This window comes from Catenulispora sp. EB89, from assembly GCF_041261445.1.
In the GTDB taxonomy this organism is placed as follows: Bacteria; Actinomycetota; Actinomycetes; order Streptomycetales; family Catenulisporaceae; genus Catenulispora.
The window spans coordinates 114,337-170,905 of record NZ_JBGCCU010000023.1 but is presented as its reverse complement, the minus strand read 5'-3'; the positions used below and the strand labels follow the sequence as shown (position 1 = coordinate 170,905).

Genomic DNA, 56,569 nt, shown 5'->3' with positions numbered 1-56,569 from the left:
TGTCGGTTGTCGCGGCTTAGGTTGTCGCAGGGCTCAGTCCTCGGCCACCTGCGGCTCGCTCGCCTCGCCGTGCCCCTCCCCTGCCGCACCGCGCGTTGCCAGCCCTCTGATCTCGTGCGTCAGGCCGAACGCCGGTCCGCCGATCAGCTCCCAGGTGCGGGCGATGCCGACCAGGAAGAACACGATGACCAGGGTGGCCACGGTGTCCACCGCATTGGTGTCACCGGGCTTGGCGATGATGGCCAGGCCGTAGCAGAGCTGGAAGACGAACGCCGCGGCGAGGGTCGCCACGAAGACGACGTCGCGTCGGTACCGCCAGGTCAGGGCGTGGGCCCGGACCATCGAGATCGCCGAGCCGGCGACGAACATCAGGCCGATCACGGCCACGATCAGCGTCGTCCACCCGACCTTGGTCCCGGGCAGGATCGCGAACAGCGACACGGTCAGGGCGTTGGTGAAGGCGGTGAGCGTACCCGAGGCGCGCAACCGGTAGGTCCGGGCGTCGGCGTGGTTGGCGAGTCTGTCGCCGGAGACCGAGATCGCCACGAAGAGCAGGCCCACCAGCGCTCCGGCCACGCTCGCGGAGGTGGCGAAGAACTCGTGCAGGTCGGGGGGTGTCACCGGATGAGTTTATGGCGGCGGTTCACCAGTCCCGATCGGAAACGCGGATCCGGCCGGTCCGTTTGACCGAGCTGAGGATGGGGGTCACCTCCAGGGCGCGCACGTCGTCGAGGGCTCCGACGGTCTCGGTCAGCAGCGCGTACAGACCGTTGAGATCCTGAGCCGCGACGGCCACCAGCAGGTTGGTGGACCCGGTCGTCGCGGCGGAGAACCGGACCTGCGGGTGCCGGCTGAGGGCGCCGCCGATCGTCTCCGTGCGGCCCGGGCCGGTCGCGATCCACAGCAGCGCCTCGCTGGCGATGCCGAGCAGGCTGAGGTCGACTTCGCAGGCCAGGCGCACCATGTGGGCCGATACGAGGGTGTCCAGGCGGCGGCGCACCGTCGATGCCGAGGTGTCCAGAGCGGCCGCCAGTTCGCTGTAGCCGATGCGTCCGTCGACGGCCAGCCGGTCGATGAGGGCTTCGTCGAGCGGTTGGATCTCGGGCGCGTCGGTCGGGGTGTGAGCGTGCCGGGCCATGGCGTCGAACTGCTCGGCCGACAGCAGGCCGGCACTCCAGGTGAAGCCGGCGGGGAACACCTTCAACAGGTCGTAGGCCTCCCACGAGTGCACGTCGGCGGTGGCCGGCAGGTCCCGCAACAGCAGCGAGTTGCGCGCCTCGGGGCCGTCGAGGAACAGCACGCTGCTGATCTCGTTGCCGCCGCCGAGGATGTCGACCCATATCGTGTCCGGCCGGCGCGCCAGGCCCGCCGCGATCGCCTTGATGCGGCTCGGGCGGCAGCGGATCCGCAGGGCCGTCGGGATGATCCGGGGGAAGCGCGCGGGATTGCGGACCGCCGTGGGACGCAGCGTGCCGTCGTGCAGCAGCGGCGCGGCTCGGCGCACGATCGTGCGCTCGGAGAGGTCCAGGACCTCGGCGACGGTCCGCCACGACGCTCGCGGCGAGGCCATCAGGACGGCGGCGATCCGGCGATCCGTCTCATCCAGGGTGCGCATCGACTGTCTCACAATCACCAGCATTGAGATTCTGATGTCCTAAATCTCTCAGATCAGTTGCACTTCTCGCCGGTTTTCGGCGCCAGCGATACACAAGACGCACACCACCAGCGACCAGGAACATCGAGCAAGAAGGTGAGACGGATGACCATGACGAACCGCCCGCTCGTCGACACCGAGTCCGGCAGCGTCCAAGGCGTCGCCGAAGACGGAGTCGCCGCGTTCCGCGGCATCCCCTACGCGGCCTCGCCGGTCGGGGACCTGCGGTTCGCGGCTCCGCAGCGGCACCCGAAGTGGTCGGGTCCGCGCGACGCCTCGCGCCCCGGACCGTCCGTCCCGCAGGCCGCCTCCCGGCTCGAAGCGGTCATGGGACCGCGCGCCCGGGACTGGGACGAGGACGGCTCGCTCACCGTCAACGTCTGGACGCCACGGCTCCCCGGCAGCGGCAGCAGCGGCGGCGGCTCGGCCGCGCGTGCCCTGCCGGTGCTGGTGTGGTTCCACGGCGGCGGTTTCACCAGCGGATCCGGCGGCTGGGACTGGTACGACGGCCGGCACCTGGCCGCGTCCGGCGAGGCCGTCGTGGTCACCGCCAACTACCGCATCGGCCCGCTGGGCTACCTCCACCTGCCGGAGCTCGGCGTGGACAACCTCGGCGTGCAGGACCAGGGCGCGGTGCTCGCCTGGGTCGAGCGCAACATCGCCGGCTTCGGCGGAGACCCCGAGACGATCACGGTCGGCGGCCAGTCGGCCGGCGCCTTCTCGGCGCTGTACCTCGCGGTGTCGCCGGCCACGGGTCCGCTGGTCAAGCGCGTCGTCGCCCAGAGCGGCCCGTTCGGACTCGTGCCGCAGGACCCTGCCAGGGCGGCGGAGCACGCGCAGCGGTTCATCGAGATCCTGGGCCTGCGCGGCAGTCTCGATCTGCTCGCCGGGCTGCGCGCGATCTCGGCCGACCGCCTGCTGGCCGCCTACGGACAGCTCGCCGGGGAGCTGTCCCGGCCGGGCAACGTCGCGCCGCCGATGTTCCCGGTTCTCGGCGGCTCCGGGATTCCGGTGCGCTGGGAGCAGGCGCTGGCCGATGGCCGGCTGGACGGGAAGCAGCTCCTGACCGGGACCACCAGGAACGAGATGAGCTCGTTCTTCGCCTTCAACCCGCGGATCCAGGCGATGGACGCCGACCAGGCACGCGCGATGGTGGCCGGGCAGGCCGAGCACGGCGCCGACCGATACGACCGCGCCGCGGCCGGACGCCCGAACGCGAAGCCCGCCGACGTGCTCACCGAGGTCGAGACCGGGATCATGTTCCGCGACGGCACCCTGGCGGTTGCCGACCACCAGGCCGCGGCCGGCCACGCCACCTACGTCTACGAGTTCGACTACGTCCCGGCCGGCGACCCCGCGCACATCGGCGCCGCGCACTGTGCCGAACTCCCCTTCTTCTTCAACACCGTCGACGCCTATCCCGACGCCCCGATGCTCGGCACGCCGACCGCCGAGGTGCGCCGGCTCGCCGCGGAGTTCTCCGGCGCGGCGGCCGGCTTCGTCGCCACCGGGCGTCCCGCCGACGAGACGTGGCAGGCGTATGAATCCGCGGATCCGGCGACGATCCGGCACTTCGCCTGAGACGTGGGCGTCGTGCCGCGCGACCGGATCCGTGGCGGAAATACGACGCTCCGGCGAAGCAACGGAATGCCACGGACAAGGTCTTGAGGTCAGACCTCTGAACACCCCCGGGTACACCTTCGACCTGCGACGGACGCGTTGAACTTGCATCGCCCGCGACGCCGCCCGCGCCGTACAGTGGTCCCGCCGGTGGTCTCCACCGGTTGACGGAAAATGGGGGCGCGCGGTTCTCGCGCGCGCAGTGCGGAAGGGAACTTCATCATGCTTTCGAAGTACGGGGTAACGGGGCGCGGCGGCCGGCAGGCGGCCGTCGTGATGGGCGCGATCGGGCTGAGCCTGGCGGCGGCGCTGCCGGCGAACGCGTCCGCGCACACCGCCGATGCGGGATCCCACCTGCTGGGGCTCAGTGTGCAGAGCTACTCGACCTACGACCGCGTCATCCTCAATGTGAGCAGCATCCCGGGTTACACCGTGACGCCCACCGACGAGCTGACCCGGGACGGCTCGGGCAAGGACGTCACCCTGCCCAACTCCAACACCTACCTCAACGTCGAGCTGAACCCGTCGGACATCAGCGGCTTCAGCGGCCCGACCCAGATCACCACCGGTGACCCCGAGGTCGCGGCCGTGGCCGAGCTGACCTCCTTCGAGGGCTACACCCAGGTGGGCATCGGCCTGGACCACGCGTCCAGCTACACGGTCACCGTGCTCGACTCGACCCACCTGGCGATCGACGTCGCCCACTAGCGGCTCGTCCGCCGCGTCGCACTGTGGCTTCGCCCCGGGATGGGCTTCCCGGGGCGAAGCCGTTCCCGGCGGCCCGTCAGTGGGTTCGGCCGGAATATCAACACACTCACAACTCATGGGGAACCCGCGTATGTCATCCAGTTCCAACAGTTCCACCAGCTCCAAGAGCCGCCGCAAGGCCAAGACCGGCCGCGCGACGGCTCGCCGGGCCGCCGTCCTCGCGCTGACCGTGCCGGTCGCCACCGCCGTGCTGATCGGCCAGGGCACGGCGTTCGCCGCCGCGAAGCCCGCCGGCACCGCCACCGCACACCGCGCGCTGGACTCCGCCGATGATCAGATAGCGAAGAACCTCGACGCCCGGATCCAGGACCCGCGCCTGGCCGGCAGCACGCTGAGCGGGGTCGTCGTGGACGCCGGGTCCGGGCAGGACGTCTGGGGCCACAACGCCGCGACGACGCTGATGCCCGCGTCCAACATGAAGCTCGCCACCACCACCGCGGCGCTGACCGTGCTCGGGCCCGACCACCGGTTCACCACCAAAGTCGTCTACCAGGACGGCACGCTCACCCTCGTCGGCGGCGGCGACCGGGTCCTGAGCACCGCCGACCTCACCGCGCTGGCCACCACCGCGGTCGCCGCCCTGAAGCACGCCGGCGTCAGCTCGGTGCAGGTCCAGGTCGACGACAGCCTGTTCCCCGAGCCGACCCTGGCCACCGGCTGGAACTCCGGCTACTACGACGGCTCCACGATCGCGCCGGTGCGGGCTCTGGTGGTCGACGAGCACAGCGTGACGGACACCTCGGTCGACGCCGGCCAGGTCTTCGCCAAACAGCTGGCCGCGCAGGGCCTGACCGTCACCGGCGACGTGACGCACGGCCAGGCCAGCGGCGCGGACGTACCCGTGGCCGTGCACTACTCCCCGCCGCTGTCCGCGATCGTCCACCAGATGCTCAAGAAGAGCGACAACGACATCGCCGAGACCCTGCTCCGGATGACCGCCATCGGCGCCGGCCGCCCGGCGACCTTCGACGACGGCGCGGCCGTGGTCCGGCAGATCCTGACCGACGTCTACGACGTCCCGCTGCCGGGCTTCCAGAACTACGACGGCAGCGGGCTCTCGCGCTCCGACCGCCTGTCCGCCGAGACCATCTCGAAGATCCTCCAGGTGGACAGCGACCCGGCGTACAGTTGGCTGCTCAAGCCCATCGTGGACGGCCTGCCCGTGGCCGGCGAGGCGGGCAGCACGCTGGGCCCGGAGTGGGACCGCTTCACCACCCCCGAGTCGAAGTGCGCGGTCGGCAAGGTCATGGCCAAGACCGGCACGCTGACCGGCGCCATAGCGCTGAGCGGCTTCACCAAGGGCGAGGACGGCCGCTGGAAGGTCTTCTCGTTCGTGGAGAACAACGCCACCACCGCCAACAGCGACATCAAGCACACGTTCGACGGCCTCGCGGCGACGGTCAACGGCTGCTGGTCGTAGGCGGCACGCGCGTGCCGCGGTCTGCCGGACCGCGGCACGCGCAGCCGGTGCGACGTTGACAGCTATCGTAGACGGCGTCGAAGGGAGCAGAACCCGTGGTCACCGAGAACCCGGTCAAGCTTGCGGTGCTGATCGACGCCGACAACGCCCAGCCCGGCAACGCCGAGACGCTGCTCGCCGAGATCGCCAAGTACGGGACGGCGCACGTCAAGCGCGCCTACGGCGACTGGACCGGCACCAGCCTCAAGGGTTGGAAGGAGCACCTGCTCGCGCTGAGCATCCAGCCGATCCAGCAGTTCGCCTACACCTCCGGCAAGAACGCCACCGACGCCGCGATGGTCATCGACGCGATGGACCTGCTGTATTCGGGCCGCTTCGACGGGTTCTGCATCGTGTCCTCGGACAGCGACTTCACCCGTCTGGCCGCCAGGATCCGGGAGTCCGGTCTGATCGTCTACGGGTTCGGGGAGCGCAAGACGCCGAAGCCGTTCGTCGCGGCGTGCGACAAGTTCATCTACACCGAGAACCTCGCGTTCACCGACGAGGTCGTCCCGGAGACCGCGGCGAAGCCGGCCACCCGGACCGAGACGTCGAAGCTGCGCGGCGACGCGAAGCTCGTGACCCTGCTGCGCAACGCGGTGGAGGCGGCCAGCGACGAGGACGGCTGGGCCGGCCTGTCGAGCGTGGGCCAGATCCTGACGAACCAGCAGCCGGACTTCGACTCCCGCACCTACGGCTTCCCCAAGCTCAGCAACCTGGTGATCGCCACCGGCCTGTTCGACGTCGACCGCCGCAGCGCCGGCGACGGCGCCTCGGCCCAGATCCGCGTTCGGGACAAGCGCTACGAGTCGCGGGCGTAGGCGGTAACAGCGGCGAGAAGGACGAGAAGGAGCAGACCCATGACCGGCACCGCGTCCCCGTCCGACAGCGCCCCCGAGCCCCGGCCCGACGCCCGCGACGACCGCTACGACCGCGGCCTGGCCCTGCTCACGCAGGTCGGCGGGGAGAACACGGCCCGGGTGCTGGCCGGTATGGCCGACATCGCGCCCGATCTGGCGCGGCTGACCGTCGAGTTCTACGCCGACATCTACTCCCGGCCCGGGCTGACGCTGCCGCAGCGCCAGATCCTCAACATCGCCGCGCTCACCGCCCTGGGCACGGCCGCCCCGCAGCTGCGGCTGCACATCGACGGCGCACTCAACGTCGGGGTCACGCCGACCGAGATCGTCGAGGTGATCATCCACATGACCGTGTACGCCGGGTTCCCCGCGGCGCTCAACGGGCTCGGCGTCGCCAGGGCCGCCTTCGCGGACCGGACCGACCTGGACTGGTCCCCGGTTCCGGCCCCCGCCGCCGCTCCCGCCGACGAGCCCGAGACCGCCGAGCAGCGCTACGCGCGGGGCCTGGCCGCGCTGCAGGCCATCGACGGCCAGGCCGGCGAGCGGGTGCTGGCGGCGCTGGCCCCGGTCGCGCCGGACTTCGCGCGGCTGCTGGTCGAGTTCTCCTTCGCCGACATCTACTCCCGGCCGGGCCTGGACCTGAAGACCCGCGAGCTGGCCACGGTCGCCGCCTGCACGGCGCTGGGCACCGCCGCCGCGCAGCTGCGCGTGCACCTCCACGGCCTGCTCAACGTCGGCGGCACCCGCGAGGAGGCGGTCGAGGCGATCATGCAGATGGCCGGATACGCCGGGTTCCCCGCGGCGCTGAACGGCATCGCGGCGGCGCGCGAGGTGTTCGCCGAGCGGGACGCGGCCGGCGAGTAGCCGTCTTCGGAACCACCCCGGATCGAGCCCGGAGTGGCCACTGTCACAGTGGCCGCCCCGGGCTTCGTGTTTGCGAAACGGATCCGTTTCGATACGATGGAGTTCCGAGACGACACCGTTCCGATACAGATTCGTTCAGCAACTCCTACCGCAGAGAGTGGGGTGAGCACCGATGACCCAGACCATCACCAGTACCGGCACCGCCGAGACGACGCAGGCCGGCCACGCCCCCGGGCGCAAGCGCGACTCGTCCCGGGACGACGCGCTGTGCCAGGCCGCGCTGGAGCTGCTGGCCGACGTCGGCTACGACCGCCTGACCATCGACGCCGTGGCCGCGCGCGCCGGAGCCGGCAAGGCGACGTGCTACCGCCGCTGGGCCGGCAAGGCCGAGCTGGTCGTCGACGCGATCGGCCGGATGAAGGCGGCGCTGGAGCTGCCCGACACCGGCACGCTGCGCGGCGACCTGGTCGCGCTGACCTGCCACTTCCACGACCCCGAGGACACCTTCCGCACCGAGGTCCAGGCCGGGCTGGTCTCGGGCCTGGTGCGCGACGCGAAGCTGCGCGAGGTGTTCGCCGAGCAGTTCATCGCCCCGCGCAAGAAGGTGTTCCGCACCGTCTTCGAGCGGGCGATCGAGCGCGGCGAGATCGCGCCGGTCCCGAACTACGAGCTGATCTCGGACATCGTCCCGTCCATGGCCTTCCACCGGATGATCATGACCGGCCGGACGCCCGACGCGACGTTCATCCAGAAGATCCTGGACCAGATCGTGCTCCCCCTGGTCACCGCCCCGAACCAGGGCGGTACCCAGAGCCCTGCCCCAAGCCCCACCGAAAGTCCCACGAAGACAAGGACCCTCTCGTCATGACCGAGTCGACAGCACAAGTCCTCGACCCGAGGCGGTGGCGGGCCCTGGCCTTCATCGCCCTGGCCCAGCTGATGGTCGTCCTGGACGGCACCATCGTGAACATCGCCCTCCCGTCCGCCCAGCGCGACCTGGGCATATCCGACGCCAACCGGCAGTGGGTGGTGACCGCCTACGCCCTGGCCTTCGGCGGTCTGCTGCTGTTCGGCGGACGCATCGCCGACCGCTGGGGACGCCGCCGCGCCTTCCTCATCGGCCTGATCGGCTTCGCCGGCGCCTCCGCGCTGGGCGGTGCGGCCGTCAACACCGCCATGCTGCTCGGCGCCCGCGCACTGCAGGGCGCGTTCGGCGCGATCCTCGCCCCGGCGGCGCTGTCGCTGCTGACCGTCACCTTCACGCAGCCGAAGGAGCGCGCCAAGGCCTTCGGCATCTACGGCGCCATCTCCGGCGGCGGCGCGGCCGTCGGCCTGCTGCTCGGCGGCCTGCTCACCGAGTACGCGAACTGGCGCTGGACGCTGTACGTCAACGTCCTGTTCGCCGTGGTCGCGGTGGCCGGCGCGGTCTTCGAGATCAAGGAGCCCGAGGGCACCCGCAACCACAACCGCCTGGACATCCTGGGCATCGTGCTGGCCGGCGCCGGACTGGCCTCACTGGTCTACGGCTTCAACAAGGCCGAGACCGACGGCTGGAGCTCGACCACCACGCTCGGCTTCATCATCGGCGCGGTGGTGCTGCTCGCGGCGTTCGTCTTCTCCCAGACCCGCGTGGCCGCCCCGCTGCTCCCGCTGCGCGTCATCACCGACCGCAACCGCGGCGGCGCGTACCTGACCATCGGCATCGCAGTGGTCGCGATGTTCGGCGCGTTCCTGTTCCTCACCTACTACCTGCAGGTCGTGCTGGGCTACAGCCCGCTCAAGAGCGGCCTGGCGTTCCTGCCGATGGTCGTGGGCATGATGGCCGGTGCGACGCAGGTCGCCGTCCGGCTGCTGCCCAAGGTCCCGACCAAGTTCCTGATGGTGCCCGGCGCCGTGATCGCCGCGCTGGCGATGCTGATCCTGACCCAGATCTCGGTCGGCGGCTCCTACCCCACGCACGTCCTGCCCGCGCTGCTGATGCTCGGCTTCGGCATGGGCCTGGTGTTCATGCCGGCCATGAACCTGGCGACCCACGGCGTCCGGCCGCAGGACGCCGGCGTCGCCTCGGCGATGGTCAGCACGTCCCAGCAGGTCGGCGGCGCGATCGGCACCTCGCTGCTGAGCACCATCGCCAACAGCGCCACCGCGAACTACGCCAAGAGCCACGCCGCGGGCGTCCACTCCGCGGCGGGCGGCGCGCAGCTGAAGCTCTCGGCCATGGTCCACGGCTTCTCCGTCGCCTACTGGATCGCGGCCGGCCTGCTGACCGTCGCGGCGATCTCGGCGGGCGTGCTGATCAACGCCCGGCCGCAGCAGCACGGCGGCCGCCCCGAAGGCGGCTCCGGCACCGGCACCGGTGCGGGGAACGCCGACACCGTCGAGGACGCGGTCCCGGTCTTCGCACACTGACACCAGAACAGCACGAACTGCCCGGCCGCGGCACCACCCCCCGCCGCGGCCGGGCAGTGGGGGAGATCGACATGCACACGACGTTGCAGACTCCTACTCAATCCCCGGCCGCCGGGGCGACCGCGGCCACCGCGAGCTCCACGGCCACTACGGCCACCGGTGCCACCGCCGCCATCCTCGACGTGGCCCGCGAACTCGGCATCGCGCCGCACCGCGTGAAGCGGTTGCGCTCGCGCATGCTCACGGTGCTCGTGGCCTGTTGTTCCGGCCTCGGCGCCTGGATCGTCTACCTGGCGGTCTCCATGCCGACCGGCTACCGCTCGAAAGCGTGGTCCGCCGCGTGGGTCGGCTTCGACATCCTGCTGCTGCTCGCCCTGACCGGGACGATCGTGGCGGCGATGCTGCGGCGGCAGATCGTCGTCATGCTGGCGGTGTTCACCGCGACACTGTTGTTGTGCGACGCGTGGTTCGACATAGTGCTCGACTGGGGCACGTCCGACGTGTGGGGAAGCCTGGCCTCGGCGGCGTTCATCGAGGTGCCGCTCGCGCTGTTCCTGTTGACCCGGGCCCGCAAGCTGGTCCGGGTCGCGGTTTCGCGGCGCTGGCACGAGCTCGGGCTGCCCGGCGAGCCGCCGGCGCTGTACCGGATCCCGTTGTTCTACTCGGGTGAGACCGCGACGGCGACGGCCGCGTCGGCAGCCGCGTCCGGGCCGGAAACGACTGTCGGCGAATAGGTTCGGAACAAGTTCTCAGTCGGCGCTCTCATCGGAATCAGCCCCCTGACCAAGCTCGGTCAGGGGGCTGATCTCGTCTCGGGCACCTCAGAGGCTGCTGGCGGTGATGTCGCCCTGCGAGGTGGTGGCCTTGACGGTCAGGCCGGCGCCGGCGCCTTCGCTGTTCCGCAGCGCGTTGCCGATCCGGCCGCAGGAGGTGGCGGCGTCCAGGATGCCGGACACGCCGGGGGCGGCGACGACCGTCAGGTCGCCCTGGCCGGTGCGCAGCTCGACGCGGCCGGCGTGGGCCTCGGCGATGGTGATGTCGCCCTGGCCGTTGCGGATCTGCGCCGGGCCGGTCAGGCGGGCCACGCGGACGTCGCCGGCGTGCACCTTGAGGTGCGCGCTCGCGGCCTCCTCGACGCTGACGGTGCGGTAGCCGCCTTCGAAGGCGACGTCGCCGAGGCGGCCGGTGGTGTGCAACTCTGCGGCACCGGCCTTGCCCTCGATGCGCGAGCCGGCGGGGACCTCGATCGTGACCCGCAGCGCGCCGCTGCCGAGCAGCCGATTGGCGTCGGCGGTCGCGATGCGCAGGACGCCGTCGTGGAAACCGACCTCGGTCTGGCCGGCGGCCTTGACGTCGCGGCGCTTCGAGGCGTCCGCGGGTGCGATCTCGACGACGGTGTCGGTGCGGTCGGCGGCGATGACGCGGACGCTGTCGGCGGGGATGTCCAGGTTGACGAAGACCGGGCCGGGGGTGGCGAACTTCTGCATGATGCGCTCCTTGGTGGTTTCACCTCGGCGGGCCTGTCCGGCCCGCCCTCACGCATCCACTGTCGGCGGGGGCGCTGACGCCGGTCTGACGGCGTCCTGACACGACCGCTGACACGGCCGGCTGTCAGGACCCGCCGTCACGGCGCAGCCACACCACCGACTGCCACGGCCACCGCCGGACTCAGCTCACGAACCCCCGCGCAGCTTCGACAGGGCCTCGGCCAAAAGGATCTCCGCGTCGGCGTCGGTACGCCGCTCGCGAACGTATTCCAGGTGACTCTTGAAGGGAGCCGCCAGCGCCGCGCTCGGCGGGTTCTCGGGGTCCGGGCCGGCGGGCTGGCCGCAGGCCTGGCACTCCCAGGTCTCCGGGACCGTCGCCGTGACCGCGAAGACCGGCCGCGTCACGTGGCCGCTGGCGCACCAGAAAGTCACGGTGACCTGCTCGACCGTGTTGCCGCGTTCGGACTCACCCATCGGTCCCGCGCCGATCCTGCTGCCACGGATGCCGCTGCTTCGAGCCATCGTCTGGAGCCTCCTGTGGGGTGACGGCCGGCCCCTGACCGAGTGGTCGAGCCGTACCGACATCACGACAGTACGCCGTCGCAGCCGCCACTCTGATCACGAAAAGGGAGCAATACGGGCCGAGGGGCCGGTGACCCGGGGCCGGAGCCGGTCGATCGCGGCCGCTCAGCGGGTGGTTTGTCGGGTTCACGAGAGTGGCGCTCACTCGTCAGAGTGTGTGCCGATACTCACGATCTCGCTGGAGTTCGCAGTGAGTTCGCTGAGACACGCGCGCAGCCTCCCGTGCCATCGCGGCATGACGCAGTGTCATGTGATGCTCAAGGTCTCCTCAACGCGGGTGGCCCCGGCGGCGCCGACGTCTTGACGAGTCCCCGGAACGCGAGTTCAATCACGTCGTGAAATAAGGGTTGCCCACGTCCTGAAACAAGTCCGTCACCTGGCTCGCCCTCCCCCACAGGCGAGTCGCCTGCAAGCCCTAGTTCGCACCGGGTGCGGCCGGTGATGCCCAGCGCTCCTCCGCGTGGGTGCCGTGAAACGGCCCGTCTCTCCCTCAAGCCACGTGGCGATCTCAGCCTGCTCCACCCCACGAAGGACAAACCAGTACAAGGCGGGAGAAGATGAGACACTTGCGCATCACGCGACTGTTCGCGCGCGGTCCTGCGAAACGGCGTCGAGCCGGCGGTGCCGGTCGGGCCGGCAGTGCCGGACGCGCGGCCCTCGGCCTGGCGATGATCTCGGCCCTGGCGGTGACCGGCGCGCCGTCCGTCGCGCACGCGGCGGGCAGCAGCCCGTTCGGCGGGACGGCTGCCGCGATACCCGGCACGGTCCAGGCCGAGAACTACGACACCGGCGGCCAGGGTGTGGCCTACAACGTCACCAGCACCAACGGGTCGGCCAACAGCTACCGCACCGACGGCGTGGACCTGGAAGCCACCACGGACACCGGCGGCGGCGATGACGTCGGCTGGACCGCGACCGGCCAGTGGTTCGACTACACCGTGAAGGCGGCTTCGGCCGGGACCTACACGGTCAGCCTCAGACTCGCCTCGCCGAACGGCGTGACCGACGGCCTGCACATCGCCAACGCCGCCGGGACGAACCTGTCGGGCGCGGTGAACGTGCCGGCCACCGGCGGCTGGCAGACCTGGGTCACCGTGACGACCAGCGTCACGCTCGCGGCCGGGCAGCAGACGCTGACCGTGTACCAGGACAACGGCGGCTGGAATCTCAACAGCTTCTCCTTCGCCAGCACGGCCAGCGGTGAGGGCCCCTACGGCGGGACGGCCGCCGCGCTACCCGGCACCCTCCAGGCCGAGAACTACGACACCGGCGGCCAAGGCGTGGCCTACAACGTCACCAGCACCAACGGGTCCGCCAACAGCTACCGCACCGACGGCGTGGACCTGGAAGCGACCACGGACACCGGCGGCGGATACGACGTCGGGTGGACCGCGAGCGGCCAGTGGTTCAAGTACACGGTCAACGTCGCATCCGCGGGCACGTACTCGGTCGGGGTACGACTGGCCGCGCAGAACGCCGTGACCGACGGCCTGCACATCGCCAACAGCGCGGGGACCAACCTCTCCGGCAACATCAACGTCCCGGCGACCGGCGGCTGGCAGAACTGGACCACCGTGTCGGCGAGCGTCACGCTGCCGGCCGGCCAGCAGACGCTGACGATCTTCCAGGACAACGGCGGCTGGAACATCAACGACCTCACGGTCGCCACCGCCGGGATCGACAGCTCGGCCTGGTACGAAGTGGTCAACCAGAACTCCGGTCTGTGCGCGAGCGCGGCGAACAGCGGGACCGCAGACGGCACCGCCGTGCAGCAGGCGACGTGCACCGGCGCGTCGAGCCAGCTGTGGCAGTTCGTCTCGGTGGCGACCGGCGAGTACGAGGTGCTGAACCAGAACGCGCAGTCCGGCGGCGAGAGCTGGAACATCACCGGAGGGGTGACGGCCACCGCGGCCGGCGCCCTGCTCCAGACCTGGCAGTACGGCGGCACCAGCAACACCAACGAGCTGTTCGCGGCCAATCTGCAGTCCAACGGCGACTACACCTTCGTCGCCGACAACTCCAAGCTCTGCGTCGACACCCCCGGCGCCTCAACGGCGAGCGGCACGCAGCTGGACCAGAACACCTGCAACGGCACCGGCGCGCAGGCGTTCAGCCTCGTGGTCCCCACCGGCGGCTGCGGGACCAGCTGCGGCGGCACGCCGGACTTCGGTCCGAACGTGTTCGTCTTCGACCCGTCGATGTCGTCCTCGACGATCCAGAACCAGATCAACTCGGTCTTCAACTCGCAGCAGAGCAGCGAGATGGGCACCGGCCGCTACGCCCTGCTGTTCAAGCCGGGCACGTACAACGTGGACGTCCCGGTCGGCTTCTACACCCAGGTGCTCGGCCTCGGGCAGTCCCCGACGCAGACCACCATCGACGGCGGCGGCGTGCACGCGGACGCCAACTGGAACGGCGGCAACGCGACCATCAACTTCTGGCGCGACGCCGAGAACCTGACGGACAGCCCGTCCTCCGGCGACACGGTGTGGGCCACCTCGCAGGCCACCCCGCTGCGCCGGATGAACATCAACGGTAACCTGGAGCTGTCGCTCAACGGCTACTCCTCCGGCGGCTTCGTCGGCGACTCGGTGGTCACCGGCCAGGTGAACTCCGGCAGCCAGCAGCAGTACATGTCCCGGAACGACCAGTTCGGCAGCTGGAGCGGCGCGAACTGGAACATGGTGTTCACCGGGTCGACCGGGGTTCCCGGTACCAGCTTCCCGAGCCCGCCGGACACCTCGGTCGGGACCACGCCGACCATCTCGGAGAAGCCGTACCTGTACGTCGACGGCTCCGGGAACTACAACGTGTTCGTGCCGGGCAACCAGGCCAACCGGTCGGGCACGAGCTGGAGCAACGGCAACACCCCCGGCAGCTCGCTGCCGATCAGCTCCTTCTACATCGCGAAGCCCGGCGACAGCGTGGCGACGATCAACTCCGCACTCGCCTCGGGGAAGAACCTGCTGTTCACCCCGGGCATCTACCAGATCAACGGCACCATCAACGTGACCCGGCCGGACACCGTCGTGCTCGGGCTGGGCCTGGCCACGCTGGTGTCCAACGGCGGCAACACGATCCTGTCCACCTCGGACGTCGACGGCGTCCACATCGGCGGGCTCATCTTCGACGCCGGCACCACGAACTCGCAGGTGCTGGTGCAGATCGGACCGTCCGGTTCGAGCGCGAGCCACGCCGGCGACCCGACCGTGCTGTCCGACGTGTTCGCCCGCATCGGCGGCGCGACGGTCGGCCGGGCCACGCAGACGGTGGTGGTCAACAGCTCCAACGTGATCGGCGACGACCTGTGGCTGTGGCGCGCCGACCACGGCAACGGCGGGACCGTCGGCTGGAACACCAACACCGCCGCGAACGGTTTGGTGGTCAACGGCGCCAACGTCTCGATGTACGGCCTGGCCGTCGAGCACTACCAGGCGGTCCAAACGCAGTGGAACGGCAGCGGCGGGCGGGACTACTTCTACCAGAGCGAGATGCCGTACGACGTGCCCGATCAGGGCTCGTGGTCGGACAACGGGGCCCGCGGGTTCCCCTCGTTCGACGTGTCCGGCTCGGCCACCGGATTCCAGGGCTACGGCCTCGGCGTCTACTGCTTCTTCAGCACGAACAACGGCATCGTGTCGGACAACGCCTTCACCTCGGAGGCCTCCGGCGCCAGCTGGCACGACCTGGTGACGGTCTCGATCACCAACGCCGGATCGATCGCGAACGTGATCAACGGCGTCGGCGGCCCGACACCGAGCAACACCTCGGCGGTGGACGTGACGAGTTATCCGTGACGCCGGCTGAGTGATCGCCGGATGACGGCTGACACCGTTTGATCGCGGCGGGTTCGCGGGCCTGAGGGCTCGCGGGCCCGCCGTCGCCGTTCCGCCGGGCCCTACTCCGCGAGTTCGGCGGCCTGCTGGCGGAGCGCGTGGGCGAGGGCGTCCGTCGCCGGCGTGGTGGGGCCGGGCAGACGCACGAGGCTGACACGGCGCCGTTCGTCGGGGACCCCCTCGATACCGACGAGGCGAACGCCCGGCGGGATCGCGGACAGCAGCGTCGACGGCACGGTCGTGACGCCGACGCCGGCCGCGACCAGGTGCAGCTTGGTCAGCCAGTCGCGCGCCGCGTGCTGCGCGCGGGGCCGCCCGGGCAGTCCCGGCCAGATGCCGAGCAAGGGCTCGTCGATGCCGGCCAGGCTGGCGATCCAGGTCTGGCCGGCGAGCTCGTCGGTGGTGACCGTGGCACGGTCGGCGAACCTGCCGTCCGCGGGCACCGCCAGGACCAGGCGGTCCTCCAGCAACGGCTCCACATGCAGCGGCGGATCGTCGGTGTCCGGCGAGCGGAACGGCGGCCGGGAGGACAGCAGCGCGAGGTCGAGGGCGCCGGTGCGCAGCGCCCGCACCAACGACGGCGTGGTGCCCTCGCGGGTGGAGACCTCGATCTGCGGGCGTTCGCGGCGCAGGACCGCCAGCGCGCGGGCCACGATGGCGGCTCCGGCGGCCGGGATGAAGCCGAGGCGGACCCGGCCGGTGTCGTCCTGCTCGCCGCGCAGCTCCCGGTCCGCCGCGTCCAGGGCGTCCAGCGCGATCACGGCGTGCCGCAGCAGCGCGCGCCCCTCGGCGGTCAACCGCACGCCGCCGGGATAACGGTCGAACAGCCGGGCCTCGGTGGCCTGTTCCAACGCGGCCACCTGCCGGGAGACGGCCGACTGCGTGTATCCCAGCGCCTCCCCGGCCGCCGTGAAGGTGCCCCGCTCGGCGATCTCGCGCAGCACCCGCAGGCCGAGCAACGTCACGTCCATGACCAAACAGCATATCCAGCATGAAGGACATTCGGTGGCGGAATGCCGCTGCGGTCCCTAGCGTCGAAGCATGCCTCTGATCAACATCTATCTCCGCCAGGGAACGACTCCCGAGTTCCGCCACCTCGTCTCCGAGGCCATCCACAGGTCCATGGTGGAAGTCCTGAAGATCCCCCAGGACGATCAGTTCCACGTCTTCCACGAGGTCGCGCCGGAGGACCTCGTCATCCAGCCGGTCGCGTTCGGCCTGCGGCGCCACGGCGAACGCGCCATGTTCATCCAGCTCTTGTTCAACCAGCGCACGCCGGAGCAGAAGACCGAGCTGTTCCAGGCGATCGTGGCGAACCTGCGGCTGTACGCCGACGTGCCGGAGGAGGACATCATGCTGGTGGTCCTGGAAACGGCGCGCGAGAACTGGTGGGCCGCCGGCCGCGTCGTGAATCCCGACACCGGCTACGACGAGCGGATGACCGTGTCGAGCTGACGCGCTACCGGCGCGGCTCCCATCGGAACATGCGGCCGGCCAGCGCGACGGCGACGGCCACCCAGGCCAGCGTCGGGGCGAACAGGATCAGCGAATCCCGCACCGCGACGCCGCCGTTCCAGGCGTTGAGGACCAGTTCGGTCGCCGAGCCGCCGGGGAGCAGGCGCTTGAGCGTCGCGAGCTTGTGGGTGCCGGTGGCGCCCACCCAGCCGGCCACCGACAGCACGCCGATCATCACCGGCATCGTGGTGACCTGCGCGTGCTCCGGCGAGTTCGTGTGTCCCGCGGTGGCCAGGCCCAGGCCGAGCATCATGGCCACCGCGGCGAGGACCGCCGGGACCAGCAGGACGACGTCGCTCGGCCGGCTGGTCACCGCGGCCAGCACCGCCAGGATCACCGCGACCTGGACCAGCGTGATGACGACGATCGGGAGCAGCAGGCCGGCCAGGATGCCGCGGTCACCGGCCGCGGTGGACCGCAGCCGCTTCAGGAAGAGGTTCTGCCGGCGCGCGGCCAGCGTGGTGACGGTGGTGGTGTAGAGCCCGATCGTCACCACGAAGAACATCACCATCGCCGCGATGTAGCCCAGGCTCGCCACGCGCTGGAAGGTCTTGTGCAGGCCGATGAACATCGCGCCGAACGCGATCGGCAGGACGAGGCTGGTCACCAGGACCAGACGGTTCCGGAAGATCTGGATCAGCTCGCCGCGAGCGATCGGAAGCATGGGAGGGTCCTGTTCTGAAGAGGGCTGCGATGGTCTGAGTCTGAGAGAGCGGGAAAAGCTGGAGAGCGCCGCGGTCTACGCGGTGTGGCCGATGGCGCGGAACACGTCGTCGAGCCGCGTCGGCCCGGCCTGCAGGTCCCGCAGCTCCACCGCGTTCGCCGCCGCCCAGTCGAGCAGGGTGTGGAGGTCCTTCTGCAAGCCGAAGGTCTCGATGAGGTGTGTGCCGTTGGGCTCGCGCTTCGCCAGGAGCGGCAGTGGCGACGCCGGGGCCCGGTCCGGAAGACCGAAGCTGATGGTCGCCGGAAGCGTCCGCGTCAGCTCCGACACCGTGCCCTCCCGGTGCAGCCGGCCCTGGTGCATCAGCCCGATGCGGTCGGCGCGCTGCTGTGCCTCTTCGAGGTAGTGCGTGGTGAGCACGACGGTGGATCCGTCCTCGCGCAGCTTGTCCACGGCCTCCCACAGCGCGTCCCGGGACTGGATGTCCAGACCGGTGGTGGGCTCGTCGAGGAAGATCAGCTCCGGCGTTCCGAACACCGCGGTGGCGAAGTCCAGCCGCCGTTTCTCGCCGCCGGAGAGCTGGGACACCTTGGTCGTGGCCTTGGGCATGAGATCGACGATGCCGAGCACGCGGCCGACCTGATCGGTCCGCTCGGTGAGCCGGCCGACGAGCCGGACGGTCTCCCGCACCGTCAGGTCCGGCGAGAACCCGCTCTCCTGCAGCATGATTCCCATCCGGGGCCGCACGGCGCGGCGGTCGCGGGGGCTGCGCCCGAACACCCGCACCGTCCCGGACGTCGGGGCGCGGTGGCCCTCGATCGTCTCCAGGGCCGAGGTCTTGCCGGCCCCGTTCGTACCGAGCAGCGCGTAGAGCTCACCGGGCGCCACCTGGAAGGACAGGTCCTTCACCGCGTGGAAGTCGCCGTAGGCGAGGTTCAGCCGGTCAACGTCGATGACGGGTGTCGAGGTCATGCTCCGATCCCACCAGCGGCGCCGGTCCGCGGGCAGTGAGGCCACGTCACCACCTGGCCGTGACATTCCTTCGGGGGCGGACATGACGTGGCGTCACTGGCGGCGTCCGGGGATGTGAAGAATGCTGGAGGGCGAAACCGCTGTTCAACTCGGAAAGTCGCACATGCACACACAGGTCGGCGGGACGCACCAGCGGTTGCGCCGGATCAACCTCGCCAGCATGATCCCGCCGCTGGCCGTCGTCGGGGTGCTGCTGGTCGTGATCGACGGGCGGACCTGGTGGAAGGCCGTGGTCCTGAGCGTGGGCCTGATCGCCACGCTGGTCGGCGTGGAGCGCTGGACGGCCGGCGACTTCCGGCGCGTCATGATCCCCTGCCTGGCCGTCACGGCCGGGGTGTGGCTGTTCGGGGCGCTCGCCGACTGTCCGACGGCGTTCTACGGCATCACCGTGCTCGGCCCGACCACCGTCCCCCTGGTCTCGGGGCGCCCGCGGCGCCGGCTCGCGGCGGGGCTGCTGCTGGCCGCGTACGTCGCGGCCGCAGGCGCGACCAGGCTGCTGGTAGCCCCGCACGTCGGGCCGGGCGTGGTACTCCAGTACCTCGTCATCCCGACGGTCGTGGTCGTCGTGGTGACCGGCCTGATGTTCGCCAGTCAGCGGATCTACGACCTGATCGCAGAGCTCGAACAGTCCCGGGAACGCGAGGCGGAACTGGCGGTGGTCCGGGAGCGCATGCGGTTCGCCAGCGATCTGCACGACATCCAGGGCCATACGCTGCACGTGGTGAAGCTCAAGATCGCGCTGGCCGAGAAGCTGCTGGACAGCGATCCCGAGCGCGTACGCCAGGAACTGCTGGAGATGCACACGCTCGTGGGCGACACCATCGCCCAGACCAAGGAACTCGCCTACGCGCAGTGGCGGCTCAACCTCTCCAGCGAGGTGGAGAACGCGAAGAACCTCTTCGAGGCGGCGGGGATCCAGGTGCGCGTCGAGCGCGAAGGCGAGGTGGACACGCGGGCCAGCGAGCTGCTGGGACAGGTCCTGCGCGAGACGACGACCAACATCCTGCGGCACGCGCAGGCCAGCAGCGTGCAGATCACGCTGGCGCGGTCGAGCATCGCCATCGCCAACGACGGCGCACCGGACACGCCGCTGCCGGAGCTCGGCGGGCTCTCCATCCTCGGCCAACGACTGGCCGACAACGGCGGCGAGCTGACGGTGGAGCAGAAGGACGGGCGCTTCCTGACGGCGGCAGCGTTCCCCCGGTTCGTTTCCGGGAGCGCGTCGTGAGCGCGTCATGAAAGCACAGGAGGACGCAGCGATGACCACCGTGGTGCTCGCCGACGACGAGGTACTTCTTCGCAAGGCGCTGGCGTCTCTGCTGCCGCTGGAAGGCGAGATCACCGTGCTCGCCGAAGCGCAGGACGGCGAATCGGCTGTGCGGGCCACGTTGGAGCACCGGCCGGACGTGCTCGTCATCGACCTGGAGATGCCCAATGTGGACGGGCTGGAGGCGGTCGCCGAGATCCGACGTGCGCTGCCGGGCCAGGTGATCCTCATGCTGACGCGCCATGCGCGGCCCGGGGTGCTCCGCAAGGCTCTGAAGCTCGGCGTCCAGGGCTTCGTCAGCAAGGCGGCGGAACCGGCGCACATCACGTCGGTCATCAAGGCGCTGCACGAAGGCCGGCGCTGGATCGACCCGGACGTCTCGGCGCTGGCCGTCGTCGACGACTGCCCGCTCACCGATCGCGAGATCGACGTCCTGCGGGCGACACGCGAAGGCTTCTCGGTCGCCGACATCGCCGCACAGCTGCATCTGGCCGAGGGGACGGTGCGGAACTACCTGTCCAACGCCATGCAGAAGACCCAGACGCGGACGCGGCATGAGGCGGCGCGGTATGCCCGCGAGCACGACTGGCTGTAGGGCCGGGGAGACTAAGGCCCATGAACATCGGCAGCTACTACGAACCGGCCGGCGAGCACTGCTACAAGCCGACGTCGCACGCGGGCGGCGCCTGGGATCCCGCGGAGCAGCACTTCAGCCCGCTCGGCGGGCTCATCGTCCACGCCATCGACGAGTACGCGGCCGGGCGGCCGGGCGAGAAGCTGGTGCTGTCCCGGATCAGCTTCGACATCCTCGGGCGGCTCGCCCTGGACGAGTGCGAGATCCGGGTGGAGACGCTGCGGCCGGGGCGCACGATCGAGCTGGTCGAGGCCGTCATGGTGATCGGCGGTCGGGCGGTGGTGCGGGCGCGGGCTTGGCTGCTGAGTTCCGGTGACACCACGGCGGTGGCCGGGGGCGGTGGCGGCGGTGTCCTCACCCCGCCGGAGAAGCTGGCCTCCTGGCTGATGACGGATGTGTGGCCCGGCGGCTACATCGCTTCTCTGGACGTCCGTCCGGTGACGCCGCCTCGTCCGGGGCGCACGACCGCGTGGATCGGCACCGGTCTCGACCTCGTCGCGGGGCGGGAGGTCAGCCCGCTCGCGGCGTTCGTCGCGCTGGTCGACACGGCCAACGGCATCGCGGTGTGGCGGAAGCCGACGGAGTGGATGTTCCCCAACGTCGATCTGACGATCCACCTGCACCGGCAGCCCGAGGGGCGGTGGACCGGGCTGGACACCACGGTGACGTTCGGGCCGACCGGTCAGGGCGTCACGTCGACCGTGCTGCACGACGTCTCGGGGCCGGTCGGGCACGCCGAACAGATCCTCACTGTTCGGCCTCTGGGCTAGATGGTTGCTGATCAGCGGTGCCGTGGCCGCGTTGGAGGAGCAGCCGCACGATCACGCCGCCGAAGCAGCGGCCGATCAGGATCGGCGGGCGCGGGATGGTGAGCAGGAGGTGTTGCGCTCCTGGTCGATCGTGCCGCCCCAGGTCCCGTAGTGGCGTCCGATCATCCGGTGCGGCGGGCGGTGTAGACGACGGTCAGGCGGGGATCGTCGACGTGGCCGCCGAGTTCGTCGATGATCGCGCCGAGGCGGTCCAGGAACCGCGCCCGGTCCGGCGGCGTGAGTTCGCCGATGTTCGGGAACGTCGACCACTGGTCGCGTGCGGTCTGCGGGGTCAGCGTCTGCTGCCATTCGATGATCTCGACGGACAGGTCGTCGAAGAACCCGCCCGCCGTCAGCTGCGCACGCCACCGGTCGGTGTCCAGCGCCTGCGGGCGGCTTTCGCGATAGCCCGTTTCGGCGGGCAGCAGGTCGTGGTAGACCGCGTCGAGCCGGTCGCGGAAGAGCGTCGGGCGGCGGGCGTCGCCGAACTCGTTCCACCACGCCGCCAGCCAACCACCGGGCCGCACGAGCCCGGCGATCCGCTCGGTCGAGGTGACCGGGTCGACCCAGTGCAGCGCGGTCGCGGCGACGGCCAGGTCGAACTCGCCGGACAGGTCCGCGGTCTCGAAATCGGAGACGCGGACGTCCAGCCGATCGCAGGCATGGTCGGCGACCAGAAGCGCCGCGAGGTTTTCGCCCGGCTCGACCGCGACCACCCGCGCGCCGGCCGCCAACAGGGCCCCGGTCGCCAGGCCCGAGCCGGCGCCGATCTCCAGGACCCGGGAGCCCGGCCGCAGCCCGCAGCGCTCGGCGAGCAGGTCAAAGACCGCGGCGGGGTACGGCGGCCGGCCGCGCTGGTAGGCGGCGGCGTCGGCGTTGAAGAACATCCGGCGGGTGGCGCGCAATGCGGCGGCTTGATCCTCGTTCACTCCGGCACTCTGCCAGACCGGACTTGCCGGGTCGTGGGATTAATTCGGCGGGCCGGCTTCGCCGACCGGTGCGACGAATCAGCCCGCTTCCTCAAGGACCTGACTCCCCGGCGCGCCGGCACCGTCCCGCTCAGCGGTCCCGGTCGCGGCGGATGTTGAGCCGGCGGCCCTTGATGGTCGCGCCGCGCAGGGCCCTGATCACGTCCTCCGCGGCGTCCGTCGGGACTTCGACCAGGGAGAAGCGGTCGGCGATCTCGATCGCGCCGATGTCGCGGCCGCTCAGGCGGGACTCGCCGGCGATGGCGCCGACCAGGTCCTGGGGCCGGATGCCGGAGCCCCGGCCGGCGCCGACGAACAGGCGCGTCGTGCCCGCACCGGGGCCGGCGCCGGGGCGGCCGGTCTCGCGGCGCTTGCGGGGGCCGCCGCGGTCCTGGCCGAACTCGCGCTGCGGGCGGTCGGGGATCCGCGCGTCCGGGATGTCCTCCTCGTCGTACTGCGTGCCGCCGGCCTCGTGGACCAGCTTCACCGCGGCCAGGGCCACGTCGAACAGGTCGTACTCCTCCGCCAGGTTCTCGACCACGACCCGGAACCGGTCGAGGTCGGCGCCCTCGATCAGGCTCTCCGCCAGAGCCGCGCGGGTCAGTTCCAGGCGGCGGGTCCGCAGGTCGGCGACGGTGGGGACCTTCTCCAGGGGGATCTTGCGGCGGGTCGCGCGCTCGATGGCCTTGAGCATGCGGTGCTCGCGCGGCTCGGCCAGGGTGATGGCGACGCCTTCGCGGCCGGCGCGGCCGACCCGGCCGATGCGGTGCACGTAGGACTCGGGGGCCGAGGGGACGTCGTAGTTCACCACGTGCGTCAGGTGCTCGACGTCCAGGCCGCGGGCCGCGACGTCGGTGGCGACCAGCAGTTCGGCGGTGCCCGAGCGCAGCCGGCCCATCACCCGGTCGCGCTGCTCCTGGCTCAGGCCGCCGTGCAGGGCCTCCGCGCGGTAGCCGCGGCCGTTGAGGGTCTCGGAGAGCTGGTCGACCTGCTCGCGGGTGCGGCAGAAGACGATCGCGGCCTCCGGCGCCTCCACGTCCAGCACCCGGCCGAGCGCGGCGGCCTTCTGGGCCCGCGTCACCATGTACGCGCCCTCCCGCACCCGCGGCGCCTCGCCGGGCGGCGGCTCCTCGCGCTCGATCCGCACCCGGACCGGGTCGCTGAGGTGGCGCCGGGCCAGGGCGTCGATGCGGCTCGGCATCGTCGCGGAGAACAGCACGGTCTGCCGCTCGGCCGGGGCGTTCTCCAGGATCGAGTCGATGTCCTCGGAGAAGCCCATGTCCAGCATCTCGTCGGCCTCGTCCAGGACCACGGTCCGCAGCGCGTCCAGCCGGAGCGTGCCGCGCGCGATGTGGTCCAGGGCCCGGCCCGGGGTCGCGACCACCACGTCGACGCCGCGGCCGAGCGCGCGCAGCTGGTGCCCGATCGGCTGACCGCCGTAGACCGGAAGGACGCGCACGCCCAGTTCGGCGCCGTAGCGGTGCACGGCCTCCGACACCTGCATGGCCAGCTCCCGGGTCGGCACCAGGACCAGGGCGGCGGGGTCCGTGCCCCGGCCGTCGCGCGGGATGCGCTGGATGATCGGCAGCGCGAACGCGGCGGTCTTGCCGGTGCCGGTGGCGGCCTGGCCCAGCAGGTCACGGCCGGCGAGCAGGTTCGGGATGGCCTCAGCCTGGATCGGCGTCGGCTCCTCGTAGCCGAGCTCTGACAACGCCCGGAGGATCTCCGGTTCCAGGTCGAGATCGGCGAAACCGATCTGGTCGGCGGTGGCTTGTGCCATGGCGGGGCCCTTCGTCCGGGAGCGTGCGGACACGACGCCCCCACCGTCCAAGTATCGCCCGCATCGACGACGGCTGCCGCCCGGCCCGAGCCTGGTGGTGCCAAGCCCAGCATGAACTGGCACTCCTGTCGCCGCTCAGCGCGTTGACAGAATGATCGTCGTGAACAGCGAGCGGAACCAGATGAAGGCAGTGGTCATCCCCGAGTTCGGCGCGGCGGAGGTGTTGCGCGAGGCACGGATCGCGGTACCCGAGCCCGGCGCCGGGCAGGTGTCGATCGACGTGGCGTACGCGGGTGCGAACTTCGCCGAGGTGCTGTACCGGCAGGGCGTGGTGGACGTGCCGCTGCCCTTCGTGCCCGGGATCGAGGTGGCGGGCCGGATCCGGGCGCTCGGCGGCGGCGTCAGCGGCCTGACGGTCGGCCAGCCGGTGGCCGCGCTGACGATCGTCGACAGCGGCGGGTACGCGGAGGTGGCCGTCACGGCCGCCGATCTCGTGGCCCCGCTGGCCGAGGACGCCGACCCGAACTCACCCCCGGCCGTGGACCTGGCGACGGCCGCGGCGCTCCCGTCCAACAGCACCACGGCGTTCCTGGTCCTGGACCAGGTGGCGCGGCTCGCCCCGGGCGAGAGCGTGCTCGTGCACGCCGCCGCCGGCGGGGTCGGCAGCCAGCTCGGCCAGGTCGCCCGGCTGCTCGGCGCGGGCCGCGTGGTCGGCACGGTCGGCAGCGCGGCCAAGGTGGAGGTGGCCCGCGGCTTCGGCTACCACGAGGTGATCCTGCGCGACGACGTCGCCGGGGCCGGGCAGTTCGACGTCGTGGTGGACATGGTCGGCGGCCCCGCGCGCCGGGCCAGCCTGGACCGGCTCGCGCCGCTGGGCCGGCTGGTGGTCATGGGCAACGCCTCGGGCGCCGAGGATGTCGGGATCTCCGCGAACGAGCTGTGGTTCAGCAACAAGACCGTCTCCGGCTTCAACCTCGCCGCGTACTCGGCGGTCCACCCGGACCGGGCCGGGCAGGCGCTGCGGCGCGCGGTGCGTGCGGCGAACGAGGGCACGCTGCGGGTGCAGGTGGAGACGGTGCCGCTGGACCAGGTCGTCGAGACGCACCGGCGGATCGAGACGGGGTCGACGACCGGGAAGCTGGTGCTTCAGGTGGTCGGTTCCTGACGGCGTGGGCTCAGCCGAGCGGCGGCGGCTCCCACAGGGCGTGCTTGACCATCGCCTTCAGCGCGACCGACGAGGGGGTGGCCCGGATCCCGGCGTTGCGGAGCGCGACGGCCAGGCGGCCGTGCAGCTGTTGGCCGACGCGGCCGGCCTGACGGGACGCGCGGACCACCTCCTGCGTGCGGGGACGGCGTTCCCGGTCGTAGTGGGCCAGGGCGGCTTCGATCGTCGGATCCGCGGTCAGATACGCGGCCAGGCACGCGGCGTCCTCGACGGCCTGCGAGACGCCCTGGCCGAGGTGCGGGGCCATGGCGTGCGCCGCGTCGCCGACGAGGACCACGCGGTCGGCGACGTACGAGGGCAGCGGGGTGCGGAGCTCGTAGACGTCGTGTTCCAGGACGGTGCCCGGCGGCGTGGCCGCGAGCAGGGCCGGGATCGGGGCGTGCCAGGTGCCGAACCGGCGGGCGACCTCGGCGAGCGGGTCGCCGTGGCGGTCGCCCTCGGCGCTGGTGATCGACGCGTGCCATTCGATCCGGCCGTCGAGCAGCCGCGTGGAGCCGAACTCGGTGCCGCGGCCCCAGGTCTGGTCGATGTCCGCCTCGGTGTCCACCGGGACGGACGTCACGCCGCGCCACACCGTGGAGCCGCCGTGGACGGCGCCGGGATGGTTCGGGAACAGCTGAGCGCGGACCCGGCTGTGCACGCCGTCGGCGGCGACCACGAGATCGACGGTCTCTGATTCGTGCTCTGATTCGTGCGCACCGGCGCGGCTGAAGCAGACTTCTGCGGCGTCGGCCTTGCGCACGACGCGGTGCACCGTGGCGCCGGTGACGAGGCAGTCCTCGGGCAGCGCGGAGCGCAAGGCCCGGTGCAGGTCGGCGCGCAGGAAGCTGTAGACCGGCGAGCCGAGGAGGCGGGCGCCGGCCTCGGCGTCCATGTGCGACAGCCACTTCCCGCCGGGGACCCGGATGCCGCCGGAGCCCTGCGGCTCGCCGGCGGCGCGCACCGCGTCGCCGACGCCGAGTACGTCCAGCGAGCGCATCCCGTTGCCCTGCACCGAGATGCCGGCGCCGGCGTCGTGCAGGACAGCCGCGCGTTCCAGGACCCTGACCTGCCAGCCGACACGCCGCAGGCCGATCGCCGTGGTCAGGCCGGCTATGCCGCCGCCCACCACCATCGCCGTCTTCATCGGACCACTCCTCCCCTTCTACATCTGTAGAACTCCCTACAGATGTAGAAGCTACGCTACAGGTGTAGAAACTACAAGCGATCCGCCCGGGAGGGCCCCACACATGCCGACGGACCAGCGGGACCAGCGCGACCAGCGCGATCGCCGCGCGCTCCTCGCCGACGCGGCCATCGACCTGCTCGCCGAGGAGGGCATGCGGGCGCTGACGCACCGGGCCGTGGACGCCCGCGCCGGGGTGCCGCTGGGCAGCACGTCGGCGTACTTCCGGACGCGGCAGGCGCTGCTGACGGCGATCGTGAAGCGGCTCAGCGACCTGGACCGGGAGGATCTGCGACGGCGCGGGCTGGACCTGCCCTCGGCGGGGGCGAAGCCGCGGCAGCCGATCACGGACGACCTCGACGCGGTGGCCGCGGCGACGGCGGCCTTCATCGACCTGTCGCTCTCGCACACCCGCAACCGCGCCCTGGCCCGCTACCACTGCCGTCTGGAGTCGATCACGCAGCCGGACCTGCGGGCCCTGCTCACGCCGCACGAAGAGGCCGCGTTCCGGCAGACCCGCGAGCTGCTGGCCCGGCACGGGGCGCCCGATCTCGACGCGCGGGCCCGGGCGTTCGTCGCGGCGGTCGACGGGCTGATCTTCGAACGGCTGGTCAGCGGCTCCCCCAGCGCGGCCGGCACGACTGAGAACCGGGCCGAGCTCACGGCGACGGTAAGGGCCCTGCTGGCCGGAGCCACGGCACACTGAGGACGATGCGCCCCGCACAGTGCGCCCCGCACCTGGACTCATCAGCCCACCCTGATGATATATTAAACATGTCTAATCGTCTCTTCGAGAGGCCCACCGGTGCCCGACAAGCTGCTCTACGAGCACGTCCACTCCGAGCTCAAGAGCCGCATCACCGATGGGCGGTATCCCGTGGGCAAGCGCCTGCCGAGCCCGGCTGAGCTGTGCGAGGAGTTCTCGGTCAGCACGATCACGCTCAAGCGGGCGCTCGACATGCTCGCCGAGGACGGGTACGTGGTGCGGCGGCCCCGGCACGGGACCGTGGTGGTGAGCGCCGAACCGGAGGCGGGCGCGGCGGCGGCCGGCGGTGCCGGTGCCGCGGGCGGCGGCCTGCCGCTTTTCGGCGCCGTGCTGACCAGCTTCGACGACACCTTCGGCAGCGGGATCCTGACCTCGATGATCGGCCAGACCGCGGGGCGCGCGAACCTGGCCGTCAAGATGTCCTTCGGCGACGCCGACGCCGAGGAGGCGCTGATCGGCGAACTGCTCGCGGCCGGGGTGTCCGGGCTGGCCTTCCAGCCGAGCTCGTCGGAGTCGGTGCCGCCGGCCCTGCTCGGACTGCTGGCGCGGCGGTTCCCGGTGGTGATCATCGACCGCTCGTACGACGGGATCCCGGTGTCGGCGGTCTGCTCCGACAACGTCGCCGGCGGCCGCGCGGCCACCGAGCACCTGCTGGACCTCGGCCACACCCGGATCGGCCTGGTGACCAGCGCCAGCCGGGTCTCGACGGTCCAGGACCGGCGCAACGGCTACGTCCGCGCGCACGCCGCGCGCGGGGTCCCGCACGACGACGCCGACGAGTTCCACGCCGTCGACTCGGTCACCCCCGGCGCCACCACCAGCCCCGAGGAGGACATGGCGCGGCTGACGGAGTTCGTCCGGAGCCGCCCGGGCATCACGGCCTACCTCGCCTCCGAGCACCACATCGCACTGCTGCTGCGCAAGGCCTGCCAGGCGGTCGGCCGCGCGGTCCCGGACGACGTGTCCATCGTCTGCTTCGACCAGGCCGACGCGCTCCTGGACGACTCGATGTTCGTCTTCACGCACATCGCGCAGGCCCAGCACCTGATGGGCACGCGGGTGATCGAGGAGCTGTTCGCGCAGCTGGACGATCCCGGCGCGGTGACCAAGCACGCGCTGCCGACACGGCTGGTGCCCGGGGCCTCGACGGCGGCCCGGCACTGACTGAGGCTTGCGGGATCGAAAAAGCGCGGGGCGCCGACCGAAAGCCGACGCCCCGCGTACCCCCCGCCCGGGCTCCCCGCGTCTCCCCCGCGCCGCCCAGGCCCTCCGCCCCGCACTGGCTGGCGGATCGCCAATGCGGGCTCGAAGCCGTGAAGCCGCCCCTCGGCCTCAGCCGGCCACCCGGCGGCAGACCTCGGTCCCGATGATCGCGCTGAGCTGCGCCGAGTACGGCACATGCGCGTCGGCCGGGAGCGGCGTCCGCCAGTCCATTCCGGCCAGCAGCGCGTCGCCGGCGAGCGCGTGCGTCCACAACGCCTGCCCGGCGCCGAGAATCAGCTCCCGGATGTCGGTCGCCGACGGATCGGCCTGGACCAGCAGCCCGGCGTAGCGGTACATGATCCCCTTGAACAGTCCCTCGTCGCCGCCGGTCCCGTCGTCGAGCAGGACTCCGTCCGCGCTCAGTACGCGGAACGCCGTCCTGGCCGTGACCCGCGCGCGATCCAGCAGCGACGCGTCGCCGGAGACCGCCGCCAGCTCCACGCAGGCCCCGATGTACAGGCCCTGGTTGTAGGTGAAGCGCCACTGCGTGTCGACCCGGCCGTCGTTCTCCCGGTTGACGCCGTCCTCGATGAAACCGTCGGCGCCGCGGAGGGTCAGGTCCAGCCACTCGAGCGTTTTGCGGGCCCAGTCCTGGTACTCGGTGTCCCAGGTGGCCCGGTGCAGGCGGGCGCCGAGGATCACGAACGTCCCGTTGGACGGCGTGTTCTTGTACCCGAGCTGCTGTTTGCGCCAGGCGATCCCGCCGCCGCACTCGTCGTTCCAGCCCGCGTCGCGCACGTGGTGCCAGATCTTGACCGCCTCGTCGAGGTACCGGCGCTCGGAGGTGGCCTCGTGCAGGCGCAGCAGCGCGATGCCGAACCAGAGCATGTCGTCGAAGTAGTCGTTGAACAGCGAGCCCTGGTTGCGGGCCAGGATGTTGTCGCGCACGGCGACCGCGGCGTCGCGCCAGCGCGGGTCGCCGGTCCGCTCGAAGGCGTCGAGGCGCGCCTCCAGGGCGTGTGCGAGCCACCAGTAGTTGAAGGTGTCGTCGTCTCCGGGCCGCAGCGGGTGCCAGTTGTGGAGCAGCTGCTCGCCGTCGGCGCCGAAGTAGGTGTCCAGGCTTGCTTGGATGCGGTCCGCGCGCTGCCCCCACAGCGCGGCGGACACGGTGGTTTCGCTCATACGGTGCTTGAGTCCTCACACGCCCTTGGCGAGGATCTGGTCGCCCTGGCTCGCCGCGTTCTTCAACGCGGAAGCGGCGTCCGTCTTCCCCGACATCCAGTTCTGCAGCTGCGGTTCCAGAGCCTTGCCCTCGACGTCGCTGTAGCCGGGCACGTTCGGCCGCACCACGGCGAAGCTCTCGGTCTGCACGAACGCCGGCCAGTGCCCGCTGCCGAAGTACGGGTCCTGACTCGCCTTCACCGACCCCGGCAGCCAGCTGCCGATCTTGGCGAACGCCACGCCGTTGGCCGGGACCGTGGTCCACCACTTCACGAACTCCCACGCCGCGTCCCGGTGCTTGGCCTGCGCCGGGATCACCAGGCCGAAGCCGCCGGTGATGGCGCCCTTGCCGCCGGGCCCGGTCGGCGGCGGGACCACGCCGTACTCGAAGCCGCTGATCGCGTCGTACTGCGGCATGTTCCAGGGGCCGTCGTACTTCATGGCGATCTGGCCGGTGCCGAAGCCGTCGACGCCCTGGGCGAATCCGAGTTCGTACACCTTCTTGTTGTGGAGCAGGTCGTCCCAGAACGCCAGCACGGCCTGGCCCGCCGGGCCGTCGAAGGCCGTGGTCTTCTTGTCCGCGGACAACATCTGGCCGCCGGCCTGCAGGATCCAGACGTTGAACAGGCCCGGGTCGTCCAGCGCGAAGCCGGCCACCTTGAGCTTGCCGCCGCTGTCCCGCTGGGTCAGCACCTGGGCCGCGGTGGCCAGTTCCTCCCACGTGGTCGGCGGCTTGATGCCGGCCTTGTCGAGCATCGTCTTGTTGTAGACCAGGGAGCGGTTGTCGACGAGCATCGGCAGGCCGTACTGCTTGCCGCCGACGGTCATCTCGCCGTAGGGCGCCGGGAAGAAGTCGCTCGTGTCGACCTTGTCCCGGGCGATCAGGTCGTCGATCGCGGACAGCGCGCCCTTCGGCGCGTACAGCGAGGTCTGGTAGCGGTCCCAGAGCACCACGTCCGGGATGTTGGTCCCCGAGGCGATCGCCGTCAGCAGCTTGGTCTCGACGATGTCCTGCGCCTGGTAGGTCACGTGCACCGAGGTCTGGCTGCTGTTGAACGCGGCCAGCTGGGTGTTGATCTGCTTGACCTGGTCGCCGTTGAACGACCCCCACATGGTGATGTTCTTGACGCCGCCCCCGCCGGATCCGGAGCCGGACTTGGACGAGCCGCACGCGGCGAGCAGCGGCGCGGCGGCCAGGCCGAGCGCGCCGGCGACGCCGCCGCGCAGCAGGCCGCGGCGGGAGACTGAGCTGGCTGAAGGCAGGGCTGGATGGTTCTGGTTCATCACGGTTCTCCTGGGTGAGGTGAGGGAGGTCGTGCCGAAGTGCCGACGTGCCGTACTACTTGCCGCCGCTGGTCGCCAGGTTGTCGACCATCCAGCGCTGCGCGAACATGAAGATCACCAGAACCGGCAGGCTGGCCACGATCGTGCCCGCCATCAGCGGCCCGGTCTGCGAGCTGTAGTTGGTGACCAGCCCGGACAGCCCGACCTGGATGGTCATCTTGTCCGGGGAGTTCAGGACGATCAGCGGCCACATGAAGGCGTTCCAGCCGGCCTGGAAGGTGAGGATGCCGAGCACGGACAGCGCGGCACGGGCCAGCGGGACATAGATCTTGAAGTAGATGCCGAACTCCGAGGCGCCGTCGATGCGCGCGGCGGCGGCCAGGTCGTCCGGCAGCGACTCGAAGACCTGCTTCATGAAGAACACCGCGAAGGCGCCGATCGCGCCGGGCAGGATGACGGCCCAGTAGCTGTCGAGGAATCCGCTGCCGCCGTTGCCGAGGATGTCGTTGCCGCCGGCCAGCGGGAAGTACCGGAGGATGAGGAACTGCGGGACCATCGTGACGGTGCCCGGGATCATCATCGAGGCCACGTACGCGGAGAAGATGATGCGCTTCCCGCGCAGGTGGAGCTTGGCCAGCGTGTAGCCGGCCAGGGAGCCGAAGAACAGGTTGGTGACGACGCCGACCACCGCGATCAGCAGCGAGTTCAGCGCGTACCGGAGCATCGGCACGGTGTGGAACACGCTCGTGTAGTTGCCGAACGTCCAGTGTTTGGGGATCAGGCCGAAGCCGCTGGCGACGATGTCGCCGGCCGGCTTCAGAGACGTGGAGAGCGTCCACAGCAGCGGCAGGACGGTGGAGACGGCGACCACGGTCGCGGCGATCCACCACAGCACGGCGCCGAGCTTGCGGCGTATCAGGGTGTTGTTCACTGGTCGCCCGCCTTGTTCACCAGCCGCGCGTTCACCAGCGAGACCGCCAGGATGATCGCGAACAGCACGAAGGAGATCGCGGAGGCGTAGCCCATCTTCAGCGCACCGAAGCCGCGGTCGTAGATGTAGTAGACGAGGGTCACCGTGGAGTTGCCGGGACCGCCCTTGGTCAGCACGTAGGCCTGGTCAAAGACCTGGAACGCGGCGATGATCAGCAGCGTGGTGACCAGCATCGTGGTCTTGGTCAGGGCCGGGAGCGTCACGTACCGGAAGACCTGCCAGCTGTTCGCGCCCTCGGTGCGGGCGCTCTCTATCAGCTCTTTGGGGATGTTCTGCAGGCCGGCCAGATAGATGACCATGTTGGTGCCGAAGCCGGCCCAGACCGACATCAGCACGATCGCCGGCATCGCCCAGTTGGAGTCGTAGAGCCAGGCCGGGCCGTTCACCCCGAACTCGCCGAGGATCACGTTGATCAGGCCGTGCTGCGGGTTCAGCATCCAGTACCAGATCGAGGCGGTGGCCACGGTCGAGGAGATCACCGGGATGTAGAACATGACGCGGAAGTACTTCGCCGCGCGGACTTTGCGGTTCAGCAGCAGCGCCGTCGCCAGCGCGACCACGATGCCGAGCGGGACGTACATCAGGGTGTAGAAGACCGTGTTCTCCAGCGCCTTGGTGAAGAACGGGTCGTGGATCAGGTCGGTGTAGTTCTTGAAGCCGACCCAGTTCATGCTGCTGATGACGTCGTAGTCGGTGAAGCTGAGCACCGCCGCCATGACCACCGGCAGCAGGACGAAGAGCACGAACAGCAGGACCGGCAGGGTCATGAACAGCGTGGCGGCGCGGCGCTCGGAGCGCCGGGTGTCGCGGACGCGGCGGCCGTGCGGCGTGTGGGCGTCGGCCGCGGCGGCGGATATCGCCTCGATGTCAGCGGCCATCGCTGACTCCTTCCGACGGGAGGTGGCTGGTGGGGGCTCCGGCTCGCGGGCCGCGGGGGGAGGCGTTGCCGAGCGCGGCACCGCCGGCGGAGACGGTGCCGACGGAAGCGCTGCCGACCGTGACGTAGCTGGCCGGGACGGTGCCGATCGGGATGTCGCCGACCGGGGCGTAGCCGCAGTAGTCGAGGACGAGTTCGGTGAACATGGCCTCGGCCCAGGAGAACCACTCCCGGGTCCAGATCCGCGGGTCGTCCGCGTGGAACGACTCGTGGACGCGGGTGGTGCCGGCGTCGGTGGCCAGCAGGGTGGCGATGGCGGCGCGCTGTTCGGCGCGGTCGCCGCTGGTGAGCGCGGCGACGGCGATCGCGATCGGCCAGACGTGGCCGGGCGGGGTGTGCGGGCTGCCGACCCCGGAGGCGGCGCGGCCGGCGACGTAGGCCGGGTTGCGCTCGCTGAGGACGAAGGCGCGGGTCGCGAGATACGTCGGGTCGTCGGCGGCGCAGTAGCCGAGCAGCGGGAGGGCGAGCAGGCTCGGGACGTTGGCGTCGTCCGTCTCCAGGACACCGCCGAGACCGTCGACCTCGTAGGCCCAGCGCGGTCCGGTGACCGGGTCGTCGACGACGGCGTGCTCGGCGATGCCGGTCTGCAGGCACTCGCGCAGCGCGTCGGCGCGGGCCAGCAGCTCCGCGCGCCGGTCGTCGGGCAGCGCCGAGCCCGGCTTGTGGGTCAGGATCTCCGCGAGCTGGCCGAGCGCGACGACCGCGAACATGTTGCCGGGGACGTTGTAGCCGAAGCGCGCGGCGTCGTCGCTGGGGCGGAAGCCGCTCCAGGTGAGGCCGGTGACCGCGGTCTTCGGGCCGAGGCCGTCCCGGACCAGGGTGTCGGAGGCCGGCGCGTCGAAGCGCTGGAAGCGGTAGGCGGAGGCGGCCTCGTGGTCGAGCTCGGTCTCCCAGGTGGTCAGGACGGCTTCGGCGGCGGTCCAGAACGCCTCGTCGAGGAAGTCGTCGCGGCCGTAGGCGCGCCAGGCGAGGTGCGCGAGCCAGAGCGGGTAGCACAGCGAGTCGACCTCGTACTTGCGCTCCCAGACCCAGGGGTTGGCGGCGGTGACGTCGGTACCGTGGCCGGCGCCGTCGGGCCGCACGTTGAAGGCGTTCGCATACGGATCCACCGCGATGTAAGCGAGCTGCCGCCGCAGCACACCGATGACGAACGACTGCGCCAGCGGCAGCACCTCGCGCAGCCGGAGGAAGGGCAGCACCTGCGCCGCGGAATCCCGCAGCCACATCGCCGGAATGTCGCCGGTGAGCAGGAAGACCGTGCCGTCGTCCAGGTACCGCGCGGTCCGCTCGCGCACCTCGGTCAGGAACCGGGTGACGATCACCGCGGCCCTCGGGTCGCCGCCGACGGCCTCGGTCACCCGCCGCTGGAGGTCCTGCAGTCCGGCCGCACCGTGCTCCACGATCACACCTAACTGAATATATTCAATCTACTGGATGTGTCGGGAGGATAGACCCGGGCGTGGCGCGAGCGCAACGGGTAACCCCCGCGCAATCCGGAGCGATCATGCGCGGGGTCAGGGGGTGAAATGTCAGGGTTCGATGATGGTGAAGGGCACGAGCGCGCGGACCGGCGCGGCGGCCCATCTCGGGCGCGGCGCGGGAAGGGTCAGGGCTCGACGATGGTGAAGGGGACGAGTGCGCGGACGGGCGCGGTCTGGCCAGCCAGCTGCGCACGCAGGAGCTCCACGGCGCGGCGGCCCATCTCGGCCTGGTCCTGGCGGACGTGCAGGAAGCGCGGCGGGGCGAAGGGGTCCACCGGGGAGTCGAAGCACGCGATCTCGGGCAGGGCTGCCTGCTCGCCGGTCGCGGGCTGCCCGGCGTGCCCGGCGTGCCCGGCGTGCCCGGCGTGCTCGGCCACGGCCAGCGCGATCACGCGCGCGAGGTTGTACTCGCTGGCGACAAAGGCCGTCACCTGCGGTGCGGCGTCCAGGAAGCGGCGCACCTCGGCCACGTCGTGGCGGATGTTCTCGGTGGTGAGGGCGCCCGGCAGGGTGCTGACGAGGTCGGTCAGGCGGTGGGCGTCGGGGCCGAGTTTGTGGGCGGCCAGGGCGCGGCGGAAGCCGTCGAGGCGCTGCTCGATCGTGGAGGTGTGGGAGGGGGCCGGGGAGGCGAAGCAGATCTCGGTGTGGCCGCGGCGGATCAGCGCCTCGGTGAGCGCCTGGGCGGCGGCGACGCCGTCGGTGTGGACGGTGCTGGCGGCGATGCCGTCGAGGGAGCGGTCGACCAGGACCAGCGGGATCCCGTCGAGGACCAGGCGCAGGAGGCTGGCGTTGTGGAACTCGCCGTGGACGGGGAAGACCAGCAGGCCGTCGACGGTTCCGGCGGCGCGCAGCCGCTCGATGGCGAGTTCCTCCTCGCGCTGGCTGCCGCGGGTGCGGCGGAGGATCAGGTCGATGCCCGCCGCGGAGCACGCCTGCTCCACGGAGGTCAGCAGGTCCAGGCCGTAGGACTCGGAGAAGTCCGGGAGCAGGAAGGCGATGGCCTGGTCGACGTCACCGTCGGGCTTGCGGCGGCGGGAGGCGGTGCCGGCCGCGGCCGGCGCGGGCTCCCCCTCGGACCGTTCGGCCAGGTCTTGGGCGCTGACCCCGTCGAGGTCCGGGGGCGCGGGGACGACGAACGAGCCCTTGCCGCGCAGCCGCTCCACGATCCCGGCCTGCCGCAGGACTTCGAGCGCGCTCTTGGCGGTGACGCGGCTGACGTCGAACGCGGTGGCGAGCTCGGTCTCCGACGGGACCCGGCCGCCGGGCACCAGTTCGCCTGCTCTGAGCTCGTCGAGGAGGTGGTCGACGATGGTCTCGTAGAGCAGCGGCCGCGTCATTCCAGTCACCCTATCTTCACCGGTCGTCACGGACGACGTGGGCAGCTGATCCAAGTTGACGCATGTTGACATATCTCAAGTCGGGAGTACCGTCGCGCTGACCGAATCCCCGACCCGGACCCCGGTCCGGCCCCCGACCGAAGGGCTGGATGGATCATGCGAAGACTCCGCTCCAGAATCCGCTCAAGAATCCGCGCGGCGGCCGTGACCGGCCTGGTCAGCGCCCTCGCCGGCACCGGCCTGGCGGTCGCGGCCCCCGCCCCGGCGCACGCCGCCACCTCCTCGGACGCGAGCGCCGCGATGTCCGCGTTCGTCTCGGCGTTCTGGGACCCGACCGCGAAGTACTTCTTCTGCAACAGCGACCACCAGGTCCACTCCCAGCACGCCTACGGCCCCGACGGCGGGCTGTACTCGGACTTCTGGTGGGAGGCGCAGAACTGGGAAACCGTCATGGACGCCTACCAGGCGACCGGCGATCCCGCCTACCGCCAGATGATCGACGACGTCTACACCGGCTTCACGGCCTTCTACCCGACCTTCAGCACCAACTTCAACGACGACCTGGGCTGGTGGGCCCTGGCCTCGGCGCGCGCGTACGGCATCACCGGCGAGAACCAGTACCTCACCACGGCCGAGAACCTGTTCAACTCCGTCTACGCCTACCAGGACACCACGTACGGCGGCGGCATCTGGTGGCAGCGCAACCTGCAGAACCAGAAGAACGTCGCCTCCAGCGCCCCGGCCGCCGAGGCCGCGGCGATGATCTACAAGGACACCGGCAACACGACGTACCTCACCGACGCGCAGGGCCTGTACTCCTGGATGAAGTCGACGTTGCAGTCCAACGGCCACGTCTACGACCACGTCGACGGCACCGGCGTGGCGAAGTGGGACTTCACGTACAACTTCGGGGCCTACATCGGCGCGGCGGACGCGCTGTACACGGCGACCAACAACTCGACGTACCTGGCGGACGCGAACGCCGCGGGCTCGTGGGCCACGACGTACCTGACCAACGCCGGGACGCTGGACTACGAGGGCGTCGACGACGCCGGCGGCTTCAAGACCGTCCTGATCCGCAACCTCGCGCATCTGGTCAGCGCGCACGGACAGACGCAGTACCTGCCGTTCCTGCAGATGAACGTCAATCAGGGCTGGAACCAGCGCCGCTCCGCGGACAGCCTGGTCGGCCCGGACTGGTCGCAGCCGACCGGAAGCGCGTACCTGCAGTCGCTGACGGCCGGGGCGATGGCCAGCGCCGCCGCGGTGGTCGCGCCGGACGGCACGTCGGGCCCGCAGCCCGGCTTCGCCACGTATCAGGCGACGAACGCGCGCACCACGAACCTCAACTCGGAGAGCACCAACTCCGGCTTCTCCGGCCGCGGCTACCTGGCCGGCTGGAACACCGACGGACAGTCGGTGACCTTCGAGGTGCAGGCCCCGGCCGCGGGCGCCTACGAGATGGCGCTGCGCTACGCCGGAGGAGCCGGGAACGCCACCCGGCAGATCTCGGTCAACGGCTCGGTGGTCGCCGGGAACCAGTTGTTCCCCGGCACCGGCGGATGGTCGAACTGGTCGACGGTGACGCTGAACGGCGTCGCACTGAACCAGGGGTACAACGAGGTCACCATCGCGTACTCCTCGGGAGCGGGCAGCTCGAACTACCTCAACCTCGACTCGATGCGGCTGAGCTACCAGCTCCAGGCCGAAAACGGGGTGCTGCACGGCGGCATCGGGCTGGAGTCCTCCAACGCCGGTTACACCGGAACCGGCTACCTGGCCGGCTGGAACGCCGACGGGCAGTGGGTGGACCTGAGCCCGAACGTCAGCCGCAGCGGGACGTACACGGTGACGTTCCGGTACGCGGCAGCGGCCGGGAACGCCTCGCGCTACATCTACGTCGACGGCGCCGACGTGACGGACAACCTGGCGTTCCCGGGGACGGCATCGTGGTCGACGTGGAACACGGTGACGCTGAGCGGTGTGCACTTGAACGCCGGGAGCAACACCCTCTCGGTCATCTACGATTCGACGAAGGGCAGCAGCGACTACCTGAACCTCGACGAGGTGACGGTGCAGTACACCGGCGGTTGAGATCACCCGCCGACGGGGACGGTGGGGGCATGGCCGCGGCAGAACACGGACCAGACGGACCAGACGGACCAGACGGACCGGGCGTGCCAGACGTGACGCCGAAAGCCGTCCCCGGAACGGGGACCCGCAACCATGCGGCGTGGGTGGCGGTGGCCTGGGGTGTGCTGTTCGCGGTGCCCAGCTTCATCTGGGCGACCGGGCACACCGCCGGGGCCACCTCCACCGTGTCGCCGACGTTGGTGGCGAAGGCGCGCGACGGGGACACGGGGTTCCTCGTCGTGCTGTGGCTAAGCGGGTTCCTGAAGCTGTTCGCGAGCGCCGTCGGCGTGACGCTGGCGCGGCCTCGGGGGCCGCGCGCGGGGCGGTTCGCAGCGTTCTGCGGCGCCGGGGCGGCGGTGCTGTTGGCGGGTCACGGGCTGCTGTTCGTGATCGGCGGCGCGCTGGTGGAGTCGGGGGCGGTGCACGGGAAGCCCGACGTCGTCGTCTTGTTGCGCTGGTATCTGTACCTGTGGGGCCCCTACTTCTTCGGGGGCGGCGTCGCGTTCGGGTTGGCGACGCTCTGGTATCTGCGCCAGGCCGCTGATCGGGCGCGGATCGTGCGATACGCGAAGGTCGGCGCTGCCGGCGGGGCGCTGATGGTGCTGTTGTCGACCTTGTCCGGGCTCGGCTGAGCCGACCTCAGGCGACCTCAGCGTCCGGTCTCGACAAGCTTCTCCAAAGCCTCGAAGCACCCTTCCACGGTCTTCGGCATATCGCCGCTCTCGCTGCGTACCCACTTCGCGAACGCCGAGCGGAACACCGCGATCCCCGCGTCCGCCGCCAGGCGCGCGTCCGGATCGGTGACGCCGCGCGCCTTCAGGCCCTCGGCCAGGACTGCGGCGAGCTTCGCCATCTTGGCGACCTCGCGCTCCTGGAGTTCCGGGTTCGCGTCGATGATGCCCTGGCGGATCCGGGCGAGGTCACGGCGCCCTTCGAAGATCGGCGCGACCGCGGCCAGGGCCGCGTGGACCGCGCCCATGGGGGTGGCCTCGGCTGGGGCCGCGGCCAGGGCCTCGACCATCACGGCCTGGAGGATCTCGCCGCCCTGGAACAGCACCTCGCGCTTGTCGCTGAAGTGACGGAAGAAGGTGCGCTCGGTCAGGCCGGCGCGTTCGGCGATCAACGCGACCGTCGTCTGGTCGTAGCCCTGCTCGATGAACAGGTCCATGGCGGCTTGTTCGAGGCGTCCTCGGGGGTTCGACGGCCAGCGACTCATGGCCTCATGGTACGTGATGACAGCGACTGACATCAGTGTTAGCGTGAGTGATGTCAGTCGCTGTCATTACGGCCCGGGAGGCCTTCTCATGCGTGTCTTCGTCACCGGCGCGTCCGGACACATCGGTTCCGCCGTCGTCCCCGAACTGCTCGATGCCGGCCACCAGGTCGTCGGCCTGGCCCGCAACGACGCCGCCGCCGAGCGGATCGCCGCACGCGGCGCCGAGGTGCACCGCGGCGACGTCTTCGACCCGGACTCCTACCTCGACGCCCTCGACGCCGCGGACGGCGTCATCCACCTCGCCTACGACCACTCCTTCACCGACATGGCCGCCGCCGCGGCCGAGGACCTCCGCGTCACCAAGGCCATCGGCGAGCGCCTGGTCGGCACCGGCAAGCCGCTGGTCGCCACCTCCGGCACGCTGATGCTGGCCCGGCGCGCCCCCGGCGTGCTCGGGCTGGAGGAGCACACGGTCGAGGCGGGTCCGCGCGTCGACACCGAGAACGCGGTCATCGCCCTGGCCGAGCGCGGCGTCCGCTCCTCGGTGGTGCGCCTGGCCCCGCTGGTCCACAGCGATCTGGACCACCACGGCTTCAGCCCGACCCTGATCCGCATCGCCCGCGAGAAGGGTGTCGCGGCCTACGTCGGCGACGGCGCCAACCGCTGGCCGGCCCTCAACACCCGGGACGCGGCCCGGATCTACCGGCTGGCGCTGGAGTCGGCGCCCGGCGGCACCCGGCTGCACGGCGTGGAGAACGAGGGATACGCCTTCCGCCTGATCGCCGAGACCATCGCCGAGCGCCTCGGGCTCCCGACCGCGTCGATCGCCGCCGACGACGCCGCCGCGCACTTCGGCTTCCTCGGCTTCGCCGTCGGGTCGGACAACCCGACGTCGAACGCCTTTACCCGCAAGACGCTCGGCTGGGAGCCGGAGCACATCGGCCTGATCGAGGACCTGAAGCAGGACCACTACTTCGTGGAGCGGTAAGAGCTTGTAGAGCAGCAAAACAGGCACCGGCCCCGACGCCTCCCTCAAAGCGTCGGGGCCGGTGCCCTTCCCTCTTTCCGAACTGGTCCAGGAGCTGTTCTAGGAGGTCGTCACCGCCGTGTCGTCGATGACGGAGTTGGTGGTCCCGCCGCTGGTGTCCGTCTCGCTGCCGATGAACTTCAGCGTGACGGTCTGGCCCGCGTACGCCGACAGGTTCGCGGTCTGCTGCGAGTAGCCGGAGTTCGCGTTCAGGTTGGAGAACGAGCCGACGGTCGCCAGCACGGTCCCCGAGGAGTTCAGGACCTGCACGGTGAACGTGTCCGGCTTCGCCGTCGTGGTGTTCTCCGTGGTGTCGATGTGCAGCCAGTAGGTCAGCGTCGCCGAGCAGCCGGCCGGAATCGTCACGCTCTGCGCGGCGGTGTCGGTGTCCTTGCTGCCGTTGCCGTTGAACCACGCGACCCACGAGCCGGAGTGCGAGGGCTCAGCCGACGTCGCCTTGGTGATCGGCGTGAATCCGAGCGTGGAGGTCTGGGTCCAGGACACGGCGCCGGATTCGAAGCCGGGGTTCGCCAGCAGCTGCGCCGGGGTGCAGCCGCCCCCGCCGGCCGTGGTGACGGTCAGCGAGTACGAGGCCGTGTGCGACCCCGAGGAGGCGGTCCCGGTCACGGTGATCGCGTACGTCCCCGCCGGGGTCGACGACGACGTCGCGATGGTCAGCGTCGAGGACGCCCCGGAGTTCAGCGACGCCGGGTTGAAGCTCGCGGTCGCCCCGGTCGGCAGGCCGGACGCGGACAGCGCCACGGACTCCGCCGATCCGGAGGTCACCGCGGTGCTCACCGACACCGTCGCCGAAGAGCCCTGACTCACCGACCCGGACGCCGGTGAGGCCGAGACCGAGAAGTCGTTGGTCGGCGGCGGGGTCGACGCCGAGGCCGGGCTCCAGTAGTCGCCGGCCATCACGATCATGACCAGCGTCTTGATGGTCTCGCCGTAGTAGCCGTCGCCGTACGGGTTGGTCTGCAGGTAGTTCCAGATCGTGTCGGTCCACGACTGGTCCCCGGCGGCCATCGCGGACGGGCCGATCGAGTCCCCGGCCTCCTCGGCGACGTCCGAGGTGTTGTAGCCGGTGCAGTTCAGGTTCAGGTGCGGGTAGACGTTCGCCGGGTTGCTCCCGGAGACCTTCTTGGCGCACGCCGACCACTTCTGCGCCTCGCTGAGCTCGAACGCGGCGGTCGAGGAGCCGTTCAGCAGCGCGTCGGTGCCCATGTGCCACGGCACGCGGATCGAGTTGTAGCCGACGATGTTGTCCGGCTGGTTCTCCTGGTAGTTCGCCGGGGCCGGCTTCGGGCTGCTGCCGTCCGCGCCGACCACGAAGTCCGACAACAGGCCGTAGGACGAGGAGTAGTTGCTCACCAGCGAGCTGTCGACCGCCTCGGTCCGGGCGATGACCTTGTTCCAGTTGTGCGAGGTGTCGTACGCCGCGTAGGCCCGGAGGTGGTCGATCATGTGGTCCGAGGGCCGGGTGTCGGTGTTCGGGCCGTCGTCCTCGCACTTGAGGTGGCCGTCCGGCGCCACGTTGTGGTTGTAGAAGTTGTTCAGCCACGTCATGGCGTCGCTGGTGTAGCCGCCCCACTGCTTGTCGGCCAGGATCAGGCCGTAGCCGATGTCCAGGTCGCCGTCGGTCGCGCCGTCGGGGGTCCCGCCGCTGTAGTACTTGCAGGTCTTCCCGTCGAGCTGCCACTGCATCATGCCGTACTGGTCCTCGTGGTCCTTGACCAGTTGCCACAGACCGTTGAACTCGGTCTGCGCGCTGGCGTCGTACCCGGCCATCAGCGGCACGATGTTCATGCCGTAGCCCTGGCCCTCGGAGACCGGGCCGTTGTTGGTGGCGTCGCCGTCGCCCTTGGTGGACACGTAGTACTCGTTGCTGGCGCAGCCGTGCACGAGGTACGTGGACTTCCAGGAGTTGTACTGCTTCTCCACGGCGGCGTCGCGCGTCGCCTGCGAGGCCGACGGCATGACGCCGACCTTGTAGGTCTGGTGCTGGGGGAAGGCGAAGTTCGGTCCGGCGGCCTGGACCGGGGCCGTCTGCGCGACGGCGAGCGCCACGCATCCGGCCAGAGTACTGATTCCGGTCGCCAGGCTGAGCACACGCTGGGAGCGGCGCTTCACAGGCTCGTTCCTTTCTGCGGGGGGTGTGGGGACGTCAGCTGGTCTGCAGGGCGGTGTCGTCGGCCACGAAGTCCGTGGTCCCACCGCTGGTGTCCGTCTCCGAGCCGGTGAACTTCACCGTGACGGTCTGGCCGGCGTAGGCGGAGAGGTTGGCCGTGTGCTGGGTGTAACCCGAGTTGGCGTCGAGGTTGGAGAACGAGCCGACCGTGGCCAGGACGGTCCCGGAGGAGTTCAGGACCTGCACGGTGAACGTGTCCGGTTTGGCTGTCGTCGTGCTCTCCGTGGTGTCGATGTGCAGCCAGTAGGTCAGCGACGCGCTGCATCCGGTGGGGATGGTGACGGTCTGCGCGGCGGTGTCAGTGTCCTTGCTGCCGTTGCCGTTGAACCAGGCGACCCACGAGCCGGAGTGGGCCGGCTCGGCTGATGTCGCCTTGGTGATCGGCGTGAATCCGAGCGTGGAGGTCTGGGTCCAGGAGACGGCGCCGGATTCGAAGCCCGGGTTCGCGAGCAGTTGCGCCGGGGTGCAGCCCCCACCGCCGGACGCGGTGACGGTCAGCGAGTAGCTCGCGGTGTGGGTGGCCGATGGAGCGGTCCCGGTGATGGTGATCGGGTACGTCCCGGCCGGGGTGGTCGCCGCGGTCGAGATGCTCAGCGTCGAGGACCCACCGGCGGTGACCGAGGCCGGGCTGAACGTCGCGGTGGCGCCGGCCGGCAGGCCGGAGGCGGTGAGCGCGACGGCTTCGGCGGTCCCGCTGACCAGCGAGGTGGATACGGTCGCGGTGGCCGAGGAACCCTGCGTCACGCTTCCGGAGGCCGGCGAGTCGGAGAGCGAGAAGTCGTTCGGGGCGCCGGTCCCGGTGCCCGCGACCACGTCGATCTTCGCCGCGTTCCAGCCGTACAGGCTCACGACCGGGGTCGCGCCCCGCAGGTCGGCGGACTTGAAGGTGGCGGTCAGAGTCTCGGACTCCCCCGGCCACAGCGTGACGTCGTTGTCGCCCCAGACCGCCGAGGTGACTTCGTTGTCCCCGGACAGTTCAGTGCCCGAGGCGGTCCCGCGACGCAGGTCCGCGCGGAGCAGGAAGCCGACGGCCGGGGTCGTGGACTTGTTGGTGACGGTCACCGTGACCAGGCTGTCGGCGCCGTTCGGGCCGGCCTGGCTGGTGGTCGCGGCGGTGGCGGACACCGTCGCGGCCGGCAGGTTCTGCAGGGCGCTGAGGTTCGCGTAGGAGCTCATCGTGGCCTGCGGGTTGCCGCCGCCGGAGGGGATGGTCGAGCCCCAGTTCACCGCGTCCGGGGTGGTGGAGTCCCAGTAGACGTTGCGGTCGACGATCGTGCCGTTCTGCTTGACCAGCAGTTCGACGAAGTAGACCGTGCCGGAACCGCTGGGCAGCTTCGGCGTCAGCACCTTGTTCTGCACCTGCTGCGAAGCCAGGGACAGCGAGCCCGAGGTCTGGTCGTCGAGCACGGAGCCGGCGGTGTTGTAGACCTTGGATTCGACGGTCACGCCGGACTGTGTCTGGCCCGACAGGTTGTCGACGGTCACGGTGTGGTTGTCCAGGGTGTAGAGCGCGTGCAGCGACCGGTTCGCCTCCTGGGCGCCGAAGTAGGCGCCGGCCTGGTCGTAGTCGTTGTTGTAGAGCGACCACAGCAGCGTCGGCCAGCCCTTGTTCATCTGCCAGTAGATGGTGCCGGTGGAGGGCTGCGTGGCGTTGGTGGAGTGCGCGATGAAGGCCTCGAACTGCGCGCGGGTGTCCTCGTAGTTCTGGGCCTGCGCCTCCTGGATGTACTGCGCCAGGCTCGACCACGCTCCGTACCGCTTGGAGACGGCCTGGTCGAGGTTGTAGAGCGTGCCGAAGGCGTAGCCGCTGTGGCTCGTGCCCTCGTAGTTGTTGTGGTACTGGTTGGCGCCGGTGCTCTGCCACAGCGCCGACTGGTCGGACGCGGACAGGAAGCGGTTGATGGAGTCCATCGTCGGGACGGTGTTGCCGGCGCTCTGTTCGGAGTCGAAGCCCCAGGCGCCGCCGGCGTTGGTCAGCGTGGAGTCGCCGGAGGGGTAGTGCGAGGTGTCGTACCAGTAGTTCGCCGGGACCCAGTCGTAGGGGCCTTCCTTCTCCCCCGACACTCCGAGCTGGGAGCTGGAGTTGTACTCGGCGGAGGAGATGAACGGCCCGGGGTAGTCGGCCGCGGCGAAGCCGTTCAGGGCCTGGGATTCCTGGGTGCTGCTCGGGGCGTTGTCGCTCCACTGGAAGCTGAAGATGCTCGGGTGGTTGCGCCAGATCGCGCCCTGGGTCGCCGCGGTGTTCTGGTAGTTCGTCCCGGCCGAGCCGCTGTTCTCCCACTCGTCGCAGCACTGGTAGCCGACGTTGATCAGGATGCCCGCGGCGTCCATCTGCTGGTAGAAGTCCGGCGGCATGAAGTGGCCTTCGAGCCGGATCGCGTTCAGCCCCATGGACTTCATCAGGGCAATCTGCTGCGCGGTGTCCGCGGGGTCGTAGCGCAGGAACAGGTCCGGGTCCCAGCCGCCGCCGCGGATCACCAGGGTGTGGCCGTTGACGCCGAACTGGCGGACCCCGGAGGACGCGGCGCTGCCGGCACCGACCAGGTTCGAGCTGACGGTGCGGATGCCGAAGGTCTCAGAGGTCGTGTTCAGGACCGTCGAGTTCTGCGAGACGGAGGTGGCCAGGGTGTAGAGCGGCTGCGCTCCCATCTGGTACGGCCACCAGATCTGCGGCGAGGACAGGTTCAGGGCCGAGTAGCTCGACGGTGTGAACGTGACGGTCGAGGTCGCGTTGGCGGCGACGGTGACGTTCTGGGTCACCGCGACCGGCGTGCCGCCGCCGGGCGGGGTGAGGGTCGCGGTGACCGCGCCGGTCTGCGCGGAGCCGGTGACGTTGATCACCGAGGCCTTGACCGTCAGCGCGCTGCTGGACAGGTCGGCGGCGGTGTTCTGGTCGACGTGGGCGTTGTCGACGATCAGCGGGCCGCCGGACTCCAGCTGGACCGGGAACTGGATGCCGGTGTTGTTGTCCGGCGGGATCTGGCTCCAGTCGACGTTGTCCAGGGTCAGCATCGAGTTGGGGTTGTTCGGGTGCATCTCGATGGCCAGCGAGTTGGTGCCGGAGACCAGCTTGGAAGTGATGTCGAAGACGTTCTTGACGTAGTCGCCGGTCACGGTGGAGGCCGCGGCGACCTGCGTGCCGTTGACCCAGACGTCGGCCGAGCCGACGACGCCGTTCAGGACCAGCCGGGCCGCCTGGCCGCTCGGGGGCGCGGTGAAGTCCGTGCGGTACCACCACGGCACCGAGAACTGCGCGATGGTGTCGGCGCCGACCTTGGTCATCTGGCCGAAGCAGCTCTTCATGTTGCTGGAGAAATAGACGTTCGGGCAGGTGCCGTTCTGGAGCAGGGCGTTGATCTCGGTGCCCGGGGCTCCCCCGCCGTCGTTGGCGACGGTGAGCCAGCCGGACGTGGAGAAGCCCGGGGTCGATATCTGGCCGCCGCCCTGGGTGGCGGTCGAGCTGGTGACGACCTTCCAGCCGGTCGTCGCGCCGAGGTTCTGGACCGCTGACGAGCCGGTCGCGGGGTTGACGGCTGATGCGGATGCGGATGCCGCCGTCGTCGTCGCGGCGAGGCGTGTGCTCAACGGTTTTTGAGGACTGCTGCCGGCCGTCGCGATCTGGACGGTGCCGGCGAGGACCGCGCAGACGACTGCGGCAGCCCCGAACGCACGGGTTGTGGAACGGCGTGTGCGGATCCTGACTGGTGATCGCATGCCCGACTCCTGAATTAGGAAAGGTTCCTAACGAGATCGGGGCGTACGCTACTCACCCCGCGAACGGGTCGTCAAGCATCTGCGAAAGGTCCTTAACCAGAAATGACCGAAGCGGACCGCGGGCCGGGGTCCAGGAACTCCACGAGGGCGAGCGCCGCGAGCAGCAGCACCGCGAAGACCAGGACTGCCACGGTGCTCGCGTCGTCATGGAGCAGGAACGCGACCAGCGCGACGACGACCACGGCGGCGGTGACCACGCGGCGGTGGCGGTGGATCCACGGGCCGACCGGGCCGGTGGACAGGCCGGCACGCTGCGTCAGGGCGCGGGCGTGGCCGATGACCGTCTTGCACAGGTTTCTGACGTTCCGGGCGAGGCGTGCCGGGCCGGTCAGGTAGGCGCCGAGGGCGAGGACCAGCGCGAGGACGGTGATCGTGCGGACGGTCTTGTGCAGGAAGCGGACGATGGTGTCGTACAGGACCATCGCGGCGTCGACGTTCACGTCCGGCGGCAGGTGGTCGCGGTAGAGGTGGCGGCCGATCCAGAGGCCGGCGCCGACCAGCGCGGTGGCGACGGCGATGCCGACCTGGCCGCGGACGAAGGCGCGGCGGCGGCGCACAGCGAGCAGGACGCCGGCGACGAAGAGGACGACGACGATCGGCGGGAGCCAGTCGCCGAGGATTCGCAGCAGGTTGAAGCCGGTGCGGGCCTTGTGCAGCGCGTCGGTCTGAGCCACGACGATGGTGGCGTTCACGTCGGGGATGTTCGCGGCGGCGGGGACGCCGGCGGCGACCAGGCGCTGCTTGGCGGCGTCCACGATCGGGGCGAGGTTGACGGTGACCTGGCCGTTGGCGCTGCCGACCACGCCGCTGGAGCCGGTGAGGGCGTGCACGAGGGCGGTGTGGGCCGCGCGGTTGGCCTGGTCCCACAGGGCGGGGAACGCACTGGAGGTGACAACCTTCTGGACGACCTGCTGGACGAAGTCGTCGACGCCGCCGACGAGCGCCCCGGAGAGGTTCTGGAGCGCGGAGTCGAGCTTCGGGCGGTTGGGGAGCGCCGAGGCGAGAGCGTCGGTGACGGTGCCGACCATGTCTTTGACGTCGAGCTGGTTGACGATGGCGGTGCTGACGCGGTTGGTGATGGCGGTCTGGACGGCCGGGTCCTGGGCGAGGGGCGCGACGGTGGCGACGTAGCGGTCGGTGTCGGCGACTTCGTTGGCCATCCAGACGGAGGCGACCGCGAGCGGGGACAGGACGGCGGCGAGGGTGAGGAGGAGGGCGGCGGCGGTGGAGCGGATGCGATGGGTGCGGGGGGCGGGGTTTTCGGCGGGGGTCGGCGCAGGCGCCGGGGTCGATGCCGGGGGCAGGGGCGGGGGCGGGGACGGGGCCAGGGCGTCGGCGGGCATTGGCGAAGGTGCCGCCTGCGGTTCCGGCTGGTCCTGCTGGTCCTGCGGATCCGCCACGCCGGGTGCCTCCGGTTCGATCGCTCGCTGGGGCGGGGCGCCGCGTGGACCCGCGCCGCTCCATTCGAAGGCTGATGCGCCGGTGCGGCCAGCGGGGTTCGGCCGGCGGAGTGAGGCGCGGCGCGCCGGGGCGACACTCTTGCGATCATGTCAGGGTTTCCATACAGTCTCGCGTAAGGAAATCCTGACATCGAAGGAGCGCGTGATGGGCTGGCTCTACGAAGGCGTCCCCGACGAGGAACACGAGGGCCACGCGGTCGGGGTGCTCGCCAACGGCGTGATCCCCGCGTACGGCTCGGGCGGCCGGTGGTCCGAGATGGAGTTCCGGGACGGCTGGTGGTCCCCGGGCAGCGGCTCGGAGGACCCGGGCGTCGAACCGGCGTGGCTGGTCCCGGCGTGCGTGTGCGGATGGCGCGGCGAACGCGTCGCCTACGACCCGCGGGCCGAGCAGGCGGCGCGGGCACTGTGGGACGTGCACATGGACGACGTCACGGTGTACTTCCTGTCGGTCGCCAAGGCCGCCGAAGGACTGGTCGGCGTCCTGGAGAAGGCGCGGAAGGACGGCGAGTACGACGCACGGCCGCTGGCGGTGGTCAAGGCCCTGCGGGTCACGCAGACCCGGCTCGGGACGGAGATCGCGGCGGCGGTGGGGGCGGCTCGCGCGCAGGAGCTGAGCTGGGAGCTCATCGGGGATGCGCTGGGCGTCACGCGGCAGACCGCGCATGAGCGGTATCGGGAGGTGCCGGCCGTTCCGGCGGAGGAGCGGGAGTTGGAGGCGGCTGCGGAGGCAGTTCCCTCACCCGCCTCGAACTCAGCACCGTGAAGCATGTCGCGCTGCTTGAGTACCGCCAACCGATCCTCAGAGTCCGAGCACCTTCGCCTTCGCCGCCGCGAACTCGGCGTCGCTGAGCACACCCTGCTGCTTGAGCGCGGCCAGCCGTTCGAGCTCGGCGATCGAGTCGGTGGCGGGCACCGGCGCGGCCTCCCGGTCAGCCTGGCGGCGGCGTACTCCGCCGGCCACGGCGGTCGCGGTGCCGGCCACGACGGCGGTGCGGGCGGCCGCGCCGATCAGGCCGGGGCCGCGGCGGGCCACCACGGGGCGTCCGAACATCATGGGAGGCTCCTTCGCTCGGTGCTCGCCCCCTCCTGCGCCACGGTAGGTCGGGCTTGGGCGGGCCGCATGCGGAGCCGGGGCGGGGCACCCGGGCGCAGCAGCCCACGCTGCGGTCGGCGGCATCGGCGGGGAGGGTGGGAGGGCAGCGCTGGACGAGGTGAGGAGCTGGGCGATGGCCCTGGACGCGACGGAGATCGGCCCGGTTCAGTACGCCGTGGTGGCCTTCCCGGGCGGGACGCTGAACGGCGACGTCGCCTCGGCCCTGGGGGACGTCGTGAAGAGCGGCGCCGTCCGGATCATCGACCTGGCGTTCGTGCAGAGCGAGGCCGACGGGACCCCGCACTACATGGAGCTCGACACTGTGCCCGCCGACGTCGCCGCCGCGCTGGACGGCCTCGACGGGGAAGTGCACGGGCTGCTCAGCGAGGACGACCTGAAGGACCTGGCGATGTCCCTGCCGCCGGGCTCGGCCGGGCTGTTCGTGGTGTGGGAGGCGCTGTGGGCCAAGCGGCTCGTCGCCTCGGTGCGGGAGGCCGGCGGGGAGTTGGCGGCGCTGGATCTGATTCCGCACGACGTCGTAGTGAGTGCGGTGGACGCGCTGGGATGAGCAACCCTCAATAGGCATCGAACAGGCATCGAGCTCCGGATCAGCGCCCCCGCGCCGACCCGGAGCTCTTCGTTTCCTCAGATCAGCCGTTCTGCTGGTTCAGCGCCGGCACGGAACCGGAGTCCGGTCCCCCGGTCTGGCTCAGCCGGCCGTTGCCGGTCCCGGTCACGGCACCGTTCGGCGGGCCGGCCGGCAGGCTCACGCACGTCGGCACGGGCCGGTCGGTCAGCACCGAGGCGACCTGCCCCTTGCCGCCGTCGAAGCTGAACACGACCAGCATCGTGTCGTTCTTCGGAAGGCCCTGGCCCTGCACGGTCACCGAGCTGACGCCGCCGGGACCGACCCGCACCCCGAGCGTCGTCTTGCCGGCGTTCTGGTTCGGGGCGGCGAACGTGCTGATCGACGGGCAGCCCGGCGTGGCCTTGAGCACCACCACGCTGGCGCCGAGCTGGTGCAGCTTGGCGTTCGCGCCGGAGATGCCTCCGACGTTGTCGACGGCGACCGTCACGGTCCCGTCGTGGTTGTCCGTCACGGCATAGGCCGCGGCGGTGCTGCCGAAGACGCCGAAGCCGACGGCTGCCGCGCCGGCCGCCGCGACGGTACCGACACCGGCCCACGCCGGACGGGCGTAGCGGCGGCGCGGAGCGGAGGCCGAGGTCGCAGCCGACGTCGCGGCCGAGCTCAGCTCGGCCCCGTGCGCGGCCATCAGGTCCTCGAAGAGGTGGTCGGCGAAGCTGGTCATGGTGTCACTCCGGGTTCCGGGCGCGTGGCGTGCGCCCTGCGTAGACGGGTTCGGGCGCGCATGAGCCGCATGCGGAGCGCGCCCGCGGAGATGCCGAGTACCTGCGCCGCCTCCTTGGCCTTCAGGCCCGCGATGTCGACCAGTTCGACGGCCTGGCGGTCCAGGTCCGGCAGCCGGGTCAGCTCGCTGACCAGGGCCCGGCCCTCGCGCTCAGCGTCGATGCGGTCGAGGAGTTCTTCGACGTGGTCCGCCGCCAGGTCGCGGCGGCCCGCCAGCCGGACCGCGCGCTCGCGGTGCCGGGCGTCGGACTCGCAGTGCCTGGCGAAGATCCGGCGGGCTATGCCGAACAGCCAGGCGCGCGCGGTCCCGCGGCGGGGGTCGAAGGTGGTGTAGGAGGTGATCGCCTCGACGAAGGTGTCCGCGGTCAGGTCGGCGACCGTCTGCGGATCGGTGGTGCGTCGGGCGAAGTAGGCGGTGACCGCGTCGATGTGGGCGCGGTACACGTGCTCGAAACCGGCGGCGGGGTCGTGGTCCGGGGCGGGCCGCCGGGGGCGTCCCGGATGCGGTCGCTCCGATCGCGGCTGATCTCGAGGGCGCTGTGGTCGCTGCGTCGTCGTCTCGCTCACACCTGTAGTTGCCGTCTGCGCCGGATTCTGTCACACGCCGCGCCGCGCGGGCCGGTTCACACGTCCGGCGCTGGCGACGTTTGCGCAGGCCCCGGCATGTGCAGACCCCCGGATGACTGTTGCCCCCGACTCAGCGAGGTCACCGTTGAAGCAGCGTGCGAACAAGGGTGCGGCCGCCGCCGCGGTGTGCGCGATCCTGCTGGCCGCCGCCGGCTGCGGATCGTCGAAGGCGAAGTCCTCGGACTCCGCGCCTGCTGCGTCGTCGTCGAGTTCGTCGACGTCGGCGGCCGGGTCCTCGTCGTCCTCCGCGGCCGCCTCGCCGAGCGGGCAGACCTCGGACCAGCTGCAGTCGGACTACGAGACCGTGGTCAGCAACGTGCTGCCGTCGGTGGTGCAGATCAGCACCGACAGCGGCCTGGGCTCCGGCGTGGTCTACGACAGCAAGGGCGACATCGTCACCAACGCGCACGTCGTCGGCCGCGCCACCAGCTTCATGGTGACGCAGCCCACCGGCGGCCAGCCGCTGACCGCGTCCCTGGTCGGCAGCTACCCGGCCGGCGACCTGGCGGTGATCCGGGTCGGCAACGGCGGCGGCGGGCTGAAGCCGGCCAAGTTCGGCGACTCCACCAAGCTGCGGGTCGGGCAGATCGTGCTGGCGATGGGCAGCCCCCTGGGGCTGACCGGCACGGTGACGCAGGGCATCGTCTCGGCGTTGGGCCGCACCGTCACCTCCAACGACGCCTCCGGCGGCGGCGCCGCGATCACCGTCGGCGACGCCATCCAGACCTCGGCGGCGATCAACAACGGCAACAGCGGCGGCGCGCTGGTGGACCTGTCGAGCGAGGTCGTCGGCATCCCGTCGGCCGCGGCGCTGAACCCCGAACTCGGCAACAGCGCCGCGCCCGGCATCGGCTTCGCGATCCCGACCGCGACCGCGACCCGGATCGCCGACCAGCTGATCGCCTCCGGCAAGGTGACCGACTCCGGCCGCGCCGCGCTCGGGGTGAAGGTGATCGGGGTGGTGGACAACACCGGGTCGCCGGTCGGCGTGGGGATCGCGCAGCTGGAGACGAACAGCGCCGCCGGGGCCGCCGGGCTGAAGGTCGGCGACGTGATCACCGCGGTGAACGGCACGCCGACGCCGGATCCGACGACGCTGTCCCAGGTGCTGGTGACGCTGAAGCCGGGGCAGCAGGTGAAGGTGGACTACACGGCGTCGGACGGGTCGAAGAAGACTGCGACGGTCACGCTGGGGACGTTGAACGGCTGATCCGCGCCGCCGGGTTCATGCGGTTCGCGCCGCGCGGTCGGGTTCATGCGGTTCGCGCCGCGCGGCCGGATCGCATGAACCGCTTCAGATCACACCGTCCACGGCGGAACGATGCCGTCGCCCTCGCGCGGCAGCGTCCAGGCCTGGCCGCCGGCCGGAGCGGTCACGATCGCGCTGAAGCCGCTCGCGGGATCCGCGGCGACGGAGCGCTCGGCGTCGGCCGGCACCACGATGGTGTCGCCGGCGGCCACGGCGAAGGACTCCCCCGCCAGCTCCACCGTGGCGGCGCCGTCGGTGAAGACCCAGATCTGCTCGACGTCGATCACGTGCCGCGGCCCGGACGGCGCCCCGGCGACGACGTCCACCCGCCAGATCGGCCGGTCGGCGGTGCCCAGGGTCGGCGAGGCGAGGGTGGTCATGGTGGCCGCCGGGGTCTGGCTGCGGCGGGTCTCGGAGGTGCGGATGACGGACATGCTCGGCTCCTGCGGGTAGAATCGACAATGGTGTTGTCCTTAATAGACAATGAGGTTGTCGATCGTGTCAAGCGTGATGCCGCCGCGAGGCTCTGACCTGCCGTTGTTGCTGCTGCTCGGATTCCGGGCGCTGATCGACGACGTGCACGCCGAACTCGCCGAGGCCGGCCACGCCGGATTCCGGCCGCTGCACGGCGTCACGTTCAAGGCCATCGGCGACGGCGTCACCGCCTCCGAACTCGGACGCCGGCTCGGGGTCTCGAAGCAGGCCGCGGGCAAGACCATCGAAGGGCTCGAACGCGAGGGGTACGTGGAGCGGGTCCCCGACCCGGCGGACGCGCGCAACAAGATCATCCGGTTGACGGCGCGGGGCGTGGAGGTGCAGCAGCGGGCGTTCGAGGCGATGGCGCGGCTGCGCGCGCGGTGGGCCGAGGAACTCGGCGAGGAGCGGATGGTCGCGATCGAGGAGGGCTTGCGCGCGATGACGGCCGACCGGGAGACGCGGTTCGACGTTCCGGGGTGGTTCAACGGATAGCCTGCGGCGGGTCGCTATGGTCGGGATTCGTGCGAATTACTTGGCTTTGCGCTGCTGGAGTCGCCGTGGTGTTGGCCGCGGGATGTGCTGCGGGATGTACGGCAGGGCGTGCGGCGGGGCCGCGCGCCGGCTTGCCGCGGCCGGCGTTGAAGCCCGCTGCCGCAGCGAAGCCGGCCGCCCCGGCGGCGCAGAACGTGCCAGAATCGCTGTCGCCCGAAGGCATCCCGACGCTGCTGACGATTCCGGCGCTCGGCATCAAGGCGCCGGTGGTGGTGACGGGTACCGATCCGGACGGCGTGCCGGAGACTCCGCCGTTCGACCGCCCGGACGAGGTCGGGTGGTACGGACGCACGGCTTCGCCGGGGAGCGACGGGGCGTCGGTGATCTGGGGGCATCTGGACACGCCGAAGCAGACTGCTGTCTTTCTTTATCTCAGGGACCTGCGTCCTGGTGCGGAGATCCGGGTCGATCGGGACGATGACACCGAGGCGACGTTCGCGGTCGAGCGGGTGGATACGTACCCTGACGATTCGTTTCCCAGCGACGTCGTCTATGACGACCCGGGGTACCCGGCGTTGCGGCTCGTCACGTGCGGTGGGGCGTTCGATCGGAAGAAGCGCGCGTATCTCAGCACGGTGGTCGTTTTCGCTCGGCTGACCGCGAGCGGACCCAGCGTGCACTGATTCCCGCTCGGCTCGGTACAGCTCGGCCGTTGCGGAAGCCGGTGAACAGATCATCCGTCTTATGCCGCCACCGGCCGATCGGGGCCGTGTCGGTCCTGGCCCCGGGGCGGGCGCAGGTCTCGACTGTGATCATGAAACATCGTCTTCTCACCGGCCTCGCCGTTGCTCCCTTGACCCTCGCCGCGCTGTGCGCCGGCCCCGCGAACGCGGTGTCCGGGGTGCGCGTGACCACCTTGTCCGGCGCGCAGGGCTGGCGCGTGTCCCCGTTCAACGCCGGGGAGGTCGCCATCTCCGGCGCGGTCGACGACCCGGTCCGGCGGGACGGGAGCCTGCGGCTGGACAACCTCGGCGGCGGGGCGCGGGCCCAGGCGCAGCTGCCGCTGACCGCGCCGCTGGGGCGGGTGGCGGGGAGGCGGATCGCGTACAGCGCTTATGTCGCCTCGGGATCGGGGCCGGAGTACGGCGCGAACCTCCAGCTGGAGATCGCCGGCGGGAACTTCTACACGACGCTGAGCTACCAACCGCAGCTCGACGGCGGGGCGAGCACCGGCTCGTGGCGGACGTTCGCGAACCGGCGCGGGGCGGCGGTGTGGTGGTCGTCGCGGGCGTTCGGGAGCATTCCGTCGAACCACCCGGTGACGCTGGCCGACGTGGTGGCGGCGGAGGGGCCGGGGGCGCGGGTGGTGAACGTGTTCCTGAACGTCAGCGCGGCGCTGGACGCGTACGTAGACAACGTCGCCGTGGACGGCGTGCGGTACAACTTCGCGGCGACACCGAAGGCGGTGACGGTGAAGTACGACATGGTCTGCGCGCAGGGCGGCGGCGGGACGGTGACGGTAACGGCGGCGAACAACACCGCCTCGACGCAGAAGATCGATGTCTCCGGCGCGGGGCTGACGCCACACGCACTGCGGATCAGCGTGCCGGCGAACGGAACCGCGAGCGGCCAGGCACACATCGGCTCCGAACCGACGGTGGTGACGGCACGGCGGGCCGGCGGCGGCTCGAAGTCGGCGACACTGCACGGATGCCCCGCCGAGGGCCCGGGCACGGCGCCGGAACAGAGCGGCGACCTGACGCCGGGCGTGCCGGGCAAGGCCGGCGGCGGCTTCGCGGCGGAGGGCCGGCCGGTGCTGGCGGCCGAGGTGAGCGAGCCGGGAAAGCAGGCCGCTGATTCGGTGGGGCTGCTCGCCGGGGGCCTGGTGGTCGCAGCGAGTGCGGCGTTCGCGGGGACGGCGATGGTGCGGCGGCGGAAGGGGTGAAGGGCTGACGGGCTGAGGCTGTCGCGAAATCGGCCGAGCAGCCGCACAAGTGCCAGCGCAGCTGGCAGGCCTCGGCAAGCAGCGTTCGCGCGCCCGGCCGCAAGCCGTCAGAGCAGGCCTTCGAGCGTCATGCGTTGTGCCGGCGGTTCCACCGAACCGCCGGCACCCGATCGCCCTACGCCTCCGGCGCCAAATAGATCCGCACTCGCGCCGGCAGCCCGTCCGCCGCGATCCAGCCGCCGGTGTCGTCCCGGAGGAAGCGCCAGCCGGCTCGTTCGTAGAAGGCGACCGCGCCAGCTGCGTTCGCGTCCACTTCGAGCACTGCCCGGCGCCCTTCGTCGCGGGCCGCTTGGGCCGCGTGCGACAGCAGGTCCGAGGCGAGGCCGCCTCGGCGTGCGTCCACGGCCACGAACAGGCGGCCCACCAGTGCCAGCTTCGGGGCCGGGTGGTCGATGGCGGCCGCGAAGGTGTCGCTCGGCTGCGCGAGGGACACGTGGCCCAGGATCGTCGCTTCGTCGGCTGCCACCCAGGCTCCGAGGATGGCGTCCGGGGTCAGCCAGCGCTGGGGGTCGGCGGGCCAGCGGACCGGGTAGCCGTCCTTCTCGTGGACGCCGTACAGGGCCTTGGCGCAGGCGGGGAGGTCTTCGGGGTGGCGGGGGCGGATCAGTGGTGCGGGCATGGCGTTCAAGATAGCCAGTGCCGGGCGGCGCGCCGGCGGTGCGGTCGGCGGGCGGCCCGTCCGAGCCCGTCGGGGCCGCCCGCCGCCGGGGCCGCGTGTCACGCCCCATTCGCTGACACGCGGCCGTCTGCCCCCGGTCCGGCCCAGGTCGGGCGGCTGTCGCGGCCGACCTCGGCGACGTTGAAGGCTCATCGTAGGTGCGCGCCGGGGCCGCGGTCGAGATGTCTGGCCGAATACGGCGGATCTCGTAGTAGTAAGTGCCGGTCAGCGGCCCTCGTGCGGGAGAGCAGCATCTCAGCTGTCGAGATGTTGACGTGTGGGGTGCCGGTGCCGAACGCCGGGCGTGCCGAAGCATGCGAAAAAGCGCTTTAGCACCCGGTGAATATCTCACCGCGAAACTCCTCGGTCAATGGCCGCACCATGTTGTACGCTCTCCCGGCGCCCGCCTTCCAGACACGCGGGCATCGGGTGGTCTGTGCTTTTTCAAAATCGGCGGGGATACAGCATGTACGCAGAGCTGCCGTGCTCTGATCCGGACTGCCGGACCGTCGCCAGCGTGCCGTCGAGCCTGCTGCCGTTCCGGCTGCGGGTCGTCGTGCAGCCGGCCGGGGTGCCGCTGGGGGACGACGCGTTCAGCGCGGACTTCCATCCGGACCTGGTCGGAGCGGTCGTGGTGAAGGGACGCCAGGACGAGCCGCTGGTGCTGACGCGCCATCTGGCCGCGACGTGGCAGGTCCCGGCGGAGCGGCTGTGGGAGGACGCGCTCGTCTCGCTGGGGGTCGAGCCGCTGGATGTACAGCGTTTTACTCTGCCCGACATGCCCGACCGGCGCACCGAGGCCTACTCCGTCACCGGGGTGGGCTGGCCGGGGGTGGCGCACATGTTCCGGCTGGAGCAGGCGCTGGGGTGGCGGCTGCCGCTCGGGGCGCTGGTGATGGTGACGGACGCCAACTCGTTCGTCGCGCTGCCGCTGGAGTCGAACGCGACGTCGGCCGGGGCGTCCGCGCTCTGGGATCTCAACG

51 protein-coding genes (1 of these 51 cut by a window edge) are annotated in these 56,569 nt (G+C 70.9%); 26 read left to right on the top strand and 25 right to left on the bottom strand.

Translation table 11 applies throughout. The features are described from left to right. Positions 1-33: 33 nt before the first annotated feature. Positions 34-621, bottom strand: coding sequence for a hypothetical protein (locus tag ABH920_RS37250; RefSeq protein ID WP_370353978.1), 588 nt, complete (start codon positions 619-621; stop codon positions 34-36). Positions 622-643: 22 nt separating this feature from the next. Then, entirely contained in the window at positions 644-1,615 is a 972-nt protein-coding gene (locus ABH920_RS37245; RefSeq protein ID WP_370353977.1) for an Lrp/AsnC family transcriptional regulator, read from the bottom strand. 144 nt (positions 1,616-1,759) lie between these two features. Between ABH920_RS37245 and ABH920_RS37240 the strand changes: the two genes are divergently transcribed. The 8 genes from ABH920_RS37240 to ABH920_RS37205 all read left to right on the top strand — a co-directional run bounded on the left by ABH920_RS37240 (position 1,760) and on the right by ABH920_RS37205 (position 10,368). Further along, a complete protein-coding gene (locus ABH920_RS37240) occupies positions 1,760-3,235 on the top strand; it encodes a carboxylesterase/lipase family protein (protein ID WP_370353976.1) in 1,476 nt (491 codons plus the stop codon). Between the two features lie 261 nt (positions 3,236-3,496). Next, positions 3,497-3,982: a hypothetical protein gene (locus tag ABH920_RS37235; protein ID WP_370353975.1), complete on the top strand. Its 486-nt coding sequence runs from the start codon at positions 3,497-3,499 to the stop codon at positions 3,980-3,982. Between the two features lie 130 nt (positions 3,983-4,112). After that, positions 4,113-5,462 (top strand): D-alanyl-D-alanine carboxypeptidase/D-alanyl-D-alanine-endopeptidase, encoded by a 1,350-nt coding sequence (gene dacB, locus ABH920_RS37230; RefSeq protein WP_370353974.1) that lies wholly within the window; start codon positions 4,113-4,115, stop codon positions 5,460-5,462. Between the two features lie 95 nt (positions 5,463-5,557). Further along, positions 5,558-6,322, top strand: coding sequence for an NYN domain-containing protein (locus tag ABH920_RS37225; protein WP_370353973.1), 765 nt, complete (start codon positions 5,558-5,560; stop codon positions 6,320-6,322). Between the two features lie 39 nt (positions 6,323-6,361). Beyond that, on the top strand, positions 6,362-7,225 hold the full coding sequence (locus ABH920_RS37220; RefSeq protein WP_370353972.1) for a carboxymuconolactone decarboxylase family protein: 864 nt from the start codon (positions 6,362-6,364) through the stop codon (positions 7,223-7,225). Positions 7,226-7,397: 172 nt separating this feature from the next. Further along, a complete protein-coding gene (locus ABH920_RS37215) occupies positions 7,398-8,093 on the top strand; it encodes a TetR/AcrR family transcriptional regulator (RefSeq protein WP_370353971.1) in 696 nt (231 codons plus the stop codon). Further along, the gene (locus ABH920_RS37210) at positions 8,090-9,634 is read left to right on the top strand and encodes an MFS transporter (protein WP_370353970.1); all 1,545 of its coding nucleotides are present in this window, start codon (positions 8,090-8,092) and stop codon (positions 9,632-9,634) included. Before ABH920_RS37215 ends, ABH920_RS37210 begins: the two co-directional genes overlap by 4 nt. A gap of 71 nt (positions 9,635-9,705) precedes the next feature. Continuing rightward, the gene (locus ABH920_RS37205) at positions 9,706-10,368 is read left to right on the top strand and encodes a hypothetical protein (RefSeq protein WP_370353969.1); all 663 of its coding nucleotides are present in this window, start codon (positions 9,706-9,708) and stop codon (positions 10,366-10,368) included. 87 nt (positions 10,369-10,455) lie between these two features. Here ABH920_RS37205 and ABH920_RS37200 read toward each other — a convergent pair whose 3' ends face one another. After that, positions 10,456-11,121, bottom strand: coding sequence for a DUF4097 family beta strand repeat-containing protein (locus ABH920_RS37200; RefSeq protein WP_370353968.1), 666 nt, complete (start codon positions 11,119-11,121; stop codon positions 10,456-10,458). A 186-nt stretch (positions 11,122-11,307) separates the two neighbouring features. Continuing rightward, positions 11,308-11,643: an RNA polymerase-binding protein RbpA gene (locus ABH920_RS37195; protein WP_194905660.1), complete on the bottom strand. Its 336-nt coding sequence runs from the start codon at positions 11,641-11,643 to the stop codon at positions 11,308-11,310. A gap of 626 nt (positions 11,644-12,269) precedes the next feature. Between ABH920_RS37195 and ABH920_RS37190 the strand changes: the two genes are divergently transcribed. Beyond that, a complete protein-coding gene (locus tag ABH920_RS37190) occupies positions 12,270-15,500 on the top strand; it encodes a carbohydrate-binding protein (RefSeq protein ID WP_370353967.1) in 3,231 nt (1,076 codons plus the stop codon). 101 nt (positions 15,501-15,601) lie between these two features. On the opposite strand, the gene ABH920_RS37185 is transcribed toward ABH920_RS37190, so the two are convergent. Further along, on the bottom strand, positions 15,602-16,510 hold the full coding sequence (locus tag ABH920_RS37185; RefSeq protein WP_370353966.1) for a LysR family transcriptional regulator: 909 nt from the start codon (positions 16,508-16,510) through the stop codon (positions 15,602-15,604). 70 nt (positions 16,511-16,580) lie between these two features. Between ABH920_RS37185 and ABH920_RS37180 the strand changes: the two genes are divergently transcribed. After that, positions 16,581-16,994: a tautomerase family protein gene (locus ABH920_RS37180; protein ID WP_370353965.1), complete on the top strand. Its 414-nt coding sequence runs from the start codon at positions 16,581-16,583 to the stop codon at positions 16,992-16,994. Between the two features lie 4 nt (positions 16,995-16,998). Here ABH920_RS37180 and ABH920_RS37175 read toward each other — a convergent pair whose 3' ends face one another. Next, complete coding sequence (locus tag ABH920_RS37175) at positions 16,999-17,718, bottom strand: ABC transporter permease (RefSeq protein WP_370353964.1); 720 nt, start codon at positions 17,716-17,718, stop codon at positions 16,999-17,001. Between the two features lie 75 nt (positions 17,719-17,793). Continuing rightward, positions 17,794-18,687: an ABC transporter ATP-binding protein gene (locus ABH920_RS37170; protein ID WP_370353963.1), complete on the bottom strand. Its 894-nt coding sequence runs from the start codon at positions 18,685-18,687 to the stop codon at positions 17,794-17,796. Positions 18,688-18,850: 163 nt separating this feature from the next. On the opposite strand from ABH920_RS37170, the gene ABH920_RS37165 reads away from it, so the two are divergent. Genes ABH920_RS37165 through ABH920_RS37155 form a run of 3 tightly spaced genes read left to right on the top strand, consistent with a single transcriptional unit; the run spans position 18,851 to position 21,418 of the window. Beyond that, positions 18,851-19,975, top strand: coding sequence for a sensor histidine kinase (locus ABH920_RS37165; protein ID WP_370353962.1), 1,125 nt, complete (start codon positions 18,851-18,853; stop codon positions 19,973-19,975). A 31-nt stretch (positions 19,976-20,006) separates the two neighbouring features. Further along, complete coding sequence (locus ABH920_RS37160; protein ID WP_370354011.1) at positions 20,007-20,609, top strand: DNA-binding response regulator; 603 nt, start codon at positions 20,007-20,009, stop codon at positions 20,607-20,609. 20 nt (positions 20,610-20,629) lie between these two features. Next, positions 20,630-21,418 (top strand): thioesterase family protein, encoded by a 789-nt coding sequence (locus tag ABH920_RS37155; protein ID WP_370353961.1) that lies wholly within the window; start codon positions 20,630-20,632, stop codon positions 21,416-21,418. A 161-nt stretch (positions 21,419-21,579) separates the two neighbouring features. Here ABH920_RS37155 and ABH920_RS37150 read toward each other — a convergent pair whose 3' ends face one another. Together ABH920_RS37150 and ABH920_RS37145 are read right to left on the bottom strand one after the other, a co-directional pair. Beyond that, positions 21,580-22,344, bottom strand: coding sequence for a trans-aconitate 2-methyltransferase (locus ABH920_RS37150; RefSeq protein WP_370354010.1), 765 nt, complete (start codon positions 22,342-22,344; stop codon positions 21,580-21,582). 172 nt (positions 22,345-22,516) lie between these two features. Then, a complete protein-coding gene (locus ABH920_RS37145; protein WP_370353960.1) occupies positions 22,517-24,238 on the bottom strand; it encodes a DEAD/DEAH box helicase in 1,722 nt (573 codons plus the stop codon). Between the two features lie 148 nt (positions 24,239-24,386). Between ABH920_RS37145 and ABH920_RS37140 the strand changes: the two genes are divergently transcribed. After that, entirely contained in the window at positions 24,387-25,370 is a 984-nt protein-coding gene (locus ABH920_RS37140) for a zinc-binding alcohol dehydrogenase family protein (RefSeq protein WP_370354009.1), read from the top strand. Between the two features lie 10 nt (positions 25,371-25,380). On the opposite strand, the gene ABH920_RS37135 is transcribed toward ABH920_RS37140, so the two are convergent. Further along, positions 25,381-26,556, bottom strand: coding sequence for an FAD-dependent monooxygenase (locus tag ABH920_RS37135; RefSeq protein WP_370353959.1), 1,176 nt, complete (start codon positions 26,554-26,556; stop codon positions 25,381-25,383). A 103-nt stretch (positions 26,557-26,659) separates the two neighbouring features. On the opposite strand from ABH920_RS37135, the gene ABH920_RS37130 reads away from it, so the two are divergent. Further along, positions 26,660-27,301 carry a TetR/AcrR family transcriptional regulator gene (locus tag ABH920_RS37130; protein ID WP_370353958.1) on the top strand — a complete coding sequence of 214 codons (642 nt, stop codon included), beginning with the start codon at positions 26,660-26,662 and terminating at the stop codon, positions 27,299-27,301. Between the two features lie 99 nt (positions 27,302-27,400). Next, positions 27,401-28,525, top strand: coding sequence for a GntR family transcriptional regulator (locus tag ABH920_RS37125; protein WP_370353957.1), 1,125 nt, complete (start codon positions 27,401-27,403; stop codon positions 28,523-28,525). A gap of 168 nt (positions 28,526-28,693) precedes the next feature. On the opposite strand, the gene ABH920_RS37120 is transcribed toward ABH920_RS37125, so the two are convergent. From ABH920_RS37120 to ABH920_RS37095, 6 genes are all read right to left on the bottom strand, one after another. After that, the gene (locus ABH920_RS37120; protein ID WP_370353956.1) at positions 28,694-29,746 is read right to left on the bottom strand and encodes a glycoside hydrolase family 76 protein; all 1,053 of its coding nucleotides are present in this window, start codon (positions 29,744-29,746) and stop codon (positions 28,694-28,696) included. A gap of 15 nt (positions 29,747-29,761) precedes the next feature. After that, positions 29,762-31,069, bottom strand: a complete 1,308-nt coding sequence (locus tag ABH920_RS37115; protein WP_370353955.1) for an ABC transporter substrate-binding protein — start codon at positions 31,067-31,069, stop codon at positions 29,762-29,764. Between the two features lie 55 nt (positions 31,070-31,124). Then, positions 31,125-32,000 carry a carbohydrate ABC transporter permease gene (locus ABH920_RS37110; RefSeq protein WP_370353954.1) on the bottom strand — a complete coding sequence of 292 codons (876 nt, stop codon included), beginning with the start codon at positions 31,998-32,000 and terminating at the stop codon, positions 31,125-31,127. Next, positions 31,997-32,827 carry a carbohydrate ABC transporter permease gene (locus ABH920_RS37105; protein WP_370354008.1) on the bottom strand — a complete coding sequence of 277 codons (831 nt, stop codon included), beginning with the start codon at positions 32,825-32,827 and terminating at the stop codon, positions 31,997-31,999. The genes ABH920_RS37110 and ABH920_RS37105 overlap by 4 nt, the downstream gene beginning before the upstream one ends. 100 nt (positions 32,828-32,927) lie before the next feature. Further along, positions 32,928-34,397, bottom strand: a complete 1,470-nt coding sequence (locus ABH920_RS37100; protein WP_370353953.1) for a glycoside hydrolase family 125 protein — start codon at positions 34,395-34,397, stop codon at positions 32,928-32,930. Positions 34,398-34,603: 206 nt separating this feature from the next. Beyond that, positions 34,604-35,815: a GntR family transcriptional regulator gene (locus ABH920_RS37095; RefSeq protein WP_370353952.1), complete on the bottom strand. Its 1,212-nt coding sequence runs from the start codon at positions 35,813-35,815 to the stop codon at positions 34,604-34,606. Between the two features lie 204 nt (positions 35,816-36,019). Here ABH920_RS37095 and ABH920_RS37090 point away from each other — a divergent pair, with 204 nt between their 5' ends. Continuing rightward, positions 36,020-37,909: a glycoside hydrolase family 76 protein gene (locus ABH920_RS37090; RefSeq protein ID WP_370353951.1), complete on the top strand. Its 1,890-nt coding sequence runs from the start codon at positions 36,020-36,022 to the stop codon at positions 37,907-37,909. Between the two features lie 83 nt (positions 37,910-37,992). Beyond that, a complete protein-coding gene (locus ABH920_RS37085) occupies positions 37,993-38,580 on the top strand; it encodes a DUF3995 domain-containing protein (RefSeq protein ID WP_370353950.1) in 588 nt (195 codons plus the stop codon). Positions 38,581-38,597: 17 nt separating this feature from the next. On the opposite strand, the gene ABH920_RS37080 is transcribed toward ABH920_RS37085, so the two are convergent. Beyond that, entirely contained in the window at positions 38,598-39,164 is a 567-nt protein-coding gene (locus ABH920_RS37080; RefSeq protein ID WP_370353949.1) for a TetR/AcrR family transcriptional regulator, read from the bottom strand. Between the two features lie 88 nt (positions 39,165-39,252). Between ABH920_RS37080 and ABH920_RS37075 the strand changes: the two genes are divergently transcribed. Then, entirely contained in the window at positions 39,253-40,152 is a 900-nt protein-coding gene (locus ABH920_RS37075; protein WP_370353948.1) for an SDR family oxidoreductase, read from the top strand. A gap of 99 nt (positions 40,153-40,251) precedes the next feature. On the opposite strand, the gene ABH920_RS37070 is transcribed toward ABH920_RS37075, so the two are convergent. The 3 genes from ABH920_RS37070 to ABH920_RS37060 all read right to left on the bottom strand — a co-directional run bounded on the left by ABH920_RS37070 (position 40,252) and on the right by ABH920_RS37060 (position 47,556). Beyond that, positions 40,252-42,324, bottom strand: a complete 2,073-nt coding sequence (locus ABH920_RS37070; RefSeq protein ID WP_370353947.1) for a glycosyl hydrolase family 8 — start codon at positions 42,322-42,324, stop codon at positions 40,252-40,254. A gap of 34 nt (positions 42,325-42,358) precedes the next feature. After that, positions 42,359-46,096: a beta-mannosidase gene (locus tag ABH920_RS37065; RefSeq protein WP_370353946.1), complete on the bottom strand. Its 3,738-nt coding sequence runs from the start codon at positions 46,094-46,096 to the stop codon at positions 42,359-42,361. Positions 46,097-46,188: 92 nt separating this feature from the next. Beyond that, positions 46,189-47,556, bottom strand: a complete 1,368-nt coding sequence (locus tag ABH920_RS37060; protein WP_370353945.1) for a hypothetical protein — start codon at positions 47,554-47,556, stop codon at positions 46,189-46,191. Positions 47,557-47,761: 205 nt separating this feature from the next. Between ABH920_RS37060 and ABH920_RS37055 the strand changes: the two genes are divergently transcribed. Continuing rightward, a complete protein-coding gene (locus ABH920_RS37055) occupies positions 47,762-48,379 on the top strand; it encodes a hypothetical protein (RefSeq protein WP_370353944.1) in 618 nt (205 codons plus the stop codon). Positions 48,380-48,415: 36 nt separating this feature from the next. Here ABH920_RS37055 and ABH920_RS37050 read toward each other — a convergent pair whose 3' ends face one another. Beyond that, positions 48,416-48,670 carry an SHOCT domain-containing protein gene (locus ABH920_RS37050; protein ID WP_370353943.1) on the bottom strand — a complete coding sequence of 85 codons (255 nt, stop codon included), beginning with the start codon at positions 48,668-48,670 and terminating at the stop codon, positions 48,416-48,418. Positions 48,671-48,842: 172 nt separating this feature from the next. On the opposite strand from ABH920_RS37050, the gene ABH920_RS37045 reads away from it, so the two are divergent. Next, positions 48,843-49,277 (top strand): DUF6325 family protein, encoded by a 435-nt coding sequence (locus ABH920_RS37045; RefSeq protein ID WP_370353942.1) that lies wholly within the window; start codon positions 48,843-48,845, stop codon positions 49,275-49,277. 82 nt (positions 49,278-49,359) lie between these two features. Here ABH920_RS37045 and ABH920_RS37040 read toward each other — a convergent pair whose 3' ends face one another. Further along, the gene (locus ABH920_RS37040) at positions 49,360-50,019 is read right to left on the bottom strand and encodes a hypothetical protein (RefSeq protein WP_370353941.1); all 660 of its coding nucleotides are present in this window, start codon (positions 50,017-50,019) and stop codon (positions 49,360-49,362) included. Then, entirely contained in the window at positions 50,016-50,522 is a 507-nt protein-coding gene (locus tag ABH920_RS37035) for an RNA polymerase sigma factor (protein ID WP_370353940.1), read from the bottom strand. Before ABH920_RS37035 ends, ABH920_RS37040 begins: the two co-directional genes overlap by 4 nt. 235 nt (positions 50,523-50,757) lie before the next feature. On the opposite strand from ABH920_RS37035, the gene ABH920_RS37030 reads away from it, so the two are divergent. After that, on the top strand, positions 50,758-51,915 hold the full coding sequence (locus ABH920_RS37030) for a S1C family serine protease (protein WP_370353939.1): 1,158 nt from the start codon (positions 50,758-50,760) through the stop codon (positions 51,913-51,915). A gap of 89 nt (positions 51,916-52,004) precedes the next feature. Here the strand turns inward: ABH920_RS37030 and ABH920_RS37025 are convergent, their stop codons facing one another. Further along, positions 52,005-52,388: a cupin domain-containing protein gene (locus ABH920_RS37025; protein WP_370353938.1), complete on the bottom strand. Its 384-nt coding sequence runs from the start codon at positions 52,386-52,388 to the stop codon at positions 52,005-52,007. A 76-nt stretch (positions 52,389-52,464) separates the two neighbouring features. On the opposite strand from ABH920_RS37025, the gene ABH920_RS37020 reads away from it, so the two are divergent. From ABH920_RS37020 to ABH920_RS37010, 3 genes are all read left to right on the top strand, one after another. After that, positions 52,465-52,923, top strand: a complete 459-nt coding sequence (locus ABH920_RS37020) for a MarR family winged helix-turn-helix transcriptional regulator (RefSeq protein ID WP_370354007.1) — start codon at positions 52,465-52,467, stop codon at positions 52,921-52,923. A gap of 65 nt (positions 52,924-52,988) precedes the next feature. Next, positions 52,989-53,606, top strand: coding sequence for a class F sortase (locus ABH920_RS37015; protein ID WP_370353937.1), 618 nt, complete (start codon positions 52,989-52,991; stop codon positions 53,604-53,606). A gap of 131 nt (positions 53,607-53,737) precedes the next feature. Then, positions 53,738-54,868, top strand: a complete 1,131-nt coding sequence (locus ABH920_RS37010) for a hypothetical protein (protein ID WP_370353936.1) — start codon at positions 53,738-53,740, stop codon at positions 54,866-54,868. A gap of 175 nt (positions 54,869-55,043) precedes the next feature. Here ABH920_RS37010 and ABH920_RS37005 read toward each other — a convergent pair whose 3' ends face one another. Continuing rightward, positions 55,044-55,547 carry a GNAT family N-acetyltransferase gene (locus ABH920_RS37005; RefSeq protein ID WP_370353935.1) on the bottom strand — a complete coding sequence of 168 codons (504 nt, stop codon included), beginning with the start codon at positions 55,545-55,547 and terminating at the stop codon, positions 55,044-55,046. Between the two features lie 505 nt (positions 55,548-56,052). Here ABH920_RS37005 and ABH920_RS37000 point away from each other — a divergent pair. Next, positions 56,053-56,569, top strand: partial view of a hypothetical protein gene (locus ABH920_RS37000; RefSeq protein WP_370353934.1) — the 5' portion only. 155 nt of this gene lie beyond the right edge of the window; the window shows 517 of its 672 coding nt (coding positions 1-517); the start codon lies at positions 56,053-56,055; its stop codon lies off the right edge, out of view.

Coding starts and splice junctions, on each gene's coding strand:
- ABH920_RS37245 (WP_370353977.1), bottom strand. CDS start 1,615: ATGCGCACCCTGGATGAGACGGATCGCCGGATCGCCGCCGTCCTGATG.
- ABH920_RS37240 (WP_370353976.1), top strand. CDS start 1,760: ATGACCATGACGAACCGCCCGCTCGTCGACACCGAGTCCGGCAGCGTC.
- ABH920_RS37235 (WP_370353975.1), top strand. CDS start 3,497: ATGCTTTCGAAGTACGGGGTAACGGGGCGCGGCGGCCGGCAGGCGGCC.
- dacB (WP_370353974.1), top strand. CDS start 4,113: ATGTCATCCAGTTCCAACAGTTCCACCAGCTCCAAGAGCCGCCGCAAG.
- ABH920_RS37220 (WP_370353972.1), top strand. CDS start 6,362: ATGACCGGCACCGCGTCCCCGTCCGACAGCGCCCCCGAGCCCCGGCCC.
- ABH920_RS37215 (WP_370353971.1), top strand. CDS start 7,398: ATGACCCAGACCATCACCAGTACCGGCACCGCCGAGACGACGCAGGCC.
- ABH920_RS37210 (WP_370353970.1), top strand. CDS start 8,090: ATGACCGAGTCGACAGCACAAGTCCTCGACCCGAGGCGGTGGCGGGCC.
- ABH920_RS37205 (WP_370353969.1), top strand. CDS start 9,706: ATGCACACGACGTTGCAGACTCCTACTCAATCCCCGGCCGCCGGGGCG.
- ABH920_RS37200 (WP_370353968.1), bottom strand. CDS start 11,121: ATGCAGAAGTTCGCCACCCCCGGCCCGGTCTTCGTCAACCTGGACATC.
- ABH920_RS37195 (WP_194905660.1), bottom strand. CDS start 11,643: ATGGCTCGAAGCAGCGGCATCCGTGGCAGCAGGATCGGCGCGGGACCG.
- ABH920_RS37185 (WP_370353966.1), bottom strand. CDS start 16,510: ATGGACGTGACGTTGCTCGGCCTGCGGGTGCTGCGCGAGATCGCCGAG.
- ABH920_RS37180 (WP_370353965.1), top strand. CDS start 16,581: ATGCCTCTGATCAACATCTATCTCCGCCAGGGAACGACTCCCGAGTTC.
- ABH920_RS37175 (WP_370353964.1), bottom strand. CDS start 17,718: ATGCTTCCGATCGCTCGCGGCGAGCTGATCCAGATCTTCCGGAACCGT.
- ABH920_RS37170 (WP_370353963.1), bottom strand. CDS start 18,687: ATGACCTCGACACCCGTCATCGACGTTGACCGGCTGAACCTCGCCTAC.
- ABH920_RS37165 (WP_370353962.1), top strand. CDS start 18,851: ATGCACACACAGGTCGGCGGGACGCACCAGCGGTTGCGCCGGATCAAC.
- ABH920_RS37160 (WP_370354011.1), top strand. CDS start 20,007: ATGACCACCGTGGTGCTCGCCGACGACGAGGTACTTCTTCGCAAGGCG.
- ABH920_RS37155 (WP_370353961.1), top strand. CDS start 20,630: ATGAACATCGGCAGCTACTACGAACCGGCCGGCGAGCACTGCTACAAG.
- ABH920_RS37150 (WP_370354010.1), bottom strand. CDS start 22,344: ATGTTCTTCAACGCCGACGCCGCCGCCTACCAGCGCGGCCGGCCGCCG.
- ABH920_RS37140 (WP_370354009.1), top strand. CDS start 24,387: ATGAAGGCAGTGGTCATCCCCGAGTTCGGCGCGGCGGAGGTGTTGCGC.
- ABH920_RS37135 (WP_370353959.1), bottom strand. CDS start 26,556: ATGAAGACGGCGATGGTGGTGGGCGGCGGCATAGCCGGCCTGACCACG.
- ABH920_RS37130 (WP_370353958.1), top strand. CDS start 26,660: ATGCCGACGGACCAGCGGGACCAGCGCGACCAGCGCGATCGCCGCGCG.
- ABH920_RS37120 (WP_370353956.1), bottom strand. CDS start 29,746: ATGAGCGAAACCACCGTGTCCGCCGCGCTGTGGGGGCAGCGCGCGGAC.
- ABH920_RS37115 (WP_370353955.1), bottom strand. CDS start 31,069: ATGAACCAGAACCATCCAGCCCTGCCTTCAGCCAGCTCAGTCTCCCGC.
- ABH920_RS37105 (WP_370354008.1), bottom strand. CDS start 32,827: ATGACCCTGCCGGTCCTGCTGTTCGTGCTCTTCGTCCTGCTGCCGGTG.
- ABH920_RS37095 (WP_370353952.1), bottom strand. CDS start 35,815: ATGACGCGGCCGCTGCTCTACGAGACCATCGTCGACCACCTCCTCGAC.
- ABH920_RS37080 (WP_370353949.1), bottom strand. CDS start 39,164: ATGAGTCGCTGGCCGTCGAACCCCCGAGGACGCCTCGAACAAGCCGCC.
- ABH920_RS37075 (WP_370353948.1), top strand. CDS start 39,253: ATGCGTGTCTTCGTCACCGGCGCGTCCGGACACATCGGTTCCGCCGTC.
- ABH920_RS37065 (WP_370353946.1), bottom strand. CDS start 46,096: ATGCGATCACCAGTCAGGATCCGCACACGCCGTTCCACAACCCGTGCG.
- ABH920_RS37055 (WP_370353944.1), top strand. CDS start 47,762: ATGGGCTGGCTCTACGAAGGCGTCCCCGACGAGGAACACGAGGGCCAC.
- ABH920_RS37050 (WP_370353943.1), bottom strand. CDS start 48,670: ATGATGTTCGGACGCCCCGTGGTGGCCCGCCGCGGCCCCGGCCTGATC.
- ABH920_RS37045 (WP_370353942.1), top strand. CDS start 48,843: ATGGCCCTGGACGCGACGGAGATCGGCCCGGTTCAGTACGCCGTGGTG.
- ABH920_RS37040 (WP_370353941.1), bottom strand. CDS start 50,019: ATGACCAGCTTCGCCGACCACCTCTTCGAGGACCTGATGGCCGCGCAC.
- ABH920_RS37030 (WP_370353939.1), top strand. CDS start 50,758: ATGACTGTTGCCCCCGACTCAGCGAGGTCACCGTTGAAGCAGCGTGCG.
- ABH920_RS37025 (WP_370353938.1), bottom strand. CDS start 52,388: ATGTCCGTCATCCGCACCTCCGAGACCCGCCGCAGCCAGACCCCGGCG.
- ABH920_RS37020 (WP_370354007.1), top strand. CDS start 52,465: ATGCCGCCGCGAGGCTCTGACCTGCCGTTGTTGCTGCTGCTCGGATTC.
- ABH920_RS37010 (WP_370353936.1), top strand. CDS start 53,738: ATGAAACATCGTCTTCTCACCGGCCTCGCCGTTGCTCCCTTGACCCTC.
- ABH920_RS37005 (WP_370353935.1), bottom strand. CDS start 55,547: ATGCCCGCACCACTGATCCGCCCCCGCCACCCCGAAGACCTCCCCGCC.